Origin of the sequence: Pseudomonas sp. LAIL14HWK12:I10, assembly GCF_900184205.1 — a bacterium.
GTDB classification, from domain to species: domain Bacteria; phylum Pseudomonadota; class Gammaproteobacteria; order Pseudomonadales; family Pseudomonadaceae; genus Aquipseudomonas; species Aquipseudomonas kermanshahensis.
The window spans coordinates 427,336-485,006 of sequence record NZ_FXWU01000002.1 but is presented as its reverse complement, the minus strand read 5'-3'; the positions used below and the strand labels follow the sequence as shown (position 1 = coordinate 485,006).

Here is a 57,671-nt window from a genome sequence, read left to right as displayed (position 1 = left end):
TATCGGGATGATTCGCGGCCTGGGCACCGTCGTGGTGATGGTGGCCTTCGTAGGCCTGGCGCTGTGGGTGTTCAACCCACGGCGCAAGCAGGAGTTCGACGAGGCGACCCGGTTGCCCTTCGCGGATGACCCCGAAGCCACCCGGCACGTCGAGCAAGCGCAAGCAAAAGTTTCTGGGAGCAAAAAACAATGACAACCTTCTGGAGTCTGTACGTCACCGTCCTGACCCTGGGCACCATCTTCTCACTGACCTGGCTGCTGCTGTCCACCCGCAAGGGCCAGCGCGAAGAGGTCACCGACGAGACCGTCGGGCATGCCTTCGATGGCATCGAGGAATATGACAACCCGCTGCCCAAATGGTGGTTCTGGCTGTTCGTCGGCACCATCATCTTCGCCCTCGGCTACCTGGTGCTGTACCCAGGCCTGGGTAACTGGAAAGGTATGCTGCCGGGCTATTCGTACCTGGACACCGACAAGCAGACCGAGTTTGCCAACGGCCAGCCGGGCTGGACCGGCGTGCACGAGTGGGAAAAGGAAATGGCCAAGGCCGATGCCCGCTTCGGGCCGATCTTCGCCAAGTTCGCGGCGATGCCCATCGAGGAAGTCGCCAAAGACCCGCAGGCCCTGAAAATGGGCGCACGGCTGTTCGCTTCCAACTGCTCGGTGTGCCACGGCTCCGACGCCAAGGGCGCCTACGGGTTCCCCAACCTGACCGACAACGACTGGCGTTGGGGCGGTGAGCCGGAAACCATCAAGACCACCATCATGGGCGGTCGCCACGGCGTGATGCCGGCCTGGTCCGAGGTGATCGGCGAGCAAGGCGTTGCCGATGTGGCAGCCTTTGTGGTCAGTAAGCTCGATGGCCGCACCCTGCCGGAAGGCGCCAAGGCCGATGCCGAAAACGGGCAGAAGATCTTCGCCGCCAATTGCGTGGCCTGCCACGGGCCAGAGGGCAAGGGTACGCCGGCTATGGGTGCACCAAACCTGACCCATCCACAGGCGTTCATCTACGGCTCGAGCTTTGCCCAGCTTCAGCAGACCATTCGCTACGGCCGCCAGGGGCAGATGCCGGCGCAGGAACAACTGCAGGGCAACGACAAGGTGCACCTGCTGGCAGCTTATGTGTACAGCCTGTCTCATCAGGAGCAGGAGCCTCAAAAGGCTGAGTAAGCAGGTCCGGCCTCTTCGCGGGTAAACCCGCTCCCACAGGTATCTCGCCGAGCCTGAGGGCAGCGGGGTCCCTGTGGGAGCGGGTTTACCCGCGAAGAATCCAGCACAAGCTGACCTGGATCAATTGACACCCGCCATATCACGATTCATACCACGAACCCAACGCGACTAAAGGTCGCAGTGCAACCCCTGGGTGCCATCACAGGCGTATCATGGGTCGCAGAGCGCTAGCAGATTGCGCGAGACTGCGGCCGGCATGCACTGGCCGCGGCATTTCTCCACTGCCGTGGGACTTGATGATGAGCAAGCAAATTCCGGTACATGACGTCACCCCGCCTGCCAACAAAGGGAAGGATTCCGTCGACCTCTACGCCTCCCGCGAGAAAATCTACACCCGCGCCTTCACAGGCGTGTTCCGCCGCCTGCGCATGGTCGGCGGTGCAGTACTGTTCCTGCTCTACTTCGGCACCGTGTGGCTGAACTGGGGCGGTCACCAGGCCGTTTGGTGGAACCTGCCCGAGCGCAAGTTCTACATCTTCGGCGCCACCATCTGGCCCCAGGACTTCATCCTCCTGTCAGGCATCCTCATCGTCGCCGCGTTCGGCCTGTTCTTCGTCACCGTGTATGCCGGCCGGGTGTGGTGCGGCTATACCTGCCCGCAAAGCGTGTGGACGTGGATTTTCATGTGGTGCGAAAAAGTCACCGAGGGTGATCGCAACCAGCGCATGAAGCTCGACCGCGCCCCCATGAACGGCAACAAGTTCCTGCGCAAATTCGCCAAGCACAGCCTGTGGCTGCTGATCGGTTTCGTCACCGGCATGACCTTTGTCGGTTACTTCTCGCCGATCCGTGAGCTGGCCATCGAATTCTTCACCGGCCAAGCCGATGGCTGGGCCTACTTCTGGGTCGGTTTCTTCACCCTCGCCACCTATGGCAACGCCGGTTGGCTGCGCGAGCAGGTGTGCGTGTACATGTGCCCCTATGCGCGCTTCCAGAGCGTGATGTTCGACAAGGACACGCTGATCGTGTCCTACGACCCGCGCCGTGGCGAAACCCGTGGCCCGCGTAAAAAAGACATCGACTACAAGGCCCAAGGCCTGGGCGACTGCATCGACTGCACCATGTGCGTGCAAGTCTGCCCCACCGGCATCGACATCCGCGACGGCCTGCAGATCGAGTGTATCGGCTGCGCCGCGTGCATCGACGCCTGCGACACCATCATGGACAAGATGAACTACCCCAAAGGGTTGATCAGTTACACCACCGAGCACAACTTGTCCGGGCAGAAAACCCACATGCTGCGCCCTCGGCTGATCGGCTATGCGCTGGTACTGCTGGTCATGATCGGCGCCTTGGCCACCGCCTTCGCCACCCGCTCGCTGGTCGGCTTCGACGTCAGCAAGGACCGCGTGCTGTACCGCGAAAACGCCCAGGGCCGGATCGAGAACGTCTACAGCCTCAAGGTCATGAACAAAGACCAACGCGACCACGTCTACGTGCTCGATGCCGCCGGCCTGCCGGACCTCAAGCTCGAAGGCCAGCGCGAGATCCGCGTGGCCGCCGGTGACATCGTCAGCCTGCCCGTGCAGCTGTCGATAGCGCCCGAGAAACTGCCATCGACCACCAACGAAATCACCTTCATCCTCAAGAGCGCCGATGACAGCGACGCCCAGGTTGAAGCCAAGAGCCGCTTCATCGGCCCACAGATCCGCTGAGAGAGATTATCGACAATGCCTGCCGCCACCGCCGCCAGCCCTTGGTACAAGCACCTCTGGCCCTGGATCATCATCGGCATCCTCACCACCTCGGTGTGCCTGAGCCTGACCATGGTCAGCATTGCCGTGCGCAACCCGGACAACCTGGTCAACGACAACTACTACGAGGCTGGCAAAGGCATCAACCGCTCGCTGGACCGTGAGCTCCTGGCCCAGACCTTGAACCTCAAGGCCAGCGTGCATTTGGATGAGCTGACCGGCGAAGTCGACCTGCGCCTGACGGGCGACAGCGACCCGCAAACGCTGGAACTGAACCTGATCTCGCCCACCCAGCCGGACAAGGACCGCAAGGTGGCGCTAACCCGTGCCGAGGCTGGGCGCTATGTCGGGCAACTGGACGACAAGGTCGAAGGGCGGCGCTTCGTCGAGTTGCTGGGCAGCCAGCAAGGGCAGGTGTGGCGGTTGTTCGAGGAAGAGAAGGTGGAGCATGGTGTGACTCTGCAGCTGGGCGATGAAGCGTTGCTAGGCGCAGAACACAAATAATCGCGACACCACTGCCCCTGTGGGAGCGGGTTTACCCGCGAATGCGTCAGACCTGTAATCACCACTGCCTGATCTATCGCATTCGCGGGTGAACCCGCTCCCACAGGGTTCGATGCAAACCAGCTGATTTGTGTAAGGCAACAGCCCAATGACCCAACCCACCCCCTGCTACCACTGCGCCCTGCCCGTCCCCGCCGGCAACCGCTTCACCGCCGTGGTCCTCGGCGAGCCACGGCAGTTCTGCTGCCCAGGCTGCCAGGCAGTGGCCGAGTCCATCGTCGCCGGGGGCCTGGAGCACTATTACCAACACCGCAGTGACACCAGCGCCAACCCCGAAGCCTTGCCCAGGCAACTGCAGGATGAACTGGCGCTCTACGACCGCAGCGACGTGCAACAAACCTTCGTCCGCCACGCCGGCGAACTGGCCGAAGCCACCTTGCTGGTCGAGGGCATCAGTTGCGCCGCCTGCGGCTGGCTGATCGAAAAGCACCTGCGCAACCTGCCCGGGGTCACCGAAGCACGCCTGAACCTGTCCAATCACCGCCTGCTGCTGGCCTGGGACGACCACCAGCTGCCCCTCTCGCGCCTGCTCGCCGAGCTGCGCCAGATCGGCTACGCCGCCCACCCCTACCAACCCGACCAGGCCGCCGAACAGCTGGCCCGGGAGAACCGCAGCGCCTTACGGCGCCTGGGTGTCGCCGGGCTGCTGTGGTTCCAGGCGATGATGGCAACCATGGCCACCTGGCCCGAATTCAACATCGACCTGTCGCCCGAGCTGCACACCATCCTGCGCTGGGTCGCGCTGTTTCTGACCATCCCGATCGTGTTCTACAGCTGCGCGCCATTCTTCAAAGGCGCAGCGCGCGACCTGCGCACCCGTCACCTGACCATGGACGTCTCGGTATCGCTGGCCATCGCCCTGGCGTTCGGCGCCGGGATCTGGACCGCGATCAGCGGCAGCGGCGAGCTGTATTTCGATACCGTCGGCATGTTTGCCCTGTTCCTGCTGACCGGTCGCTACCTTGAGCGACGTGCCCGCGAGCGCACCGCGGCGGCCACCGCGCAACTGGTCAACCTGCTGCCCGCCTCGTGCCTGCGCCTGGACGTTATCGGCCGTGCCGAGCGCATCCTGCTCAGCGAACTGCAGCGCGGCGACACGGTGCAAGTCCTGCCCGGCGCGGTAATCCCCGCCGATGGGCGCATCGTCGAAGGCCGCTCCAGCGTCGACGAGTCACTGCTGACCGGCGAATACCTGCCGCAGCCGCGTCGCGTCGGCGATCGAGTCACCGGTGGCACCCTGAACGTCGAGAGCACCCTGAACGTGGAAGTCGAAGCCCTCGGCCACGACTCGCGGCTGTCGGCCATCGTCCGCCTGCTGGAACGCGCGCAGACCGAAAAACCGCGCCTGGCCGAGATCGCCGACCGCGCTTCGCAGTGGTTCTTGCTGTTTACCTTGATAGCCGCCGTGGCCATCGGCCTGTGGTGGTGGCACCTGGCCCCGGACCGCGCCTTCTGGATCGTGCTGGCCATGCTGGTGGCGACCTGCCCTTGCGCCTTGTCCCTGGCCACGCCCACGGCCCTTACCGCCGCCACCGGCACCCTGCACAAACTCGGCCTGCTGGTGACCCGCGGCCACGTGCTCGAAGGCCTTAACCAGATCGACACGGTCATCTTCGACAAGACCGGCACGCTCACCGAAGGCCGCCTGACCCTGCGCAGCATTCGCCCGCTGGCCGACCTGGCCGCCGACCGTTGCCTGGCCCTGGCCGCCGCCCTGGAAAACCGCTCCGAACACCCCATCGCACGCGCTTTCGGCCGCACCGCCGCGCCTGCGGACGATGTGCAGACCGTACCGGGCCTTGGCCTGGAAGGGCTGGTTGACGGCCAGCGCCTGCGTATCGGCCAGGCCACGTTCGTGTGCGCCCTGAGTGGCGCAGAAATCCCCGGCGTGCCCGAGCCACGCGGCCAATGGCTGCTGCTGGGTGATCGCCAAGGGCCGCTGGCCTGGTTCGGCCTCGATGACCGCCTGCGCGATGACGCCCCGGCCTTGCTCGCTGCCTGCAAGGCGCGGGGCTGGCGGACGCTGCTGCTGTCGGGTGACAGCTCGCCGATGGTCGCCGAAGTGGCGGCGCAACTGGGTATCGACCAGGCCATCGGCGGCCTGCGCCCGGACGACAAGCTGGACCGGCTCAAGGCGCTGCAAGCCGCTGGCCGCAAGGTGCTGATGCTGGGTGATGGGGTCAACGACGTGCCGGTGCTGGCTGCCGCCGACATCAGCATCGCCATGGGCAGCGCCACTGACCTGGCCAAGACCAGCGCCGATGCGGTGCTGCTGTCCAACCGCCTGCAGGCGCTGGTACAGGCCTTCGACCTGGCCCGCCGCACGCGCCGCAACATCCTCGAGAACCTGCTGTGGGCGACCCTGTATAATGGCCTCATGTTGCCGTTTGCCGCGCTCGGCTGGATCACCCCCGTGTGGGCGGCCATCGGCATGTCGGTGAGCTCGCTGATCGTGGTCCTCAACGCCCTGCGCCTGACCCGGCTGCCAGGCGTGGCGGCCACCAGCAGCCACCCGCAACCCGCCACCGCCTGATCAGGAGCCGCCCATGCCAGCCCTCTATGTCATGATCCCGGCCGCCCTGCTGCTTGTCGGCGTTGCCGTGTACATCTTCTTCTGGGCGGTGGACAGCGGCCAGTACGACGACCTCGAAGGCCCTGCCCACAGCATCCTGTTCGACGACCAGGACCCGCGCCACCAGGCTGCGGTCAAGCCGGACGACAGCCTGGCCGAAGACGACAAGGAACCCCCACCCCGTGCCTGACCTGCTGCCCCTGCTCGGCTCGGCGCTGATCCTTGGCCTGCTCGGTGGCGGCCACTGCCTGGGCATGTGCGGCGGCCTGATGGGCGCGCTGACCCTGGCCATCCCGCCCGAGCAACGCGGCCGACGCTTGCAGCTGCTGCTGGCGTACAACGTCGGGCGCATTCTCAGCTATGCCTGCGCCGGCCTGCTGGTAGGCCTGGCTGGCTGGGCCGTGGCCAGCAGCCCGGCCGCCCTGGCGCTGCGGGTGGTAGCCGCGTTGCTGTTGATTGCCATGGGGCTGTACCTGGCCGGTTGGTGGAGCGGGTTGACCCGTATCGAGGCCCTGGGCCGAAGGCTGTGGCGGCATATCCAGCCAATCGCCTCGCGTTTGCTGCCGGTGTCGAGCCTGCCGCGCGCCCTGTTGCTGGGGGCCTTGTGGGGCTGGTTGCCGTGCGGGCTGGTGTACAGCACGTTATTGTGGGCTGCGAGCCAGGGGAATGCGGGGTACAGCGCGGCGTTGATGCTGGCCTTCGGGCTGGGCACCTGGCCGGTATTGCTGGCCACGGGCTTGGCGGCGGAGCGGGTCAGCAGCCTGCTGCGACGGCGCAGCGTGCGCATGGCGGGTGGGTTGCTGGTCATCCTGTTTGGCCTGTGGACGCTGCCTGGGCCACACCAGCATTGGTTGATGGGGCATTGAAGCGGGCTGCTGTGCAGCCCATCGCCGGCAAGCCAGCTCCCACTGCTACAGCACAAGCCTTGAGGCAGTGAGGCCCCTTTGGAAGCTGGCTCCCACAGCTACAGCACAAGCATTAAGGCAGTGAGGCCCCTGTGGGAGCTGGCTCCCACAGCTACAGCACAAGCATTAAGGCAGTGAGGCACCTGTGGGAGCTGGCTTGCCGGCGATGGGCCGCTCAGCGGCCCTAAAGGCTCTTGATACAAATCAACACAGATTCCTACAGACGGCCATAGACTCCGGACACTGCTCGCTCTATCCGGGGACCGCCCACATGCTCGACGACCTACGTTGGGACACCGACCTGATCCGCCGCTACGACCTGGCCGGACCACGCTACACCTCCTACCCGACCGCCGTGCAACTGCACAGCGAAGTGGGCTCGTTCGACCTGCTCCACGCCCTGCGCGAGAGCCGCCGGGCGGTGCGCCCGTTGTCGCTGTACGTGCACGTGCCGTTCTGCGCCAACATCTGCTACTACTGCGCCTGCAACAAAGTCATCACCAAGGACCGTGGCCGCGCTGCGCCCTACCTGCAACGCCTGGAGCAGGAAATCCAGCTGATCGCCTGCCACCTGGACCCCAAGCAACGGGTCGAGCAACTGCACTTCGGCGGCGGCACGCCCACCTTCCTCAGCCCCGTGGAATTGCGCCAGCTGATGGCCACCCTGCGCCAGCACTTCAACCTGCTGGACGATGATTCCGGCGACTACGGCATCGAAATCGACCCACGCGAAGCCGACTGGTCGACCATGGGCCTGCTCCGCGAGCTGGGCTTCAACCGTGTCAGCTTGGGCGTGCAGGACCTGGACCCGGCCGTGCAGCGGGCGGTCAACCGCCTGCAGAGCCTGGAGCAGACCCGCACCCTGATCGAGGCAGCGCGTACCCTGCAATTCCGCTCGATCAACCTGGACTTGATCTACGGCCTGCCCAAACAGACCCCGGAAGGCTTTGCCCGCACGGTCGAAGAGGTGATCCGCCTGCAACCCGACCGCCTGTCGGTGTTCAACTACGCCCACCTGCCCGAGCGTTTCATGCCTCAGCGACGCATCGACAACAATGACCTGCCGAGCCCGTCAGCCAAGCTCGAAATGCTGCATGCCACCATCGACCAGCTGACCGCCGCCGGTTACCGCTACATCGGCATGGACCACTTCGCCCTGCCCGACGATGAGCTGGCCATGGCCCAGGAAGAAGGCACCCTGCAACGCAACTTCCAGGGCTACACCACCCACGGCCATTGCGACCTGGTCGGCCTGGGGGTGTCTGCCATCAGCCAGATCGGCGACCTCTATTGCCAGAACAGCAGCGACCTCAACACCTACCAGGACAGCCTCTCCAACGCCCAACTGGCCACCCAGCGCGGCCTGCTGTGCAACCACGACGATCGCCTGCGCCGGGCTGTGATCCAGCAGTTGATCTGCCATTTCGAACTGGATTACGAGCCGATCGAACAGGCCTTCACCATCGATTTTCGCGGCTACTTCAACGACCTTTGGCCAGAACTGCTGACCTTGCAGCGTGATGGCCTGATCAGCCTGGACGACAAGGGCATCCGCATCCTGCCCGCCGGCCGCCTGTTGGCGCGCTCGGTGTGCATGGTGTTCGACGCCTACCTGGCGATGCAAAACCGCCAGCGCTTCTCACGGGTCATCTGAAAAGCGAGACGTTCAACCGCATGGACAAGTGGGCTTGTGCGGCACACTATGGGTACACGAAAGGCCTCGGCGCGCACCCGCCGAGGCTTCGCCAGCACGCACCACAATAGCGCACGCTGGCCTACAACCTACGCCGTGAGTTACCCTTACGTCTTATGTGTGCTTTCCCACAAGGATCGATTGAAAATGTCCGAGCCAGTTAAACTGCGCCCACATACCCAGGCCCATTGCAAGGATTGCAGCCTGGCCCCCCTGTGCCTGCCTCTTTCGCTGAACCTGGAAGACATGGAAGCACTGGATGAAATCGTCAAACGTGGACGGCCGCTGAAAAAAGGCGAGTTCCTGTTCCGCCAGGGTGACAATTTCGGCTCGGTCTACGCCGTACGTTCCGGCGCCCTCAAAACCTTCAGCCTCAGCGACAGCGGCGAAGAGCAGATCACCGGCTTCCACCTGCCCAGCGAACTGGTCGGCCTGTCCGGCATGGACACCGAAGCCTACCCGGTGTCGGCCCAGGCCCAAGAGACCACCTCGGTGTGCGAAATCCCCTTCGAACGCCTCGACGAACTCTCGGTGCAATTGCCGCAGTTGCGTCGTCAGCTGATGCGTGTGATGAGCCGCGAGATCCGCGACGATCAGCAGATGATGCTGCTGTTATCGAAGAAAACCGCCGACGAACGCATTGCCACCTTCCTGGTCAACCTGTCCGCACGCTTCCGCGCACGTGGCTACTCGGCCAACCAGTTCCGCCTGAGCATGTCGCGCAACGAAATCGGCAATTACCTGGGCCTGGCGGTGGAAACCGTGTCGCGGGTCTTCACCCGCTTCCAGCAAAACGGCCTGATTCGCGCCGAAGGCAAGGAAGTGCATATCCTCGACCCGATTCAGTTGTGCGCGCTGGCCGGCGGTGCAATAGAGGCCTGAGCTTTTGTTAACGGGTATACTGGCGCCATCGTTTTTCCAGGATACCCGCAACAATGCATAGCGAAGCCTTCGACCTCAAAGCCCTGATCCGCCCGGTAGTGGACTTCCCCAAACCGGGTGTGATCTTTCGCGACATCACCCCGCTGTTCCAATCCCCACGCGGGCTGCGCTATGTCGCCGACCAGTTCATCGAGCGTTATGTCGAGGCTGAGTTCAGCCACATCGGTGCCATGGACGCGCGCGGCTTCCTGATCGGTTCGATCATCGCCCACCAGCTGAACAAGCCGCTGATCCTGTTCCGCAAACAGGGCAAGCTGCCGGCTGACGTGCTGAGCGAGGGTTATCAGACCGAGTACGGCGAGGCCTTCCTCGAAGTGCATGCCGACAGCCTCTGCGAAGGCGACTCGGTGTTGATTTTCGATGACCTGATTGCCACTGGCGGCACCCTGCTGGCGGCAGCCAACCTGGTGCGTCGTACCGGGGCTCAGGTATTTGAAGCGGCAGCGATCATTGACCTGCCGGAGCTGGACGGTTCGCGCCGGCTGCAGGCTGCGGGTGTGCCGACCTTCTGCCTGACCGAGTTTTCCCTCAGCGAATACTGAGTGCATTGCAGCCATCGCTTTTTGTAGGAGCAGCCTTGCGCTGCGAAGAGGCCAATGACAACGAGGCTATTTTCGTTGCCATTACCGGCCTCTTCGCAGCACAAGGCTGCTCCTACAGACCGCGCGTAGGTCTTTAGAGCGAAATCGGCCTGCGCCCCGCAAAGGCATGGGCCAATGTCCCGCCATCCACCAGCTCCAGCTCGCCACCCAGCGGCACACCGTGGGCAATGCGCGACGCCACCAGGCCCTTCTCGTTCAGCAACTGCGCGATGTAATGCGCCGTCGCCTCCCCTTCCACCGTCGGGTTGGTCGCCAGGATTACCTCGGTAAAGGTGCCCTGCTCCTCGATTCGCGCCATCAGCTGCGGCACGCCGATCGCCTCAGGCCCCAGGCCATCGAGCGGCGACAGATGCCCCTTGAGCACGAAATAGCGGCCGCGGTAACCGGTCTGCTCCACCGCATACACATCCACCGGCCCCTCGACCACACACAACTGCGTGTCGTCACGGCGCGGGTCGGCGCACTGCGGGCAGAGTTCCTGCTCGGTCAGGGTGCGGCACTGACGGCAATGGCCTACCCCTTCCATGGCCTGGGTCAACGCCTGAGCCAACCGCAGGCCGCCGCTGCGGTCACGCTCAAGCAGCTGCAGGGCCATGCGCTGGGCGGTTTTCTGGCCGACACCCGGCAGGGTGCGCAAGGCATCGATCAGTTGGCGGATCAGGGGGCTGAAGCTCATGTAGGCAGGCCTGCAAGTCGGGGGAACAGAATGAACAAGGGAGCAACGGCCCCAAGGCCGTTGCTCCCCATTTGACGCAAAAGGTGAATCAGAACGGCATTTTGAAGCCTGGCGGCAACTGCATGCCAGCGGTCATGCCGCCCATTTTTTCCTGGCTGCTCTGCTCGACCTTACGGACCGCATCGTTCAGTGCGGCAGCGATCAGGTCTTCAAGCACTTCCTTGTCGTCTTCATCGGTCGACATCAGGCTTTGATCGATGCTGACGCGCTTAACGTCGTGACGACCGGTCATCACCACGCTCACCAGGCCGCCACCGGATTGGCCGGTCACTTCGGCGTTGGCCAGTTCTTCTTGCATCTTGGCCATTTTTTCCTGCATCTGCTGGGCCTGCTTCATCAGGCCGGCCATGCCACCTTTCATCATGGGGGTATACCTCGATTGGGTCATGTGATGCGGCCCGGCACCGGGCCAGCCGCATGGTTATCCGTTACTGGCCCTGATTGGCCAGGGCCTCTACAGGCTCAATAGTATCCTGTCGCACCTTGGCACCGAACTGCTTGATCATCTGCTGGATCAACGGGTCCTGCTCGATCGACACCACGGCGTCCTGCTGGCGCTCGGCACGCTTGCGCGAGGCGGCCTGGGCCGGCGTTTCCTGCTCAGGGCGTATCAGCTCGATACGCAGGTTCAGAGTGCGCCCCAAGTGCTGATTGAGCGCGTCGTTCAAGCGCCGCTGCTGGGTGGCGTTGAACAGTGCGCCCTGGCCTGGGTCCAGGTGCAGCAGCCAGTCGTCGCCGTCGGCAGCAATCAGCGTACAGTTTGCGGCGATGTTGCCTGTCATACCGGAGACAGGCAACTGTGGGAATAATTCCAGCCATTGCAGGGCCAGGCCGGTAGCCGGCTGGGCAGCCGGCAGCGGTTCGGCAGCAGGTTTGGGCTGCTCTTCCTGGACGTGCTCGGCCAGCTCATCGAGGTAACTGAAGCCGACGGGGTCGCTGTCACCTACGTAGTAATCTTCGTCCGCTGGCGGTTCGTCGTCGCGGTCCATGCCCGCTGCCGCATAGGCCGACGGGTCGAACGGCGGCTCGTCGTAGGCCGGCTGTTCGCGCTGCGGCTCGGCCATGGCTGGCTGGGGCGCAGGTGTTGGCTCAGGTGTTGGCTCAGCCACAGGCACCGGCGAGGCGGCAACCGGCACGGGGGGCGCTACAGGCGCTTCCCAAGGCAGGTCGATGACGTCCTCGACAGGTGCGGGTGCCGGCGCAGCAGGTTCAACTGGCGCTGGCTGGGTAACGGCAGGCGTCGGCTCTACAGCGAGTGCTACAGGGGTCGGCACCTCCACCGCTTGCGCGACAACCGGCGCCACGGGCGCTGCGACTGGCTGATGGGCCACTCCCGCAGTTGCCACCGGTGTTGCAGGATCAGCTGTGGCTTGGCTGATCCCCACCGGCTTTAGCACCGGTTTCGGCGCGTCATCGGTGTCGGCCGGGCGGAACGCCAGCATGCGCAACAGGACCATCTCGAAGCCACCCCGCGGGTCTGGCGCCAAGGGCAGGTCGCGGCGGCCAATCAGGCCCATCTGGTAATAGAACTGCACGTCCTCGGCCGGCAATGCCGAGGCCAGCGCCAACACGCGGTCGCGGTCGCCCTGGCCGTTGTCCACCGCCTCCGGCAGAGCCTGGGCAATGGCGACACGGTGCAGCACGTTGAGCATTTCGGCCAGCACGCCGCTCCAGTCCGGCCCTTGCTCGGCAAGGTTGCGCACCGCCTCCAGCAGCGCGCGGGCATCGCCTTCTAGCAGCGCCTGCAGCACGCCATAAACCTGGCCATGGTCGAGGCTACCGAGCATGGCCCGCACATCGGCCGCCAGCACCTTGCCTTCACCAAACGCGATGGCCTGGTCAGTCAAGCTCATGGCATCGCGCATCGAACCGTCGGCGGCGCGGCCCAGCAGCCATAGGGCATCTGGCTCGAACGGCACGTTTTCGGCGGTCAGCACATGGCTGAGGTGCTCGACTACCCGCTCCGGGCTCATGTTCTTCAGCGAGAACTGCAGGCAGCGCGACAGGATGGTCGCTGGCAGCTTCTGCGGGTCGGTGGTGGCGAGGATGAACTTGACGTAGGGCGGCGGCTCTTCCAGCGTCTTGAGCAAGGCGTTGAACGAGTGGGTCGAGAGCATGTGCACTTCGTCGATCAAATAGACCTTGAAGCGCCCACGGCTCGGGGCATATTGCACGTTATCCAACAGCTCGCGAGTGTCTTCGACCTTGGTGCGGCTGGCGGCGTCGATCTCGATCAGGTCGACGAAGCGGCCCTCGTCGATTTCCCGGCACACTGAACAGGTGCCGCAGGGCGTCGAGGTGATGCCGGTTTCGCAGTTCAGGCATTTGGCGATAATGCGGGCGATGGTAGTCTTGCCCACACCGCGGGTGCCGGTAAACAGGTAGGCATGGTGCAGGCGCTGGTTGTCCAAGGCATTGATCAAGGCCTTGAGCACATGGGCCTGGCCGACCATTTCGCGGAACGAGCGCGGACGCCATTTTCGTGCAAGAACCTGATAACTCATCGAAAAACCATCGTAGCCTGATCGAGCGGAAGATCGCTAATGCTAGCGGAGCGGGGCCGAAATTGCACCCTGCGCGACTGGTCTAAGCTATGAAACTGGCGCGCTATCCAGGGAGGATGTGCCTTGCGAAGACTGTTGCCCCTGCTATTGCTGTGGACCACCCACAGCCTGGCCGACCCACCCGTGCTGCGTTTTTCCGTCGCCGAGAGCTGGAGCATGCCGCTGATGCGTGTCGAAGGCGATCAACCGGTGGAAGGTTTGCTGTTCGACCTGATGCAGGCTATTGCCCGGGAAGTGGGTGTGCGACCGGAGTATCACGTACTGGCACGCCTGCGCCTGCAGGAAGCCATGGAAAGCGGCGATATCGACGTGCGCTGCTATGTCAGCACCCAGTGGTTTCAGGATCGGCCGGGCAATTTTGTCTGGAGCATCCCCGTGATCCACCAGCGCGACGTATTGGTTGGCGGCGCTGATGCAAGCAACCCTACCCGCCCAGAGCAACTGGCGCCGCAAGCCATCGGCACTGTGCTGGGTTATGCCTACGGCACCCTGCAACCCTTGTTCGAGCAGGGCCGATTGCACCGCGAAGACAGCCGCAGCCAGCTGCTGGCCCTGCAGAAGCTGCACGCGGGGCGGTATCTGCATGCGGTGAGCAACGAGTTGTCGTTGCAGTGGTTCAACCAAGGTTTGCCGGCGGGGCAACAGCTGCAAACGCTGGCAGTGCTGGAAGAGCAGGACTTGGGATGCATGGTGCGCACTGACCCGGGGGTACCGACGCAAGGGGTGCTCAGGGCACTGGTGCGCATGAAGCAGTCCGGGGAGATTGAGCGGATCAGCCAGCGGTATGGGGGTGCGGGGTATGCTGGGAATGCCGCAGCGCGGACGCCCTAAATAGAGATGTTTCGCACAATTTCTGCGAGCCCTACAGATGCAGCAGGAAGTCGTCTAAATAGATGTATGAACCGTCCTGGTTTTAGAGCGGGTTGGGGCTGACAGGTGTCCGCCGGAAGCACTATGGCGTCTTCGAGATCGAGCGCCGCCCGCGCGGCGCTTCGCAGCACAAGGCTGCTCCCACATCTGTTTCGGGCCAGTCACGCCTGTGCCAGCGCGCGCGACCGCCTTTTTCGTACGACACGATACTGAGGCGGGCGCCAAGGGGCGCGCGCCAATTCCTCAGGAATAATTGGCCCGAAACAGATGTGGGAGCAGCCTTGTGCTGCGAAGCGCCGCGCGGGCGGCGCTCGATCTCAACGACCACACAAGACTCACGCCATGCGCCTGGCCCCAGGCGATTTGCATGGCGCGCAGCCCATGCTCCAGTAGCTGTCGCGTTTCTTCGTCTTGGATGCGCTCAAGTGCTCGGCGGCTGTCGCTGTAGGCGAACATTAGGTAGTGGGAGACATTCATCAGCGCGAACTCTATTGGCACGACGCCTTCGCTGATGGCGCGGGAAAGGGATTTACCGGGGGGAAGGTCGAAGGTATGGGGTGGGTCGGGGACGATTTTTTTCATGCAAGCTCCATGCGACCTGAGCTGCACCCTTTTGCTTCCACGCATTAGGGTGACAACTGTACGCGGGGTGGAAGACCAGGCACATGGAAAACCCGGCAGGTACGAGTACCTCCCGCGCACAGCTGCCATAACAGGCAACTGCTCCAAGTCGTTCCCGGGCTTCCACACCCGATCGCTGAACCGACAGCGACCGCAAAAGCCTATTGGGTGGGGTTTCCAAGGACAATCAGACGGGAGTCGACGGGATGCGTAGGATATTTCTGCAAGCCTCACAAATGCAGCAGGAAACCGCCTATACGAGAGTAGGATCCTTCCTTGTTGGCAATTGGACTACGAAATCTGGTGTATAGAGCGATTCCGACCTCTCGCCTGGTGGCACATAATTTTCGCCACCCCTCAAAAAGACACCTCCCGATGCTCCAAGATGATCGAGACAATCTCGAACTCGACAGACTACAGATCGAGAATCGCAAGCTAGCTGCAGAAGCACTCAAATTCATGGCTGAAGAGCGCAAGCTTAGACAAGAGGCGTTCTGGCACCCCTTCGCAACCGGCTCGGTCATACTGACTGCCATTGCGGGTATCATGGCCCTGCTGGTTAAACTCTAAGCACGCTCGTTTATGGCAGAGGAAAGATCATGCCCCGTTCCACTCAAGATAGGGTTGAACAATCCCATCGCGAAGTTGAGGCCCTGGCCGAAGAAATGCGCAAGGCAAGAGCCTTTTCTCCTTGGTCAGCACTTTTGCCGTTCAGCCTAGGTGCAGGCTTTGCTTTGGCGTTACTTCTCGCCGGCCTCTTGATCTTGCGACTGCTGTAATCCCGAGCGCTGTCTTCAACCTGACGCAATCAAACCGGCACTCAAGAACATCCCAACCCCAAACACCGTATGGGTCACCAGACTCTTCAGGCAGTTACGCCCAGGCGTCGGCGTCCGCGAGGCAAAGAACCCCGCCCCCATCACCGGCTGCATGAAACACAGCGGCGCCACCACCGTCGCCACCCCCCAAACCAGTGCAGGCCAAAGCGTCGGGGCACTCAGCCAGCCCTCCCCGACCATCCCCACCAGCATCACGGCAAACAGCACACCGATCACGTAGTGGATAACCCACCCCAAGGCCAGTTCGTTCGCAACCGGTTCGGCCTTGGCGATAGCGTCGTGGCGCACCCGTCCCTTCATCACATGGCCCGCCCAGCGCCCCACCATGGCGAAATTCAAGGTAGGGATACCCAAGCGCCGCAGCAACATCCCCCACAGGTCCATGATCACGGTGGCCCCAACCCCGATCAGCAAAGCGGCTTTTAGCATGGCAAGCGTCATCGATTCAGCCCTCTAAGATTGACGTTCAGCAACATGCCGCGCAGCATAGAAGTTGAAGTCAACTTCAAGTCAAGGCCCAGAATGGACATTGCCGATGTCGCCAAGCGCACAGGCGTACCCGCATCAACGCTGCGCTATTACGAAAAGAAAGGCTTGCTCAAGTCCCTCGCCGGCCGCGGCCAGCGGCGGCAGTTTGCTGCCGACGTGGCGGACCGGCTGGCACTGATTGCCCTAGGCCAGGCCGCAGGCTTTTCCCTGGATGAAGTGGGCGCGATGCTGGTGGACCTGCAGGTCGATCGGCAAATGCTGATAGCTAAAGCGGACGAAATCGATGCACGGGTCAAGCGCTTGCAAGCAATGAGCAAGGGGCTGCGGCATGCAGCGCAGTGCCCGGAGGACGATCACCTGGCCTGTCCGAAATTTCAGCGCTTGATGAAGCTTTCAGCCGCCGGGGTGTTGGGGGAAAAGCACCTACACCAGGGCGGGCCTGGAAAAACGCGAAGCCAGCCACCTCGCCGTACTTAGCCCTACAACCAAAAGCGCAACGCCTTCAATGCTCAACATCATTGCGCTGATGCCTAGCTGCGTGATCAATTGACTGGCTACGAAGGGGAACCCGAACACACCGATGAAATACGACAGGCTGAACAGCAGCAGTGCTTGCGCGGTAAGGCCCGCTGGCGCTTCATTGGCAGCCAGCCCGTTGATTACCGAGTAGTTCAAGCCATAACCCACGCCCAACAGCATGGCCATCGCCAGATAGCGTTCGGCGCTGTGCACCCATTGATCAAAGCCCACTACAGCAGTGGCCATGATCAAGGTTAAAACCCACGAAGTCGCCAGCGGCGGTTGCTTCGCAACCCAGCCGGCCAGCAAGAGCCTGCAGGCGATCGCAGCGCCCATGAAGCCAATGAAGAAGATCGAGTAATCAAGCCCGAGGCGGTCGGCATAGCTGGTCTGGAAACTGCCCATCGTGCCGAAAATCGCCCCACCCAGCCCTACCATCAAAATCGACAAGCCCGAACGCGAACGCATCACGTTGAGCGCGGACACCAAACCGATCTGCACCTTCTCAGCCGGTCGTTGCCCCAGCGAAGTCGAACCAAGCCAAGCAAAGTACAACCCCGCCAAACCTGCAGCACACGCCGCCACCCAAAAAGCGAGCTGGGTAGGCAGCGCCACGAAGGCCGCGAACTTACCCAGTAATGGCCCGGTACCTATGCCAGTCAACATGCTGCCGGAGAGCAATGCAAAACAGTGCGTGCGGCGTGATGGCTCGACCATTTGAGCAACCATGATCGGCCCTACCGTGTAGAAGAGCCCCCAACCAACCCCAAGCATCAAGCCACACGCCAACAACGCGCCGCCCAGGCCGGGCACCACGGCAAAACCCACTGACGCCACGACCAGGCAGAACGCCCCGACAGCGATAGCGCGAGCAGCGCCAACGCGCTGCAACAGATGCCCCGAGCCCACCACAGACAGCAGCGTACTGAGCATCGCGACTGCAAATACCCGCCCTGCATCGCTCGCAGTGCCGCCCAACGCCTGCACCAGCATAGAGAGCAGAAACGTCGTGCCATAGCTGATGGACAGTAGGAAGCAGGCGATGCAGAACACGGTAAAGTGCTGAAACCGTGGCGGGGGTACAGACGACTTCATGTAAGCAGTCCTTGCTGAAAGGTACTGCTTTCTATCACGGCACGGCACTGGCAAAGGCATGCATTTGCTGACGTTGAGATCGTCACTTCAGTACCTAAACGACCGCCACCCTTTGACGCCACTGATCGCGGCTCAACTCCCAGATCTCTTTGAGCACGGCGCCACAGACGAAATGCCCCGGCTCAGTCCCGACCAGGCGCATGCCTTCGTGCAGGGAAACACTGCGCGACCTGTCATTGCTCGCCGCCTTGGGCACCTGCATGACGCAACGCCCAAGCGTCTCGAACCAATAGTCGTTGATGACCACACAGGCTTCGCGGATGTAGCCGTTTTTTTGCCAGGCAGGGGTGAGCCAGAAGCCACGGTTGTTACCCGGCTGGTCATAGAGGCTGATGCTGCCGATGATCTGCGTTGGCGCGGTTTTCAGGCGGATCATCCAGTGCCATTCGCAGCCAGCGTTCATGGCAGGCAATGCGATATCTCGGACGTAGACGAGTGCGCCGTCTTCGGGATAGGGCCATGGCACGCGGCTGTCCAGGTAGCGGACAATGTCCCAGTGCGGGAACAGCTGCTGAATAGCGGGTGCGTCGCCAAGCTGCAGCGGCGTGAGTATCAGGCGCGAGGTTTCGAGGGTAGGAAGGCTGTCCATGGCGCAGCGTCCGTTCTGGAGGCGGTATGGCCTTCTGGCATTCTCACAGAGCAGAGGTAGAAACGTCGAGACGTCATGCGCTTTCGCACATTGACTAAGAGGTATTTTTGAACGAGACATCCTTGAGAGCTCAAGGATTTAAAGAATGGAGGCGGCCCCACCAGCCACACCCCGGCACTCGATGTTCCCGCTATGGCTGCTCCCTTCCGGGCCTGACCAGGTTAACGGGTAATCAATGCGGGGGGACCGATGGGGCCACCACTGACGCAACTCGCTAAGCAGCGAGCCGCGCCATTGTACCGGTCTGAGGCGAAGTTACAACCTCTTCGGGGAGAAAAAGTCATCATTTCTCAATGACTTGTTTAAAGGTGGGTCAGATTGCGATGCCCTGCTCCGCCAGGAAGGCGATGAACGCGTCTTCGTCCAGCACCTTCACACCCAGCTCACTGGCCTTGGCCAGCTTGGAGCCCGCGCCAGGGCCGGCGACCACGCAGTGGGTCTTGCCGGAAACGGAACCTGCCACCTTGGCGCCGAGGCTTTCCAGTTTGTCTTTGGCAATGTCGCGGCTCATGCGCTCCAGGGTGCCGGTCAACACCCAGGTCTGCCCGGCCAGAGGCAGGCCTTCGGCGACTTTCTTCTCGCTGTTCCAGTGCATGCCGAACGCCAGCAACTGGGCTTCGATATCCCGCGCCAGCTTCTGGTTCGCTTCGTCCTTGAAGAACTCGCGCACGGCCTCGGCCTGCTTGGCGGCCAGGGCCTGGCGCAGGTCGATACCGTCGGCGGCGATAATCTTTTCCAGGCTGTCGAGCTTGGCCACCAGCTTCTCAGCGCCGGTCGGGCCGACCGAGGCGATGTCGAGCTTGGCAATCATGCCGGCCAGGGTGGTGCTGGCGGCGAACTCGGCGGCCAAGTCGCCTTCGTCCTGCAACTGCATGCCGCAGGCGAGCAGTTGCTCGATGACTTTGCGGTTGTGCTCGTCTTCGAAGAAGTTGTGGATTTCATATGCCACTTCAAGCCCGATGTCCGGCAGGTAGGTCAGCACCTGTGGCAGCGCCTGCTGCACCCGCGCCAAGCTGCCCAGCGAGCGAGCCAGGACCTTGGCGGTTTCCTCACCCACATCCGGAATGCCCAGGGCGTAGATGAAGCGCGCCAGGCTCGGGCGCTTGCTGGCTTCGATGGCATCAAGCAGCTTCTTGCTGGAAACTTCGGCAAACCCTTCCAGCCCGACGATCTGGTCGAACTGAAGCTTGTACAGGTCTGCTGGCGAGCCGATCAGCCCTTCATCCACCAACTGCTCGACGCTCTTTTCGCCCAGGCCGTCGATATCCATCGCGCGGCGCGAAACGTAGTGGATGATCGCCTGTTTGAGTTGGGCGCCACAGGCCAGGCGACCGACGCACCGGTACACCGCGCCTTCACTGGTGGTTTCCTTGCCTTTGCTGCGTTTGACCAGCTGCGTGCGCTCGACCTGCGAGCCACACACCGGGCATGCGCTCGGCACTTCAACCGGGCGGGCATCTTCGGGGCGGCGCTCGAGCACCACTTGCATGACTTGCGGGATCACGTCGCCGGCACGGCGGATGATCACTGTGTCGCCAATGCGCAGGCCCAAGCGGGCGATTTCGTCCATGTTGTGCAGGGTGGCGTTGGACACGGTCACGCCGGCCACTTTGACAGGCTTCAGGCGTGCCACAGGCGTCACCGCCCCGGTGCGCCCCACTTGGAATTCCACATCCAGCACCTCGGTCAGCTCTTCCATGGCCGGGAACTTGTGGGCAATCGCCCAGCGCGGCTCGCGCGCGCGAAAGCCCAGCTCGCGCTGGGACGCCAGGCTGTTGACCTTGAACACCACGCCGTCGATCTCGTACGGCAGGCTGTTACGGCGCTCGCCGATGTCGCGGTAATACGCCAGGCACTCTTCGATGCCGGCGGCATGCCGTAGCTCACGGCTGATCGGCAGGCCCCAGGCCTTGAGCTGTTCGAGGATGCCTATGTGGCTGTCGCCGATGCTTGCGGACACCTGCCCTACGCCATAGCAGCAGAACTCCAGCGGGCGGCTGGCGGTGATTTTCGAATCCAGTTGGCGCAGGCTGCCGGCGGCGGCGTTGCGCGGGTTGGCGAAGGTTTTGCCACCCGCTTCTGCCTGGGCGGCATTGAGCCGATCAAAACCGGCCTTGCTCATGTACACCTCGCCACGCACCTCCAGCACCGCAGGCCAACCTTCGCCCTGCAGCTTGAGCGGGATGTTGCGCACGGTGCGTACGTTGGCACTGATGTCTTCGCCGGTGGTGCCATCGCCACGGGTGGCGCCTTGCACCAATTGGCCGTCGCGGTACAGCAGGCTTACCGCCAGGCCATCGAGTTTGGGTTCGCAGCTGTAATCGACCGCACCCGGCTGATCGAGGCCATCGACCACACGGCGGCCGAATTCACGCAGGTCGGCTTCTTCGAAGGCGTTACCCAGGCTGAGCATGGGCACTTCGTGGCGCACCTGGCTGAATGCAGCCAGGGCCTGGCCGCCGACGCGCTGGGTTGGCGAGTCAGGCGTTACCAAGTGCGGGTGTTCGGCTTCCAGCGCCTTGAGCTCGTTGAACAGGCGGTCGTATTCAGCATCGGGCACGCTGGGCTCATCGAGCACGTAGTAGCGGTAGTTATGCTGGTCGAGCTCGGCGCGCAGGGCGTGGATTCGGGATTCGGCGGTCATTCGTTTGTCTTCTCTTGCAAAGCAAAAGAGCAGCCTGAGGGACGTTGCCTGGGGCCCTGGATCCTTTATCCCTGGTCTGGCCCCTTCGCGGGTAAACCCGCTCCCACAGGTACGCCACTGGGTTCAAAAACAGTGGGGTACCTGTGGGAGCGGGTTTACCCGCGAAGGGGCCAGATCAGACAACCTAGGAGCCCGAACCGGCCAGCACGCCCCGCAGGCTGCTCTTTCGTCTGGATCTATCAGCGTTTCTGGGTCAGCGCGCGGCGCTCGAACTCGACGATGCGCTGGCGGTAGTGCTCGATGGTCTGGGCGGTCAGCACGCTGCGCTGGTCGTCCTTGAGTTCGCCATTGAGCTCATGGGCCAATTTGCGCGCCGCCGCGACCATCACGTCGAAGGCCTGCTTAGGGTGACGCGGGCCTGGCAGCCCCAGGAAGAAGCTCACCGCACGGGTGCTGAAGTGGTCGATGTCGTCCAGGTCAAAAATACCGGGCTTCACGGCGTTGGCCATGGAGAACAGCACTTCGCCGTGGCCGGCCATGCTCTCGTGGCGGTGGAAGATGTCCATCTCGCCAAAACGCAGGCCGCTCTCGAGAATGTTCTGCAGCAGTGCCGGGCCTTTGAAACCACCCTCGTCGCGGGAGATGACGCTGATCACCAGCACCTCTTCAGCGGGAGGCAGTTCCTTGACCGTGTTGTTGCTGGACGACGCACCGCTGTTGCGGTTGTTGTCGGCGGCAAAATCATCATCGGCATCGGCGAACAGATCAGGCTCGCGCGCCTCTGCGACCAGGTTCAGGTCACCTTGCGGCACTTCTGCGGCGCGCTTGCCACGCTTGCTGGCCTTGACTGGCTTGGGCTCGCGTTCGCGATCGCGCGACGACGCACTGAGCGAGGGCAGGTCGCTCTCGTCCAGTTCTGGTTCCTTGTGGTTATCCAATACCCGCGATGGGCCGAGCACTTCGGCGCCGCCCTCTTCGTCGGGGACATTGGAATAACTGCGGTCCAGACGGAATTTCAACTTGCCTTTCCCGCCGCGCATGCGGCGCCAGCCGTCGAAAAGAATACCGGCAATGACAATGATGCCGATGAGGATCAGCCACTCGCGCAGACCGATTTCCATGTAATCCCGTGCCTCTATAAAAATATGCTTGAAAACAAAGGGTTCAAAGCCCTTTAACACGTGGCGCCAACTCTATGTTCTGACAGGCGTTTTACCCACGCAAAAAACGAGTGACATTAAGCTAGCACGACCAAAGACAACTTTACACCGTCTGTCGCACATGGCGGGGCCATTTCGCTACAGAATGTGCCCTATCTTCGCGCATCAGGCGTCGACCATGGCCATCGCCTCCTCCACATCCACTGCAACGAGGCGTGAGCAGCCCGGCTCATGCATCGTCACCCCCATCAATTGATCCGCCATCTCCATGGCAATCTTGTTATGGGTGATGTAGATGAACTGCACGCTTTCACTCATTTCCTTCACCAGCCGGGCATAACGCCCGACGTTGGCATCGTCCAGCGGCGCATCGACTTCGTCGAGCATGCAGAACGGTGCGGGGTTCAACTTGAAAATGGCGAACACCAGCGCCAGGGCGGTCAGTGCCTTCTCGCCACCGGACAGCAGATGGATGGTGCTGTTCTTCTTGCCCGGGGGTCGCGCCATGATCGTTACCCCTGTATCGAGTAGATCTTCGCCCGTCAGTTCCAGATAAGCGCTGCCACCACCGAAAACTTTTGGAAAAAGCGCCTGTAATCCGGCATTTATCTGATCAAAGGTATCTTTGAAGCGGTTGCGCGTTTCCTTGTCGATCTTGCGGATGACGTTTTCCAGCGTCTCCAAGGCCTCGACCAGGTCGGCGTTCTGGGCGTCCAGGTAGCGCTTGCGCTCGGACTGCTGCTCGTACTCTTCGATGGCCGCCAGGTTGATCGCGCCCAGGCGCTGGATACGCGCCTCGGTCTGCTCTAGCGCCTGTTCGGTGCTCTGTTCGGTGGCGTCGGCTTCAAGGGTGGCAAGCACGCCTTGCAGGTCGTAGCCGTCGGCCAGCAGTTGTTCCTGCAGGGTCTTGCGCCGCACATCCAGGCCCTGGCATTCCAGGCGTAGCTGCTCCAGCTGGCCACGCAGCAGTTGGGCTTGCTGCTCGGCTTGGGTGCGGCGTTTTTCCGCGTCGCGCAGGGCGCGGTCGGCTTCGTCCATGTGCAGGCGCGCCTGGCGCATCTCTTCGTCGACGCTCATGCGCCGCTCCAGCAGCTCTTCGAGCTTGAGGCGCAGCTCTTCGAGGGGCGCTGCGCCCTCCTCCAGGTTCAGGCTCAGTTGCTCCTGGCGTTCGGTCAGGCGTGCTGCCTGCTGTTCCAGGCGCTCCAGGGCCTGATGGGTGGAGTCGTGCTGGGCACGCAGCGAGCCTAGGCGCACGGCCAACTGGTGGGCATGGTCCTTGTGCTGGCGGGCCTCCTGACGGATGCGGTCAAGGCCTTCGCGCAGGGTATCGCGGCGAGCCATCAACTGTTCGCGCTGCTCGGTGTCCTGGGCCATCAGGTCCAGGGCTTCTTGCAGCACCAGCCGCGCCTCGCCCAGTTGCTCGTGCTCCAGGGCACGCTGCTCTTGCAGCTCGGTCAGCTCTTCGTGCAGACGGCGGCGACGCAATTCGACTTGCTCGGCACGGGCCCGGCTTGCCGACAGGCTGGCCTTGAGCTCGCCGTGCTGGCGGCTTTCTTCCTGGGTGCGGCGGCGCAGTTGCTCGCGCTGTTCTTCCAGGCCCAATTGCTGCTCGCGCAAATCCTGCAGCTGTTGCTCAAGGTGCTCCAGGGCGGCTTCCTGCTCCAGCTGTTGCTGGCTCAGGCGCTCGATCTCCTGGCCACGGGCCAACACCCCGCCTTCGGCCTCGCCGCCTCGGCTGACCCGCAAAAAATGCCGGCCAACCCAATAACCATCGCGGCTAACCAGGCTTTGCCCTTCAGCCAGGGTCGCACGCAGTGCCAGCGCCTGGGCCAGGTCATCGACCGGCTTGACCTGCCCCAGCCAGGGGGTCAGGTCGGTACGCCCTTCGACTTTATCCAGCAGGCTGCCCGCCAGCCGCGCACCCTCGCCACTTGCCAGCAGCAAGCGCAACTCGCCTTGCTCCAGGTCGGCAAAAGCCAGGTTGTTGAAATCATCAACAAGCACGGCCTGTAGATCGGCGCCAAGCACCGTCTCCACGGCCAGCTCCCAGCCCGGCTCGACCCGCAGCCCTTCCGCCAGGCGCGGGCGCTGTGCCAGGCCCTGCTCGCGCAACCAGTCTGCGGCACCCACGCCCGGCTCCAGCGCGGCCTGCTGCAAGGCCTCCAGCGATGCCAACCGCCCGCCCAGGCGCTGCAGGTCACCCTGCGCCTGTTGTTGCGCCTGGGTGGCCTGCTGCAATTGCTCGCGCGTGCCTTCGAGTTGCTCGACCACTTGCTCTTCGGACAGCTGCAACGTTTCGAGCAGCATCTCGCTGCTGGCCAACTGCTCGGACAACTCGACCAGGGCCGCGTCCTGCGGCTCGGCACCTAACAGGTCGCGTTCTTCACCCAGCTTGCGCTGGCGCTCCGACAAGCGTTCCAGGCTGGCTTCAAGCTGCTGCAGGCGGGACTGTTGCACCTCTGCCTGACGGCGGGGCTCGGCGGACCGGGTGTTGAAGGTGTCCCATTGCTCTTGCCAGCCGTGCATGCCCAGCTCGGCTTCTTCGAGGGTGGCAGCGGCTTCTTCGGCGGCCGCCAGGGTCATTTCCTGTTCCGGCTCGAGCATGGCCAGTTCTTCGCCGAGGGTGGCCAACAAAGTGCGGTCATGGCCCAGGTGGGACTCGGTCTCCAAGCGCGTGCGCTCAGCTTCCTTGAAGTCGTCCTGCAACTGGCGAAGGCGCTGCTGGCCGTGCTGGATGCTCTGTTCGACCCGGGCAATATCGCCCGCTACTGAATAGAAGCGGCCCTGCACCTGGTTGAAGCGCTCGGACAATTCGTGGTGGCCATCGCGCAGGCGCTCGATACTCGCGTCGGCGTTGCGCTGCTCGGCCACCAAGGCCTCGTGGGACACGTCCTGATCACCGATCACCGCCTCGCGCTGGCGTACGCGTTCGTCCAGGTCGCGCCAGCGCAGGGCCGACAAGCGGGCTTTCAGCTGGCGTTCCTGGGCCTTGTACTCACGGTACTTTTCGGCTGCCTGGGCCTGACGGTGCAAGCGTTCGAGCTGGCGTTCGAGCTCGTCACGCAAGTCGGTCAGGCGCGCCAGGTTTTCCTGGGTGCGGCGGATGCGGTTCTCGGTCTCGCGGCGGCGCTCCTTGTACTTGGAGATGCCCGCCGCTTCTTCGATGAAGTTGCGCAGCTCTTCGGGCTTGGCTTCGATCAGTTTGGAGATCATGCCCTGCTCGATGATCGAGTAGCTGCGCGGCCCAAGGCCGGTGCCAAGGAAAATATCGGTGATGTCCCGGCGACGGCATTTTGCGCCGTTGAGGTAATAGCTGTTCTGCGCGTCGCGGGTTACCTTGCGGCGGATGGAGATTTCAGCGTAAGCCGCGTACTCCCCGACCAAGGTGTTGTCGCTGTTGTCGAACACCAGCTCGATACTGGCCTGGCTGACCGGTTTGCGGCTGGTAGAGCCGTTGAAGATGACGTCGGTCATCGACTCGCCACGCAGGTTCTTCGCAGAACTCTCGCCCATCACCCAGCGCACCGCGTCGATGATGTTGGATTTGCCGCAACCGTTGGGGCCTACCACGGCCGCCATGTTGCTGGGGAAGTTGACCGTGGTGGGGTCGACGAACGACTTGAACCCGGCCAGGCGAATGCACTTGAGGCGCATCGTCAGGCCCGGGCCAACGCCGCCAGCACCAGCTCACAGCTGCGCTGGCAATAGGCGGTGAGCACCTCGCGAATGCGCGGCAGGTCGCGGGCGACCACCGCCTCGAGCAGGCGCGCGAACAGCTCCAGGTAGTCGTCCGTGCTGGCCTGGCGTTGGTCCAGGGCCAGGTAGTAGGCGCGGCTCATGGCCGGCTGCAGGTTTTCGACGGTCTCCTGCAGGTACGGGTTGTCGGCGAACGGGTAGGCAGCCCGCATGACGGCGAAGCTTTCGGCGACGAAGGCCTTGATGTCTTGCCGGTCGCGGGCATGCTGCAAGCGCTGCTGGATCTCCAGAAACGGGCGCAAGTCGGCCTCCAGGCGCCATTTTTGTGCAACGGCGTTGCCCAGCAGGATGTAGAACTCACCCATCAAGTTGCACAGGCTGCGCACGCTGCGCTCGTCCAACTTGGTCACATGCGCACCGCGACGCGGCAAGATCGCTACCAAATGCCGACGTTCGAGGATCAACAGCGCTTCACGCACCGAGCCGCGGCTGACATTCAGCGCCTGGGTAACCTTCTGCTCCTGAATGCGCTCGCCCGGCGCCAGCTCGCCGCGAATAATGCGTTCGGCCAGGTAATCGGCAATCTGCTCGGAGAGGCTGTCCGGGGCCTTGAACGTCATGGTTTTCCTTCAAAATCATTGAACTGGGCACAAGGGGCGGATTGTAGCGTACTTGACCCGCACTCGCGCAGAGGGGCCTTGCGCTTTATTTGGCCTGCCAGGCAGCTGCCTGCACGGCGCGATCTATGCTTGTGATATGGGCAATGTGTTCGGCCGGGTGTAGACATACGCATTTTCCTGACCTTTGAGTCAGAAAAATATTGACCAGTTCGTCAGGTCTGCTTATTGTCCGCCCAACAACAATAAAACCATTGCGAGGCCACCCCCGTGATCCAGTTTCTCGTCAACCAGGAGCTGCGTAATGAGCACGCCCTGGACCCGAACATGACGGTGCTGCAATACCTGCGCGAGCACCTGGGCAAACCCGGCACCAAGGAAGGCTGCGCCAGCGGTGACTGCGGTGCGTGTACCGTGGTGGTCGGTGAATTGACCCAGGACGACCAAGGCCAGGATACCCTGCGCTACCGTAGCCTCAACTCGTGCCTGACGTTCGTTTCGTCACTGCACGGCAAGCAGTTGATCAGCGTCGAAGGCCTCAAGCACCAGGGTGAACTGCACAGCGTACAAAAAGCCATGGCCGACTGCCATGGCTCGCAATGCGGCTTCTGCACCCCAGGCTTTGTCATGTCGCTGTTCGCTCTGCAGAAAAACAGCCAAGGCGCCGACGTGCATCAGGCCCAGGAAGCCTTGGCCGGCAACCTGTGCCGCTGCACCGGCTACCGGCCGATCCTCGATGCCGCCGAGCAAAGCTGCCGCCAGCCTTGCCGCGATCAGTTCGACGCCCAGCAAGCCCAAACCATCAGCCGCCTCAAGGCCATTGCGCCAACCCAGACCGGCGAGCTCAACAGCGGCGACAAACGCTGCCTGGTGCCGCTGACCGTGGCCGACCTGGCCGACCTGTACAGCTCGCACCCCGAAGCACGTCTACTGGCCGGTGGTACTGACCTGGCGCTGGAAGTGACCCAGTTCCACAAGACCCTGCCGGTGATGATCTATGTCGGCCATGTGGCCGAGCTCAAGCGCATCGACAAAACCGCCAGCCACCTGGAAATCGGCGCAGCCACCCCGCTCACTGACTGCTACGCGGCGCTCAACGCCGAGTACCCTGATTTCGGCGACCTGCTGCACCGCTTCGCCTCGCTGCAGATCCGCAACCAGGGCACCCTGGGCGGCAATATCGGCAACGCGTCGCCGATTGGAGACTCGCCGCCCCTGCTGATCGCCCTGGATGCCCAGGTGGTGCTGCGTCAAGGCGAACGCCAGCGCACCCTGGCGCTGGAGGACTACTTCATCGACTACCGCATCACCGCGCGCCAGGACAGCGAGTTCATCGAGAAGATCATCGTGCCGCGCGCCAGTGAGGATTGGGCCTTCCGCGCCTATAAAGTGTCCAAGCGCCTGGATGACGACATCTCTGCCGTGTGCGCAGCGTTCAACCTGAGCATCGAGAACGGCGTGGTCAGCGGTGTGCGTATCGCCTTCGGTGGCATGGCCGCGATACCCAAACGCGCCCGCGCCTGCGAAGCAGCCCTGCGCGGCAAGCCATGGAACCAGGCCAGCATCGAGCGCGCCTGCCAGGCCCTGGCCGAAGACTTCTCCCCGCTCAGCGACTTCCGCGCCAGCAAGGAATACCGCCTGCTGACAGCACAGAACCTGCTGCGCAAGTACTTCATCGAACAGCAAACGCCGCACATCGAAACCCGGGTGACCGCTTATGTCTAACCATCACGTAGCCAAGAGCCAGGCCGAGATGGCCGAACTGTTCAGCCAGGACCTGACCACCGGGGTCGGCCGCAGCGTCAAGCACGACAGCGCCGACAAGCACGTGGCCGGCGAAGCGGTGTACATCGATGACCGCCTCGAATTCCCTAACCAGTTGCACGTCTATGCGCGCACTGCCGACCGTGCCCATGCGCGCATCCTGCGCATCGACACTACGCCGTGCTATGCCTTCGAAGGCGTGCGCATCGCCATCACCCACGAAGACATCCCGGGCCTGAAGGACATCGGCCCAGTCGTAGCCGGTGACCCGCTGCTGGCCATCGACAAGGTCGAGTTCTTTGGTCAACCGGTGCTCGCCGTGGCCGCCCGTGACCTGGAAACCGCCCGCCGCGCCGCCATGGCGGCCATCGTCGAGTACGAAGACCTGGAGCCGGTACTGGATGTGGTCGAAGCGTTGCGCAAGAAGCACTTCGTGCTCGACAGCCACACCCACCAACGCGGCGACTCGGCCGCGGCCTTGGCCAGTGCTCCGCATCGCCTGCAAGGCACCTTGCACATTGGCGGCCAGGAGCACTTCTACCTAGAGACGCAGATTTCTTCGGTGATGCCCACCGAGGACGGCGGCATGATCGTCTACTGCTCCACGCAAAACCCCACCGAGGTGCAGAAGCTGGTGGCCGAAGTGCTGGACGTGCCGATGAACAAGGTCGTCCTCGACATGCGCCGCATGGGTGGTGGTTTCGGCGGCAAGGAAACCCAGGCCGCCAGCCCGGCCTGCCTGTGCGCGGTCATTGCGCGCCTGACCGGCCAGCCGACCAAGATGCGCCTGCCGCGCGTCGAAGACATGACCATGACCGGCAAGCGTCACCCGTTTTATGTCGAGTACGACGTCGGCTTCGATGACAACGGCCGCCTGCACGGCATCAACTTCGACCTGGCCGGCAACTGCGGCTACTCGCCCGACCTGTCCGGCTCGATCGTCGACCGCGCCATGTTCCACTCCGACAACGCCTATTACCTGGGCGATGCCACCGTGCATGGCCACCGCTGCAAGACCAACACCGCCTCCAACACCGCCTACCGCGGCTTCGGCGGCCCACAAGGCATGGTCGCCATCGAACAGGTGATGGACCACATCGCCCGCCACCTGGGCCGTGACCCGCTGGCCGTGCGCAAAGCCAACTATTACGGCAAGACCGAGCGCAACGTCACCCACTACTACCAGACCGTCGAGCACAACATGCTCGACGAGATGACCGCCGACCTGGAAGCCAGCAGCGATTACGCCGAACGCCGTGAGTCGATCCGCCGGTTCAATGCCAACAGCCCGATCCTCAAGAAGGGCCTGGCGCTGACTCCGGTCAAATTCGGCATCTCGTTCACCGCCACCTTCCTCAACCAGGCGGGGGCGCTGATCCACATTTACACCGACGGCAGCATCCACCTGAACCACGGCGGCACCGAGATGGGCCAGGGCCTGAATACCAAAGTCGCCCAGGTGGTGGCGCAGATCTTCCAGGTCGATTTCGACCGTATCCAGATCACCGCCACCAACACCGACAAGGTGCCCAACACTTCGCCAACCGCGGCCTCCAGCGGCGCCGACCTGAACGGCAAGGCAGCGCAAAACGCCGCCGAGATTCTCAAGAAGCGCCTGACCGAATTCGCCGCGCGGCACTACCAGGTGACCGAAGAGGACGTCGAGTTCCGCAATGGCCATGTGCGCGTGCGCGACCAGATCGTCAGCTTCGAGCAACTGGTGCAGCAGGCGTACTTCGCCCAGGTGTCGCTGTCGAGCACCGGCTTCTACCGCACGCCGAAAATCTTCTACGACCGCAGCCAGGCCCGCGGCCGGCCGTTCTACTACTTCGCCTTTGGCGCGGCCTGCGTGGAAGTGATCGTCGACACCCTGACCGGCGAGTACAAGATGCTGCGCGCCGACATCCTGCATGACGTGGGCGACTCGCTAAACCCGGCCATCGACATCGGCCAGGTCGAAGGCGGCTTCATCCAGGGCATGGGGTGGCTGACCACCGAGGAACTGGTGTGGAATGCCAAGGGCAAACTGATGACCAACGGCCCGGCCAGCTACAAGATCCCGGCAGTAGCCGACATGCCGCTGGACATGCGCGTGAAGCTGGTGGAAAACCGCAAGAACCCGGAGGACACCGTGTTCCATTCCAAGGCCGTGGGCGAGCCGCCGTTCATGCTCGGCATCGCCGCCTGGTGTGCGATCAAGGACGCCGTGGCGAGCTTGGCCGACTACCGCGTGCAGCCGAACATCGACGCACCGGCGACCCCGGAGCGCGTGTTGTGGGGCTGTGAGCAGATGCGCAAGGAAGTGGCTCAGCAGCAATTTGCCGAACAAGAACTGGAAACCGTGACTCACTGACATCGCGTAACCCTTTGGGAGCGGGCTTGCCCCGCGAATACGAGGGTGTGGCCACTGCCGCATTCGCGGGGCAAGCCCGCTCCCACAAGGACAATGTCAGCCTTCAAGAGAGGTTGAATCATGCACCAATGGATCAACGCCCTCGCCGACCACCAGTCCCGTGGCGAACCCTGCGTACTGGTCACCATCATCGAGGAACGCGGCTCTACCCCGCGCAACGCCGGCTCGAAAATGGTCGTCAGTGCCACCGCGCTGTTCGACACCATCGGCGGCGGCCACCTGGAATACAAGGCCCTGCACATCGCCCGGCAGATGCTCGAAGCACAACGCACCACCCCGCACCTGGAGCGCTTCAGCCTCGGTGCCAGCCTCGGCCAGTGCTGCGGCGGCGTCACCGTGCTGCTGTTCGAACCGATGGCCGCGGTGCAGGCGCAGATCGCGGTGTTCGGTGCGGGCCATGTCGGCCGCGCTCTGGTACCCTTGCTCGCCGCGCTGCCCTGCCGGGTGCGCTGGATCGATTCGCGCGAACAGGAATTCCCCGAGCTCATCCCCCCTGGGGTGACCAAGGTGGTCAACGAGGAGCCGGTCGATGAAGTGGCCGAGCTGCCAGCCGGTTGCTATTGCATCGTCATGACCCATAACCACCAGCTCGACCTGGAACTGACCGCCGCCATTCTCAAGCGCAACGATTTCACCTGGTTCGGCCTGATCGGCTCGAAGACCAAACGGGCCAAGTTCGAGCACCGCCTGCGCGAGCGCGGCTACGACGCTGCCGTCATGGCCCGCATGCGCTGCCCGATGGGCATTGCCGAGGTCAAGGGCAAGCTGCCGATCGAGATCGCCGTGTCCATCGCCGCGGAAATCATTGCCACCTACAACGCCTGCTTCGGCCAGCATGACGCTGCCGCCAACGCCGGCCCCATTGCCCAGTTGCTGCCGCCCTCCCGGCGCAGCCAAGCCATTTGACGAGCGCTTTATGACCGCAACCCGCAAAGCCTACCGTGCCGCCATCCTGCACAGCATCGCCGACCCGGCCGAGGTCGGCCTGGAGGCCTCCCATGAATACTACGAAGACGGCCTGCTGGTGGTCGACGATGGCCGCATCAGCGCCATCGGCCACGCCAGCGAGCTGCTGCCGACCCTGGATGCCGGTATCGACGTGGTGCATTACCAGGATGCCCTGATCACCCCGGGCTTCATCGATACCCATATTCACTTCCCACAGACCGGCATGATCGGCTCCTACGGCGAACAGCTGCTGGACTGGCTCAACACCTACACCTTCCCGTGCGAAAAACAGTTCGCCGACAAGGGCCACGCTGACCAGGTCGCGAAAATCTTCCTCAAGGAACTGCTGCGCAACGGCACCACCACGGCCCTGGTATTCGGCAGCGTGCACCCGGAGTCAGTCAACGCCCTGTTCGAAGAAGCCGAACGCCTCGACCTGCGGATGATCGCCGGCAAGGTGATGATGGACCGCAATGCCCCTGATTACCTGACCGACACGGCCGAGTCTGGTTACACCGAAAGCAAGGCACTGATCGAGCGCTGGCACGGCAAGGGCCGCCTGCACTATGCGGTCACCCCGCGTTTCGCACCGACCAGCACCCCAGCGCAACTGACCCTGGCCGGCCAATTGCTCAAGGAGCACCCGGGCGTGTACCTGCACACGCACCTGTCGGAGAACCTCAAGGAGATCGACTGGGTCAAGTCGCTGTTCCCCGAGCAGAAAGGCTACCTGGACGTCTATGACCACTTCGAGCTGCTGGGCGAGCGCTCGGTGTTCGCCCACGGCGTGCACCTGTGCGACGACGAGTGCCAGCGCCTGGCCGAAACCGGCTCGGCCGTGGCCTTCTGCCCGACCTCCAACCTGTTCCTGGGCAGCGGTTTGTTCAACCTGCCGCAGGCCGAGCGCTTCAAGGTCAACGTTGGCCTGGGCACCGACGTGGGCGCCGGCACCAGCTTCTCGCTGCTCAACACGCTGAACGAGGCGTACAAGGTCATGCAACTGCAGGGCGCACGCCTGCACCCGTACAAGTCGCTGTACCTGGCCACCCTTGGCGGCGCCCGCGCACTGCGCCTGGACGACCGCATTGGCAGCCTGCGCGCCGGCAACGATGCCGACTTCGTGGTGCTCGACTACAAAGCCACGCCGCTGTTGGACTACCGTATTCAGCAGTCCAACAGCATCGAAGAGACCTTGTTCGTGCTCACCACCCTGGGCGATGACCGCACTGTGCGCGAAACCTACGCCGCTGGGCGTTGCGTGCACCAGCGCTAAGGCTCTTTCGCCAGGCCCCGGTACAACGCGCCGCCGATCGCTGCCCCGATCAGCGGCGCCAGCCAGAACAGCCACAGCTGCTGCAGGGCCCAGCCACCGACGAACAGTGCCGGCCCCGTGCTACGCGCGGGGTTGACCGAGGTATTGGTCACCGGGATCGAGATCAGGTGGATCAGAGTCAGGGCCAGGCCGATGGCAATCGGCGCAAAGCCTGCCGGGGCGCGGGCATCGGTGGCCCCCATGATCACCACCAGGAACATCGCCGTCATCACCACCTCACTGACAAACCCCGCCCCCAGCGAATAACCGCCGGGCGAGTGATCGGCGTAGCCGTTCGACGCCAACCCCGATGACAACTCGAAACCGGCTTTGCCGCTGGCGATGAAATAGATCACCGCTGCCGCAAGGATGGCGCCAATCACCTGGGCGATGACGTAGGGCAGCAGTTCTTTGGCGGGGAAGCGCCCGCCCACCACCAGCCCGAACGACACGGCGGGGTTGAGATGACAGCCAGAGATGTGACCGATGGCGAACGCCATGGTCAGGACAGTGAGGCCAAACGCGAAGGCGACACCGAGAACGCCGATGCCAAGCGGGGAACTGGCTGCGATTACCGCACTGCCGCAGCCACCGAGGACCAGCCAGAAGGTGCCGATCAGTTCGGCCCCCATGCGTGTACCGAGGGACATGCTCATGAACCCTTTCCTCAAGAAGTTGAACGCAACGAATGCGCAAGCCCAACTGCTTGATGAAGGTTTGCTCACAAGAATTTAGCAGACGTTTGGTTTATGGCCAGTAACGACCAGGGGCCGCGTTGCGCCCCATTCGCAGCACAAGGCTGCTCCTACAAAGGATTGTGTAACCCCTGTAGGAGCAGCCTTGTGCTGCGAATGGGCCGCAACGCGGCCCCCTAGTTCATACAAGCAAACGATCAACCCTTGGCAGCAACCTTGGGCTTTTTCAACAGATGCGAAAACACCGCATGCAGATCGTCCGAGGCACTTTCTTCGTCCAGGTTCAGCTTGCTGTCGATGTGGTCCATGTGATGCATCATCAGGCTCACCGCCTGCTCGGCGTCACGCGCTTCGATGGCATCGATCAGCTGCATGTGCTCGTCGTACGAGCAATGCGAGCGGTTGCCGCTTTCGTACTGGGCAATGATCAGCGAGGTCTGCGACACCAGGCTGCGCTGGAAACTGACCAGCGGCGCATTACCCGCCGCCTCGGCCAGCTTCAAGTGGAATTCGCCAGACAGGCGGATGCCCGCGCCGCGGTCACCACGGGAGAAGCTGTCACGTTCCTCACGCACCATCTGACGCAGCTCGTTGAGCTGCTCAAGGGTAGCGTGCTGCACCGCCAGTTCGGTGATGGCGCGTTCAACCATGCGCCGCGAGAAGAATACTTGGCGTGCCTCTTCCACCGTCGGGCTGGCCACCACCGCACCGCGGTTGGGCCGCAGCAGCACCACACTTTCGTGGGCCAGGCGCGACAAGGCGCGACGGATGATGGTGCGGCTGACGCCAAAGATCTCGCCCAGCGCTTCCTCGCTCAACTTGGTGCCCGGCGCCAGACGCTGTTCGAGGATCGCCTCGAAAATATGCGCGTAGACGATGTCGTCCTGGGTACCGCTGCGCCCGGCCTTGCCAGCGCGCACAGGTTTTTTCAGAGGTTGCAGCTGTTCGTTCATGGGCTCTCGAGGCACGAAGGAAAGTATGGCGCCATTGTACACAGGCTGAGCCGTTTCTGCAGGTGGCCTTTTACCTATATAGCCGTTGTACGACGCATTGCGCACACAAAAGATAAAACATTATTTGCTTTCTTTGTACACAAAAGCATAATCCACCGTGCAACTTCCTGACCCATAAGTCAACAAAACGGTCAGGCGTCTGCCTTCCCTCGCGGAGCCGCCAAGTGCAAGCGCAGGACAATGGCTCCAAAACAACAAGAAAGACTTGAGGAGTACCCGCTGTGGAAAGCCGCAAATCCGAAGCCCCTACGCTGGATCTCGCCCCTCCGCTCGAAACGAGCTGGTTGGAGCGGATTTTCAAACTCAAGCAACATGGCAGCACTGTCAAAACCGAAATGATCGCCGGGGTGACCACCTTCATCACCATGGCGTACATCATCTTCGTCAACCCCAACATCATGGCTGACGCCGGCATCGACCACGGCGCGGCGTTCGTCGCCACCTGCATTGCCGCCGCGCTGGGCTGCCTGCTGATGGGCCTGTACGCCAACTGGCCGGTAGGCCTGGCGCCCGGCATGGGCCTGAATGCCTTCTTCACCTACACCGTGGTCGGCACCATGGGCTACAACTGGGAAACGGCACTGGGCGCGGTGTTCGTCTCGGGTGTGCTGTTCATGTTCCTGACCTTGTCAAAAGTGCGCGAGTGGCTGCTCAACAGCATCCCGCTGAGCCTGCGCCATGCAATGGGGGCCGGCGTCGGATTGTTTCTCGGGCTGATCGGCCTCAAGACTGCAGGCATTATCGTCGACAGCCCAGCCACGCTGATCAAACTGGGCTCGCTGCATGAACCCGGCCCACTGCTGGCGGCGGTGTGCTTCCTGTCGATTGCCATCCTCAGCTACAAGCGAGTGTTCGGCGCGATCCTGATCAGCATCATCGGCGTCACCCTGGCCGGCTGGGGCCTGGGCCTGGTGAAATTTGGCGGGGTGATGTCGATGCCACCAAGCCTGGCGCCCACCTGGATGGCCATGGATGTGGCTGGCGTGTTCAACGTCAGCATGATCAGCGTGGTGCTGGCGTTCCTGTTCGTGCACATGTTCGACACCGCCGGCACCCTGATGGGCGTGGCGCAACGCGCCAACCTGGTGGCGGCGGATGGCCGCATCGAAAACCTGTCGCGGGCGTTGAAGGCTGACAGTGCTTCCAGCGTGTTCGGTGCCGTGGTCGGCGTACCGCCAGTGACCAGCTATGTAGAAAGTGCTGCGGGGGTTGCGGCGGGTGGCCGTACGGGCCTGACTGCCGTCGTGGTCGGCCTGCTGTTCGTCGCCGCGATGTTCTTCGCGCCGCTGGCGGGGATGATTCCTGCCTATGCCACTGCCGGTGCGCTGATCTATGTAGCGATGCTGATGATGGGCAGCATGGCCCACATCCACTGGGACGAAGCCACCGACAGCATTCCGGCGATCGTCACGGTGATCATGATGCCGCTGACCTTCTCGGTCGCGGACGGTATTGCCCTGGGGTTCATCACCTATGTGGCGCTGAAGGCGGGGACTGGCAAGTACAAGGAAATCTCGGCCAGCCTGTGGGTGCTGTGTGCGATTTTCATTGCCAAGTTTGTGTTCCTCTGACACCCACTTGCACTCACAAGGGGCGCCTCGGCGCCCTTTTTTGGTGCCTCAACTGGCCTCTTCGCGGGCAAGACCCACAGGTTTGCTCCACTGCCCGGCAGAGCGACGCGATCTCTGTGGGAGCGGGCTCGCCCGCGAAGAGACCAGTTGAGGCAACACAAAAACACCAGACGAAAAAAAGCCCGCCAGTGTGAGAGCGGGCCAAAGGACCTACGAAGATTCTTCTAGCGACCAACTAGCTTCCGCGATAGGTCGAATAGCTGTACGGCGAGATCAGCAGCGGCACGTGGTAATGCTCCTGTTTCTCGTCGATACCAAAGCGCAGCACGACAACATCCAAAAACGCCTGGGCCGGCAGTTGCACACCGCGAGCGCGGTAGTAATCGCCAGCGCTGAACTGCAACTGGTAAACGCCCGTGCGGTAATCGTCACCCTGCAGCAACGGCGCATCAACACGGCCATCGCTGTTGGTCAGGGCGGTGTTCACCAGCTCCAGCTGTTGGCCTTCGACACGGTACAACTCGACCTTGATCGAGCTGCCCGGGCAGCCATGCGCGGCATCCAGTACGTGTGTGGTCAAACGTCCCATTGCTTGTCGCCTCTTGTTCAATCTGTGGGCAAAAAATACACGGCCATCATCACGCCAACCGGCCTGCGATGTGCGGGAATGACGTTATTAAGACATTCCATCGCCAAATTGTACACAATTTTTTGAACCCGTCTGTCGCGGCCCTAGCAAACCCGCCAACAGTCGCAAATACAGGCACCGTGCCGAGGGCAACGTCATTAGCTGACCAATCAGGCAGGTTTATTGCAAGGGATTCTCAGGCGACAAAAGGGAAGAAATGCGGAAAAACAGGCTTACAAAAGATTTCAGAAGTTGTATACAATCAGCCCATCCGGTGGTGCGACATACCGACGCGGCCCGCCCACCCCGCACTAACACACAAGAAGGAAGACTGCAGTGAGCGCTGACTATCCTCGCGACCTGATCGGTTACGGCAACAACCCACCTCACCCGCAATGGCCGGGCAACGCCCGCATTGCCCTGTCTTTCGTCCTCAATTACGAAGAAGGTGGCGAGCGCAACATCCTGCACGGTGACAAAGAGTCCGAAGCCTTCCTGTCCGAGATGGTCGCCGCCCAGCCGTTGCAGGGCCAACGCAACATGAGCATGGAGTCGCTGTACGAGTATGGCAGCCGTGCTGGCGTGTGGCGCCTGCTCAAGCTGTTCAAGGACAGCGGCGTTCCGCTGACCGTTTTCGCCGTGGCCATGGCCGCCCAGCGCCACCCGGATGTGATCCGCGCCATGGTCGAAGCCGGCCACGAGATCTGCAGCCACGGCTACCGCTGGATCGACTACCAGAACATGGACGAGGCCCAAGAGCGCGAGCACATGCTCGAAGCCATCCGCATCCTCACCGAACTGACCGGCGAGCGCCCTGTGGGCTGGTACACCGGCCGCACCGGCCCGAATACCCGCCGCCTGGTGATGGAGGAAGGTGGTTTCCTCTATGACAGCGACACCTACGACGACGACCTGCCCTACTGGGAGCCGAACAACCCCACCGGCAAGCCGCACCTGGTGATCCCCTACACCCTGGACACCAACGACATGCGTTTCACCCAGGTACAAGGCTTCAACTGCGGCGAGCAGTTCTTCCAGTACCTCAAGGACGCCTTCGATGTGCTGTACGCCGAAGGCGCCGAAGCGCCGAAGATGCTCTCCATCGGCCTGCACTGCCGGCTGGTCGGCCGCCCGGCGCGCCTGGCCGCGCTCAAGCGCTTCGTCGACTACGCCAAGAGCCATGACCAGGTCTGGTTCGCCCGTCGCGCGGACATCGCCCGCCACTGGCACACCACCCACCCGTACAAGAAAGAGAACGCCTGATGACCGCTTTCAAGACCCTCACGCCATCGACCCTGGGCCGCGACGCCTTCGTCGCCGCCTTCGCCGACATCTACGAGCACTCGCCGTGGGTCGCTGAAAAAGCCTATGGCCTGGGCAACCTGAGCGAGCTGGACGAGATCGAAGTGCTGCACCAGCGCATGAGCGACATCCTGCTCAGCGCCAACCACGCCGACCAGCTGGCGCTGATCAACGCTCACCCGGACCTGGCCGGCAAAGCCGCCATCCAGGGCGAGCTGACCGAATCGAGCACCAACGAGCAGGCCGGTGCCGGTATCCACCAGTGCACCGCCGAAGAGTTCGCCCGTTTCACCGAGCTCAACGACGCCTACAAGGCCAAGTTCCAGTTCCCCTTCATCATGGCCGTGAAGGGCAGCAACCGGCACCAGATCCTCGCCGCTTTCGAGAAACGCATCCACAACGACGCGGATGCCGAATTCAAGGAAGCCCTGGCGCAGATCAACCTGATCGCCCTGTTCCGTCTGCTGCAGCTGTAAGCAACAGCCGAACCTCATTCAGAAAACGAACAATAGAAGAGATAACCGCATGCGCACCCTGATGATCGAGCCCCTGACCAAAGAAGCCTTCGCCCCCTTCGGTGACGTGATCGAAACCGATGGCAGCGACCACTTCATGATCAACAACGGCTCGACCATGCGCTTTCACAAGCTCGCCACGGTCGAAACCGCCGAGCCTGAAGACAAAGCGATCATCAGCATCTTCCGCGCCGACGCGCTGGACATGCCGCTGACCGTACGCATGCTGGAACGCCATCCGCTGGGCAGCCAGGCTTTCATCCCGCTGCTCGGCAACCCCTTTCTGATCGTGGTCGCGCCCGTTGGCGATGCACCTGTATCAGGCTTGGTCCGCGCCTTCCGCAGTAACGGTAGGCAGGGCATCAATTACCATCGCGGCGTTTGGCACCACCCGGTGCTTACGATCGAAAAGCGGGATGATTTCCTGGTGGTTGATCGCAGTGGTTCTGGCAACAACTGCGATGAGCATTACTTCACCGAGGAACAGATGCTGATCCTCAATCCCCACCAATAAGAAAAGGTCGATCATCGTAAGGTGATCGGCAGAGGTACATACTGTGGAAGCACACCTTCACGAATGGCTGAACCTGAGCATTCGCTGGGTTCACATGATCACCGGTGTCGCCTGGATCGGTGCATCGTTCTACTTCGTCTGGCTGGAAAACAACCTGAACCGGAGCAATCCGCGTGACGGGCTGTCGGGTGACCTTTGGGCCATCCACGGCGGTGGTATCTACCACCTTGAAAAGTACAAGCTGGCACCCCCGAAAATGCCCGAGAACCTGCACTGGTTCAAATGGGAAGCCTACTTCACCTGGATGTCCGGTATCGCCTTGCTGTGCGTGGTGTTCTACTGGAACCCGACCCTGTACCTGCTGGCCCCTGGCAGCACCCTGAGCGGTGCCGAGGGCGTGGCCATTGGTATCGGTTCGCTGGTGGCCGGCTGGTTCATCTACGACCTGCTTTGCGACTCGCCGCTGGGCAAGCGCCCGGCATTGCTGGGTGGCGTGCTGTTCGTGCTGATCATCGCTGCGTGCTGGGGCTTCAGCCTGGTATTCAGCGGCCGTGGCGCATACCTGCACACCGGCGCGATCATCGGCACCATCATGGTCGGCAACGTGTTCCGCATCATCATGCCGGCCCAGCGCCAGCTGGTGGCAGCGATCGAGAACAACACCACGCCTGACCCACGCCTGCCGGCCAAAGGCCTGCTGCGTTCGCGTCACAACAACTACTTCACCCTGCCGGTGCTGTTCATCATGATCAGCAACCACTTCCCGAGCACCTACGGTAGCCAGTACAACTGGCTGATCCTGGCCGGCATTGCAGTGGCGGCGGTATTGATCCGTCACTACTTCAACACCCGTCATGACAGCAGCAAGTACGCCTGGACCCTGCCCGTCGGCGCCCTGGCGATGATCTGCCTGGCCTACGTCACCGGCCCCAAGCCGATGGCCGTCAGCCCTGAGCAAGCAGCCGCGAAGATCGAGTACCAACCGCTGCCCGCCACCGCCGTCGGCGGCAAGACGGCTGCCGAGCTGCGCGCCGAGGAGGCCAGCAAGCCCGCCGAAGCCCCTGCGGCACCGGCGCCAGCCACTGCCCAGGCAAGCGGCGACAGCTTCGACAAGATCCACAATGTCATCCAGGAACGCTGCACCGTGTGCCACTCGTCCAAGCCGACCAGCCCACTGTTCAGCGCCGCCCCTGCCGGCGTGATGTTCGACACCCCGCAGCAGATCCAGGCCCAAGCCGCGCGCATCCAGGCGCAAGCGGTCGCCAGCCAGATCATGCCGCTGGGCAACATCACCCAGATGACCACCGAAGAGCGCAAGCTCGTCGGTGACTGGATCGCCAAAGGCGCCCCGGTCAACTGACCCATCGGGCACACACCGCTCCCGGTGGGAGCGGGTTTACCCGCGAAGAGGCCGGCCTGTCCGGCCTCTGTTTCAAGGCAATACGCAACCAGCAAGCATCGAGCGCCCAGGCCTGCAGCCTGGCGCTTGGATCCGAGAATAAAAACAAAACTCGAGGTGCTGCATGTCCGAGTCACGCAAGGCGTACATTCCCGTTGCGCCGCCGCGTCAGCCTCTGCCCCTGTTCCAACTGATCCTGGTAGGCCTGCAACATGTGCTGTTGATGTACGGAGGCGCGATTGCCGTGCCTTTGATCATTGGCCAAGCCGCCGGATTGTCCCGTGAAGAAGTCGCCTTCCTGATCAACGCCGACCTGCTGGTCGCAGGCGTCGCCACCATCATCCAGTCGTTCGGTATCGGCCCGGTGGGCATCCGCATGCCCGTGATGATGGGCGCCAGCTTCGCTGCCGTCGGCAGCATGGTGGCCATGGCCGGCATGCCCGGCGTCGGCCTGCAGGGGATCTTCGGCGCGACCATCGCCGCCGGGTTCTTCGGCATGCTGATCGCGCCGTTCATGTCCAAGGTCGTACGCTTCTTCCCGCCCCTGGTTACCGGTACCGTCATCACCTCGATCGGCCTGTCGCTGTTCCCGGTCGCGGTCAACTGGGCCGGTGGCGGCCATGAGGCAGAAGCCTTCGGCTCGCCCATCTACCTGATGGTCGCAGGCCTGGTACTGGCCGTGATCCTGCTCATCAACCGCTTCATGCGTGGCTTTTGGGTCAACGTTTCGGTGTTGGTGGGCATGGGCCTGGGTTACATCCTCGCAGGCTCCATCGGCATGGTCGACCTGACCGGCCTGAAAGACGCACCGTGGCTGCAAGTGGTCACCCCACTGCACTTCGGCATGCCGACCTTCAGCCTGGCACCGATCCTGTCGATGTGCCTGGTGGTGGTGATCATCTTCGTCGAGTCCACGGGCATGTTCCTCGCCCTGGGCAAGGTGACCGATCGTGAAGTCACGCCTGGCATGCTGCGTCGCGGCCTGCTGTGCGATGCCGGCGCGTCGTTTGTCGCGGGCTTCTTCAACACCTTCACCCACTCCTCGTTCGCCCAGAACATCGGCCTGGTGCAGATGACCGGGGTACGCTGCCGCTACGTCACCGTGGTGGCCGGTGCGCTGTTGATCCTGCTCAGCCTGCTGCCCAAAGCGGCCTTCTTGATTGCTTCAATCCCGCCTGCGGTACTGGGCGGCGCGTCCATCGCCATGTTCGGCATGGTCACCGCCACCGGGATCAAGATCCTTCAGGAAGCAGACATTGGCGACCGTCGCAACCAGCTGCTGGTTGCGGTGAGTGTCGGTTTCGGGCTGATCCCCGTGGTACGCCCGGAGTTCTTCGCACAGATGCCGCAGTGGATGGAACCGATCACCCACAGTGGCATCGCCATGGCCACGGTCAGCGCCCTGGTGTTGAACGTGCTGTTCAACATCCTCGGGGGTGCCGACCGCGCGGCGCATAACGACGCCTGTCACCAACACTGAGCCAGAGGGGGCGGCGCAATGGCCGCCCCTGACTCACACCCGCAGTAACCGCTACACCGTCGGCCCGCCGGAATGGGCCGCTCGGGGCGCCCCTGCGCGCTAAAAAAACCGCCAACAAAAACAATAAGTCCGGGAATCACGACATGAAGCGCATCACCACGTCCCTGTTATTGGGCAGCAGCCTGCTGGCCACCCTCCCCTCGCATGCAGGCGAATGGCTGCAATGGCACGGCGAAAGCCTGAGCTACCTGTACGGCAAGGACTTCAAGGTCAACCCTGATATTCAGCAGACCATCACGTTCGAGCACGCCAACAAATGGAAGTACGGCGACACCTTCATGTTCGTCGATAAGATTTTCTACAACGGCAAGGCCGACCGCAGCAAAGGCGTGACCACCTACTACGGTGAGTTCAGCCCACGCCTGTCGCTTGGCAAGATGACCGGCCATAAATTCGAATTCGGCCCGATCAAAGACGTGCTCATCGCCATGACCTACGAGCGTGGCGAAGGCGACAACGAGGCTTACCTGATCGGCCCCGGCTTCGACCTGGCCGTCCCCGGCTTCAACTACTTCACCTTGAACTTCTACGTGCGCAACACCGAGGGCAGCCGACCCGGCGACAACGTCTGGCAGATCACCCCGGCCTGGTCGTACACCATTCCCGTGGGCAGGTCCGACATCCTCATCGACGGCTACATGGACTGGGTCGTGGACAACGACCAGACCCGCCGTGGCACCTACCACGCCAACTTGCAGTTCAACCCGCAGGTCAAGTACGACCTGGGCAAGGCCCTGAACCTGGGTGCCAAGCAGCTGTACGTGGGCTTTGAATACAGCTACTGGAAGGACAAATATGGCATCGACAGCCGTGGCAATGTGGACAGCAACCAGAGCGTTGCAAGCGCCTTGATCAAAGTCCATTTCTAATAACCTGACCAAACGCACAAGTTTGATTCACACCGCTCCAGGACGGAGCACTTGAGGACCGGCGCGCAAGCCAGTAATCTGCGCGCCCCCTCGATCAGGGCAGAACGGATTCTGCCTGCGTTTACTGACCGCTCAGTCAATGAATACGGGCGGTTGGCCAACGTGTTGCCAGCCTGAAAGACCCTTTTCATCCGTTCAGAACGAAGTCGAGCAGGAAGGTTGTGCCAGCCCGGAAAAGTTGGCTCAGCTCTTGCCAAACAGCTGTGGCCTATCGAAAAAAGCTGACTCAAAAGACAAAAACAGCGCCAACACCGAGCGCTGACAACAGATCAATCAAGGGAGCGACACTCGCAATGCGTACCATCAACAGCCTGATCCTCGCCGGCGGCCTGCTGGCCTGCGGCACCACCTTCGGCGGCGACCTGCTGCAGTGGCAGAACAACAGCCTCACCTACCTGTGGGGCAAGAACTTCAAGGTCAACCCCGAGATCCAGCAAACCGTGACCTTCGAGCACGCCGATGGCTGGAAGTACGGCGACAACTTCATTTTCGTCGACAAGATCTTCTACCAAGGCAAGAAAGACGCGGGTAACGGCCCCAACACCTACTACGGTGAAATCAGCCCACGCCTGTCGTTTGGCAAGATCTTCGACCAGAAGCTGGCGTTTGGCCCGGTAAAGGACGTGCTGCTGGCGATGACCTACGAGTTCGGCGAGGGTGATACCGAGTCCTACCTGATCGGCCCGGGCTTCGACCTGGACATCCCAGGCTTCGACTACTTCCAGCTGAACTTCTACCAGCGCACCACCGACGGCAGCCGCGCAGGCGACAACGTCTGGCAGATTACCCCGGTCTGGTCCTACACCATTCCAGTCGGCTCGTCCGACATCCTCATCGACGGCTTCATGGACTGGGTGGTGGACAACGACGAGAACCGTCGCGGCAACTACCAAGCCAACCTGCACTTCAACCCACAGGTCAAATATGACCTGGGCAAGGCGTTGCACCTGGGTGAGAAGCAACTGTATGTCGGTTTTGAATACGATTACTGGAAGAACAAATACGGCATCAAGGACTCCGACGCCTTTACCACTGACCAAAACACAGCGAGCTTCTTGGTAAAAGTACACTTCTAAGCCGCTGAAACGTGACAGCGTTGCTAACCGGTGACGCTGTCACGCACTAAGTTGTAAGAGACTTCTTACAAGCTTTTAGGAGAAAACCTACCTAATAAATAACTTGCCTTGTAGGTCAAAATAACCCCAGCGGGCAGAATAATACCCACTATCACCAATGCCATCTCCACCTGATGGTGCTCAAGCATCTGCATGATATCCACCACCAGCATCACCACACTGATGGTCAGCGCCACGCCGAACATCGCGCAGCCCTTGTAGAGCGCCTGCACGTCTATCCCGCGCAGCAGGAAGCCAAAGCCCAAGCTTACCCAGGCAATCGCCGTGATCAGATACAACGCCAAGTGATAGGCGTCGTAGGTCAATACATTGCCGAACATGTGCACACCTCCCCATCAAGTCTGTAAGCGACAGTGGCTAACTATAATTCTGACTTTCTCTGTGCGCACCGCAAAATTTTGACATTTTTTTTGCAAACGCTGATCTAATCTTCCGCCCTCTGCACAACTAAAAAAGACAACAGGGCTATTTGATGCGCACTACCCTCGCCGCCCCTTGGCGCTACTTGGTACTACTTTGCTCACTCTGGTTCGGCATTTTCCTACTGACGCGGTTGGTATTGCTGGTAACCCACCTGGATGAAGTCAGTGGTAATTACTTCTCATTGTTTTTTGACGGGGCAATCTACGACCTGAGTTTTCTTGTCTATGCTGCCCTGCCGATCGGCGTATGCCTGGCGCTTTGCCCGACCTCGCTGTGGCGTACGCGCGCCCATCGTGGGCTGCTGAACGGGCTGCTGGTGGTCAGCCTGTTCGTGATGCTGTTCGTCGCAGTGTCGGAATGGCTGTTCTGGGACGAATTCGGTGTGCGCTTCAACTTCATCGCCGTCGACTACCTGGTCTACTCCAAGGAAGTATTGGACAACATTCGCGAATCCTACCCATTGCCCACGCTGCTCAGCGCCATCGCGTTGGTCGCAGTGGTGCTGGCAGTGCTGCTGCGCAAACCGCTGGCCCAGGCCCTGGCCGCCCCCGCCGCGAGCATGCGTCAACGCGTGCTGGGCATTGCCCTGCTGGCCGCGCTGGCTGGCCTGAATGGCGTGGTAATCGATCAGCAGTTTCCGCGCGGCGAAGGCGGCAACGCCTACCAGCGCGAGCTGGCCAGCAACGGCCCGTATCAGTTCTTCGCCGCCTTCCGTAACAATGAACTGGACTACACGCAGTTCTATGCCAGCCTCGACGCAGCTGACGTCGGCGCGCACATGCATCAGGAACTGGCCGAACCCGACGTCCGCTTCCAGGGCCAGGAGCCACAGGACATTCGCCGCCACATCAGCGCCCATGGCCCACAGCGCACCCCGAACATCATCCTGGTGACCCTCGAAAGCTTCAGCGCCAAATACATGGGCAGCAACGGCGACGCGCGCAACCTCACGCCCAACCTCGACGCCTTGCGCCGCGAGAGCCTGTACTTCAACAATTTCTACGCCACCGGCACCCGCACCGACCGCGGCCTGGAGGCCATCACCCTGTCGATTCCGCCAACCCCGGGGCGCTCGATCGTCAAGCGCATCGGCCGCGAAAGCGGCTATGCCAGCCTCGGCCAGCAGCTGACGGCCAGGGGCTACGACGCGGTGTTCGTCTACGGTGGGCGCGGCTATTTCGACAACATGAACGCGTTCTTCAGTGGCAATGGCTATCGCATCGTCGACCAGAGCAGCATCGATGAAAGCGAAATCAGCTTCAAGAACGCCTGGGGCATGGCTGATGAAGACCTGTATCGGCAAACCCTGAAGCTGGCCGACGCTGACCATGCCAAGCAGCAGCCGTTCTTCCTGCAACTGATGACCACGTCCAACCATCGCCCCTACACATACCCGGAAGGCCGCATCGACATTCCATCCGGTGATGGCCGTGAAGGTGCGGTGAAGTACACCGACCATGCCATCGCGCAGTTCCTGCAGGCGGCCAAGCACAAGCCGTGGTTCGACAACACGCTGTTCATCTTCGTCGCCGACCACACCGCTGGCAGCGCTGGCGTGGAAGACCTGCCGGTGAGCAATTACCAGATCCCGTTGTGGATCTATGCACCCAAGCTCATCGCGCCCCGAGAGGACGCCAAGCTGGCCAGTCAGATCGACCTGGCGCCGACCGTGCTCGGCCTGCTCAACGTTGACTACACCTCGACCTTCTTCGGCCGCGACCTGCTCAAGGAAGATGCACTGCCACCTCGCGTACTGATCGGCAACTACCAGCACCTGGGCCTGTTCGACGGCAAAAACCTGGCCATCCTCAGCCCACGCGGTGGCATGCGCGTGCATGAAGACGCCTTGGGCAACAGCCATGAAACCACCGTGGGCAACGACAACCCGTTGGTACGCCGTGCCATTGCCTACTACCAGAGCGCCGCCTACGGCTTCAGCAAGGGCCTGCTGGCCTGGAAGCCGGAGGAAAGCGGCGTGGTCGTCAGCCCCTGACGGCGCGCCACACCTTCGTTACGCCGCTGACCACCGCCAGCACCACGGCCCCGGCCACGACACCGGCCACGCCGTTGAGCAAGGCCACGGTCAGCCCACCACCGCGCCCCACGCTGAAGGCCTCGATGGCATGATGCAGGGGCGCGATGCCATGCACCAAAATCCCGCCGCCGACCAAAAACATTGCCGCCGTCCCGATCACCGACAGGCTCTTCATCATGTAGGGCGCGGCGCGCAGGATGCCGTTGCCGACCTCCTGGGATAGCCTGGATGCTTTGTGGGTCATCCACAGGCCCAGGTCATCGAGCTTGACGATGCCGCCCACCAGCCCGTAAACGCCAACCGTCATGACGACGGCGATGCCCGACAGCACGATGATCTGCTGGGGCAGCGGCGAATCCGCCACGATCCCCAAGGTGATGGCAATGATCTCGGCCGACAGGATGAAGTCGGTGCGCACCGCACCCTTGATCTTGGCCTTCTCGTAGGCGACAAGGTCGACACTGGCGTCGGCCACGGCCTCCTTGCGGGCCTCATGCTGCGCGCTGTCCTCTTCCTTGCTGTGCAAGAACTTGTGCGCCAGCTTCTCGAACCCCTCGTAGCACAGGTACGCGCCGCCGACCATCAGCAACGGCGTCACCGCCCACGGGATGAAGGCGCTGATCAGCAACGCTGCCGGCACAAGGATCGCCTTGTTGACGAACGAGCCTTTGGCCACCGCCCAGACCACCGGGATTTCGCGTTCCGCGCGCACGCCGGTTACCTGCTGGGCATTGAGCGCCAAATCGTCCCCCAGCACGCCGGCCGTCTTTTTCGCCGCGACCTTGGTCATCAACGACACGTCGTCGAGTACCGTGGCGATATCGTCGATCAGTACCAGTAGACTGCTTCCTGCCATGTGCCTGTTTCCCGTGAAATGAATGTGCCGGAGTCTAGCCGAAAGTCGCTGCCTTGAGCGCCCTTCAGCCGCGGTGCTAACATGCCCGATCCCTCTTAGAGGTGGCCAGACACGAGGAAGATCCCTGACAATGAGCACCATTCGCGAGCGCAACAAGGAACTGATCCTGCGCGCGGCCAGCGAGGAATTCGCCGACAAGGGCTTCGCCGCCACCAAGACCAGCGATATCGCGGCCAAGGCCGGCCTGCCCAAGCCGAACGTGTATTACTACTTCAAATCCAAGGACAACCTCTACCGCGAGGTCCTGGAGAGCATCATCGCGCCGATCATGCAGGCCTCGACGCCGTTCAATGCTGACGGTGACCCTAAAGAAGTGCTGAGTGCCTACATTCGCTCGAAAATCCGCATTTCCCGCGATTTGCCGCATGCCTCCAAAGTGTTTGCCAGCGAGATCATGCACGGTGCGCCGCATTTGTCGCCCAACCAGGTCGAGCAGCTCAACGAGCAGGCACGGCACAATATCGAGTGCATCCAGGGTTGGATCGAGCGCGGGCAGATCGCCAAGGTGGATGCGCATCACCTGATGTTCAGCATCTGGGCGGCGACCCAGACCTATGCCGATTTCGATTGGCAGATTTCGGCGGTGACGGGCAAGGCCAAGCTGGCCGAGAGTGATTATGACGCGGCGGCCGAGACCATCATTCGGCTGGTGCTCAAGGGCTGTGAGCCTGAGGCGGCCTGATAGGGCCAGTGGGGCTGCTCTGCAGCCCTATCGCCGGCAAGCCGGCTCCCACAGTGACCGCACAGCTTTTGAACACTGTGAATTTCCTGTGGGAGCCGGCTTGCCGGCGATGAGGCCAGTACAACCAATAGAGATTTAAGCAGCCACCCCCGCATCCGCCTTCAACCCAACTGCCTCGATCGCACTGATCGCGCATTGCTCGTCGATATCCGACGTATCCCCGCTGATCCCCACCGCACCCAGCACCTTGCCGTCCTGATCACGAATCAGCACACCCCCCGGTGCCGGCACCACCGGCCGCTCTCCCAGCCCATTCAATGCGGCAAAAAACGCCGGCCGTTGCTGCGCATCCAGCGCCAACAAGCGTGAGCCCTTGCCCAGCGCAATCGCCCCCCAGGCCTTACCGGTGGCCACTTCCGGCCGAATCAGGCTAGCGCCATCCTCGCGCTGCAGGGCCAGCAAGTGCCCGCCCGCATCCAACACCGCCACAGTCAACGGCGCAGCGTTGATCTGGCGGCCTGCCGCCAGCGCAGCATTGACCAGGCTTACCGCGACTTTCAGGTTCAGAACGTTCATGAAAAGGTCCTCTTCTTGTTGTGAGAAGCCCTAAGGGCAGTTGAAAACCAATAGCGCAAATAGAACACAACAGAGGATATTTTTGTATACAATATTTTAAAACGATCGTACTCGATCCGACAGAACGCCGTTTTCACGGGCGCTCCGACGAAAGCCATTCTCCCCGATGAAAATCCATTGACCTAAGCAGGCAGGCGTGAATACACTCTGCCGCACAGCAAGTTGTATACAATTACAAAATCGATGAGGCACAACCCATGAGCAAAATGAGAGCAATCGATGCAGCCGTTCTGGTCATGCGCCGTGAAGGTGTAGATACCGCGTTCGGCATCCCAGGGGCTGCCATCAACCCGCTGTACTCGGCCCTGAAAAAAGTCGGTGGCATCGATCACGTCCTCGCTCGCCACGTTGAAGGTGCCTCGCACATGGCCGAGGGCTACACCCGTGCCAACCCAGGCAACATCGGCGTGTGCATCGGCACTTCCGGCCCTGCCGGCACCGACATGGTCACCGGCCTGTACAGTGCGTCGGCCGACTCCATCCCAATTCTCTGCATCACTGGCCAGGCCCCGCGTGCACGCCTGCACAAAGAAGACTTCCAGGCCGTCGACATCACCAGCATCGTCAAGCCGGTGACCAAGTGGGCGACCACCGTGCTGGAGCCAGGCCAAGTGCCTTACGCGTTCCAGAAGGCCTTCTATGAAATGCGCACCGGCCGCCCAGGCCCTGTGCTGATCGACCTGCCGTTCGACGTGCAGATGGCTGAAATCGAATTCGACATCGACGCCTACGAGCCGCTGGCCGTCAACAAGCCATCCGCCACCCGTGTTCAGGCCGAAAAAGCCCTGGCAATGCTCAATGACGCCGAGCGCCCACTGCTGGTGGCAGGCGGCGGCATCATCAACGCCGACGCCAGCGACAAGCTGGTCGAGTTCGCTGAGCTGACCGGTGTACCGGTCATCCCGACCCTGATGGGCTGGGGCACCATCCCGGACGATCACGCCCTGATGGTCGGCATGGTCGGCCTGCAGACGTCGCACCGCTACGGCAACGCCACCCTGCTCAAATCCGACCTGGTGTTCGGCATCGGTAACCGTTGGGCCAACCGCCACACCGGCTCCGTCGACGTCTACACCGAAGGCCGCAAGTTCGTGCATGTGGACATCGAACCGACCCAGATCGGCCGCGTATTCACCCCAGACCTGGGTATCGTGTCGGACGCAGGCAAGGCGCTGGATGTGTTCCTCGAAGTGGCCCGCGAGTGGAAAGCCGCTGGCAAGCTCAAGTGCCGCAAGGCCTGGCTGGAAGACTGCCAGGAGCGCAAGGCCACCCTGCAGCGCAAGACCCACTTCGACAACGTGCCGGTCAAGCCGCAGCGCGTGTACGAAGAGATGAACCAGGTGTTCGGCAAGGACACCACCTACGTCAGCACCATCGGCCTGTCGCAGATCGCCGGCGCGCAGTTCCTGCACGTGTACAAGCCACGTCACTGGATCAACTGCGGCCAGGCTGGCCCGCTGGGCTGGACCATCCCTGCCGCACTGGGTGTGGTCAAGGCCGACCCATCGCGCAAAGTGGTCGCCCTGTCGGGTGACTATGACTTCCAGTTCATGATCGAAGAGCTGGCAGTCGGCGCGCAGTTCAACCTGCCGTACGTCCACGTGCTGGTGAACAACGCCTACCTCGGCCTGATCCGCCAGGCGCAGCGTGGCTTCGACATGGATTACTGTGTACAACTGGCGTTCGAGAACATCAACTCCAGCGACGCCGCCAGCTACGGTGTCGATCACGTCGCCGTGGTCGAAGGCCTGGGCTGCAAGGCCATCCGCGTATTCGAGCCAGGCGAGATCGCCCCTGCCCTGCTCAAGGCGCAGAAAATGGCCGAAGAGTTCCGCGTGCCGGTGGTGGTTGAAGTGATTCTCGAGCGTGTGACCAACATTTCCATGGGCACCGAGATCAACGCGGTCAACGAGTTCGAAGACCTGGCCCTGGTCGGTAACGACGCGCCAACCGCCATCTCGATGCTGGACTGATCGCCTGACGCCCCCAGGCATGCCCTGGGAGCCTTCATCGCAAGGAGACAACTCATGCCTCGCTTCGCTGCCAACCTGTCCATGCTGTTCACCGAACAGGACTTCCTGGCCCGCTTCAAGGCCGCCGCCGATGCTGGTTTTAGCGGCGTCGAATACCTCTTCCCGTACGATTTCAGCGCCGCCGAAATCAAGCAGCAGCTCGATGCGCACGGCCTGACCCAGGTGCTGTTCAACCTGCCGGCCGGCGACTGGGCCAAAGGCGAGCGTGGCATCACCTGCCACCCCGACCGCGTTGAAGAGTTCCGCGCCGGTGTCGACAAGGCCATCGAATACGCCAAGGTCCTGGGCAACACCCAGGTCAACGCCCTGGCCGGCATCCGCCCGCAAGGCCTGCAGTGCGCCGACGTGCGCAAGACCTTCGTCGACAACCTGAAGTTTGCCGCCGAAAAACTGAAAGCCGCCGGGATCCGCCTGGTCATGGAAATGATCAACACCCGCGACATCCCAGGCTTCTACCTGAATACCACGAAGCAAGCCCTGGAAATACAGGCCGAAGTCGGCAGCGACAACCTGTTCCTGCAGTACGACATCTACCACATGCAGATCATGGAAGGTGACCTGGCTCGCACCATGGAAGCCAACCTGAAACTGATCAACCACATCCAGCTGGCCGACAACCCAGGTCGCAACGAGCCAGGCACCGGCGAGATCAACTACCGCTTCCTGTTCGAGCACCTGGACCGCATCGGCTACCAGGGTTGGGTGGGCGCAGAGTACAAGCCGCTGACCACCACTGAAGCGGGCCTGGGCTGGCTGAAGACCCACAACGCAATTTAAGGGCGCATACGCACTGTGTAGGAGCAGCCTTGTGCTGCGAAGAGGCCATCGCTGCGCTAGAAGATCTGCCTGTCATACCGGCCTCATCGCAGCACAAGGCTGCTCCTACAAGGGCCTGCGTTGCCTGCTCCATCGAGATTCAACAAATACAACGAGGTAATCTCTCATGGCTAAAATCGGCTTTATCGGCACCGGCATCATGGGCAAGCCCATGGCTCAGAACCTGCAAAAAGCAGGTCACAGCCTGTTCGTTTCCACCCACCACGACGCCGCCCCGGCCGACCTGATCGCCGCTGGCGCGGTGGCCCTGGCCAACCCGAAAGAAGTGGCCCAGGAAGCTGAATTCATCATCGTCATGGTCCCCGACACCCCGCAGGTAGAAGCCGTCCTGTTCGGTGAGAACGGCGTGGCCGAAGGTGTCGGCCCGAACAAGGTCGTGATCGACATGAGCTCGATCTCGCCGACCGCTACCAAAGCCTTCGCCGAGAAGATCAAGGCCACCGGCGCCGCCTACCTGGACGCCCCGGTGTCCGGCGGTGAAGTCGGCGCCAAGGCCGCGACCCTGAGCATCATGGTCGGTGGCTGCCCGAAAGCCTTCGAGCGCGCCCTGCCGCTGTTCGAAGCCATGGGCAAGAACATCACCCGCGTGGGTGGCAACGGCGACGGCCAGACCGCCAAGGTGGCCAACCAGATCATCGTTGCGCTGAACATCCAGGCGGTTGCCGAAGCCCTGCTGTTCGCCGCCAAGAACGGCGCCGACCCAGCCAAGGTGCGTGAAGCACTGATGGGCGGCTTCGCTTCGTCGAAAATTCTCGAAGTGCACGCCGAGCGCATGATCAAAGGCACCTTCGACCCAGGCTTCCGCATCAACCTGCACCAGAAGGACCTGAACCTGGCCCTGCAAGGCGCCAAGGAACTGGGCATCAACCTGCCCAACACCTCCAACGCCCAGCAAGTGTTCAACACCTGCCAGGCCCTGGGTGGCGGCAACTGGGACCACTCGGCGCTGATCAAAGGCCTGGAGCACATGGCCAACTTCTCGATCCGCGACGAAGGCAAGTAAGCTGAATTTGGGGGCTGCTTTGCAGCCCTTTCGCGACGCAGCCGCACCTACAGGGATCGCGGTCTCCTGTAGGAGCGGCCTTGTGTCGCGAAAGGGGCGCAAAGCGCCCCCAGGGTCTCTGACCCAACACCGAGCAACACCCGCCCCTGGTTCGGCCTGCACGGAGGCAGTTCCAGGGGCGTTTTCGATTCTGCAGAACAACAATAATTTGGGAGCCTGCCATGTCGGTCGATCCGCAAAAAATTCTTCGCGAGCTGTTCGACACAGCCATCGCCGCCGCCCACCCGCGCCAAGTCCTCGAACCCTACCTGCCCGCCGACCGTAGCGGCCGGGTCATCGTCATCGGCGCCGGCAAGGCCGCAGCCGCCATGGCCGAAGTGGTCGAGAAAAGCTGGCAGGGCGAAGTGTCCGGCCTCGTCGTCACCCGTTACGGCCACGGCGCCAACTGCCAGAAAATCGAGGTGGTCGAAGCCGCTCACCCGGTCCCCGATGCCGCCGGCCTGGCCGTGGCCAAGCGCGTGCTGGAGCTGGTCAGCAACCTGAACGAAGACGACCGTGTCATCTTCCTGCTCTCTGGCGGTGGTTCGGCACTGCTGGCACTGCCCGCCGAAGGCCTGACCCTGGCCGACAAGCAACACATCAACAAGGCGCTGCTCAAGTCCGGCGCCACCATCGGCGAGATGAACTGCGTGCGCAAGCACCTCTCGGCGATCAAGGGCGGCCGCCTGGCCAAGGCCTGCTGGCCGGCCACGGTCTACACCTATGCCATTTCCGATGTACCGGGCGACCTGGCCACGGTCATCGCCTCCGGCCCCACCGTCGCCGACCCAAGCACCCGCGCCGATGCCTTGGCCATCCTCAAGCGGTACAACATCGAAGCGCCCAAGGCCGTCATCGACTGGCTCAACAACCCTGCCTCGGAAACCGTCAAGGCCGATGACCCGGCTCTGGCCCGCAGCCATTTCCAACTGATCGCCAAGCCCCAGCAGTCGCTGGAAGCCGCCGCCGTCAAAGCGCGCCAGGCTGGCTTCAGCCCGCTGATTCTGGGCGACCTCGAAGGCGAGTCGCGTGAAGTGGCGAAGGTGCATGCTGGCATTGCCCGGCAGATCGTTCTGCACGGCCAGCCGCTCAAGGCACCTTGCGTGATCTTGTCGGGTGGCGAAACCACCGTCACCGTACGCGGCAACGGCCGCGGCGGGCGCAATGCCGAGTTCCTGCTCAGCCTCACCGAAAACCTCAAGGGCCTGCCGGGCGTGTACGCGCTGGCCGGTGACACCGACGGCATCGATGGCTCCGAAGAAAACGCCGGCGCCTTCATGACCCCTTGCAGTTATGCCCGCGCCGAAGCCTTGGGCCTGTCGGCCAGTGACGAGCTGGACAACAACAACGGCTACGGCTACTTCGCTGCGCTCGATGCGTTGATCGTCACCGAGCCGACACGCACCAACGTCAACGACTTCCGCGCCATTCTGATCCTCGAGACTCCGCAATCATGACGCCTGATAAAAAAGTCAAAATCCTCGCCACCCTCGGCCCTGCGATCAACGGCATCGACGACATCCGTCAACTGGTCGAAGCCGGGGTGAACATCTTCCGCCTCAACTTCAGCCACGGCGAGCACGCCGACCATGCCCTGCGCTACCAGTGGATCCGCGAAGTCGAGCAGCAACTGAACTACCCGCTGGGCATCCTCATGGACTTGCAGGGGCCGAAACTGCGCGTTGGCCGCCTGGCCGAAGGCAAGGTGCAACTGCAGCGCGGCCAGTCACTGCGCCTGGACCTGGACACAACGCCGGGCAACAGCGAGCGGGTCAACCTGCCCCACCCGGAAATCATCGCCGCGCTGGAGCCGGGCATGGACCTGCTGGTGGACGACGGCCGCCTGCGCCTGCGGGTGACCTCCAAGCACGCCGACGCTATCGACACGACCGTGCTGAACGGTGGTGAGTTGTCCGACCGCAAGGGCGTCAACGTGCCGCAAGCGGTGCTCGACCTCTCCCCGCTCACCGAAAAAGACCGTCGCGACCTGGCCTTCGGCCTGGAGCTGGGCGTGGACTGGGTGGCCCTGTCGTTCGTGCAGCGCCCTGAAGACATCGTCGAGGCGCGCCAGCTGATTGGCGACCGTGCCTACCTGATGGCCAAGATCGAGAAGCCCTCGGCAGTCGAACAGCTGCAGGCTATCGCCGAACTGGCAGACTCGATCATGGTGGCCCGCGGTGACCTGGGCGTGGAAGTACCCGCCGAAAGCGTGCCGCAGATCCAGAAGCGCATCATCGGCACCTGCCGCCAGCTGGGTAAACCGGTGGTGGTGGCCACGCAGATGCTCGAATCCATGCGCTTCTCGCCTGCGCCCACCCGCGCCGAAGTCACCGACGTGGCCAACGCCGTGGCCGAGGGTGCTGATGCGGTGATGCTGTCGGCCGAGACCGCGTCAGGCGACTACCCGCTGGAAGCCGTGCAGATGATGAGCAAGATCATCCGCCAAGTGGAAAACGGCCCGGACTACCAGGCCCAACTTGACGTTGGCCGGCCGAAAGCCGAAGCCACCGTGTCGGACGCCATCAGCTGCGCGATCCGCCGTATCAGCGGCATTCTGCCGGTGGCGGTGCTGGTCAACTACAGCGAGTCGGGCGCCTCGACGCTACGTGCCGCGCGCGAGCGGCCACGGGCGCCGATCCTCAACCTGACGCCGAACCTGAACACGGCGCGCCGCCTGAGCGTGGCCTGGGGTGTGCATTCGGTGGTCAACGACCGCCTGCGTCAGGTTGACGAAATCTGCTCGACCGCGTTGGAAATTGCCCAGGCGCAAGGCATGGCCAGCCGCGGGGATACACTGTTGATCACCGCCGGTGTGCCTTTCGGCAAGCCGGGTTCGACTAATACGCTGCGGATCGAGACCTTGGTCTGAAATCCGGGGGGGCGCTCTGCGCCCCTTTCGCCGGCAAGCCGGCTCCCACAGGCCGTACGCGGTCCCTGTAGGAGCTGGCTTGCCTGCGATGGAGGGCAAAGCCCTCCCCTTGCTCAGCGTCAAAAACCCTGCGGAAAACCGAGGCCCAAAGAGGCCCACCGCTTTTCAATCAACCTTACCGACTGCCCATGTACACCAAAAATTTTGTCAACCCGTGCCCCGACTGGGCCACGGCGCTGCTCAACGGCTTCAGCCAGGTGCTGCTGCTGCGCAACCCCCTGTGCGGCCTGTGCTGCCTGCTGGCCATCCTGCTGACCGCCCCCAACCTGGTCGGCGGCGCCCTGCTCGGCGCCCTTGCAGGCTTGCTCACCGCCCAGCGCCGCGGCTACGACCGCGCCGACCGCCAGGCCGGGTTGTACTGTTACAACGGCGTGCTGATCGGCATCCTGATCAGTGCGGTACTGCCGTGGTCAGCGATCATGCCGCCGCTGATCCTCGCAGCCGGTGGGCTATCGAGCATCATCACCCACCAATGGCGCAAGCGCGGTGGCAAGTTGCTGATCGCTTATACGGCGCCGTTCGTGCTGTTGGGCTGGGGCGCTTTGCTGATCGCTGAACCCTCGACGGCTGTCTTTGCCGAGCCAGACCCGCTGTACGCCCTGGCGCGCGGTGTCGGCCAGATCTTCCTGCTTGATAACCCATTCGCCGGGCTGCTGATCATCGTCGGCATGTTCATCGCCAGCCCCTACGCGGCTATGTGGGCCGTGATCGGCTCTGCCATCGGGGGCGGCGTCGCGCTGCTCATCGACCAGGCGCAGGTGGCCTGGATGGGACTATACGGCTTCAACGCAGCGCTTGCGGCACTGGCCTTCAGCCGCCAGAGTGAAAAACCCTGGGTGACGTTGTTGGCAATTGCCCTGGCCCTGTTGCTGCAAGCGCTGTTGAACTTGATGCCGATTTCAGGACTGACAGCCCCCTTTGTACTGGCCTGCTGGCTAATGCATTCAGGTAACCAGTTCTGGCAACTTTTACTGCGGCGATACTCCTGGCGTCTACCCAATTGATGACTGAAGCACATCGGACGTGCCGGTCTCTCACAGACAAGCAGTCATATTTAAGAAACGTCGCCGAAAACAAACACCCGATTCACAACTTCCTCCCGCTCCTGCTGCTCCCTGACTAAAACCATCCTACGCTCAATATTGCCAATTTCACTGCTCTGGGCACGCTGGTGATTGGGTACCATCTGGTCCACGCTCATCGGCTCAGTAGCTGGTCTGTGCTCCCAATACCGTACCTCCTTCCAAAAGGATTCACGCTCATAAAAAGAAGGCCCGCCTATGATCAAGTCCGGCACCCCGTACGAGCGTCTCTGCGCGCCCTGCAAGAGCTCACTAGACCCGGAACCGACCACTTCAACAAATTCCATCGAAGTAATTCGCGCTTGCACATACCTTCCCGGACCTGTTTTCAACTCCGGGGGCACTGGAAAGAGACTGAAAAACCCGTATCCCCCAGTCGGGTCTAAGCGATTGACTGGATCGCATTGGCAATAGGCATAAGAGTTGACTCCGCCCTTACCAAACGGGCTCAAAGCATCCGGGCTTAAAAAGCGCATCAACGCGGGGCGATAGAACCGATGTCCATTGCCCAATCCATAGCCATGCAGAACCCCGCTTCTCCGCTCGCCGTTGAAACCCAGCGAAGTACCCGACCCTTCCACCGAATGGCCATAAGCGCTATACGATAGCGTCTGTA

General features: G+C 62.3%; 51 protein-coding genes, 1 other RNA gene and 1 pseudogene (1 of these 53 running past the window's edge). 34 read left to right on the top strand and 19 right to left on the bottom strand.

Annotation, left to right across the window (positions count from 1 at the left end; translation table 11 throughout):
• From QOS90_RS06190 to QOS90_RS06145, 10 genes are all read left to right on the top strand, one after another.
• Positions 1-193, top strand: partial view of a CcoQ/FixQ family Cbb3-type cytochrome c oxidase assembly chaperone gene (locus QOS90_RS06190; protein ID WP_027592925.1) — the 3' portion only. Its footprint begins 5 nt before the window's first position; the window shows 193 of its 198 coding nt (coding positions 6-198); its start codon lies beyond the left edge, outside the window; it ends in the stop codon at positions 191-193.
• On the top strand, positions 190-1,170 hold the full coding sequence (gene ccoP / locus QOS90_RS06185; protein WP_027592926.1) for a cytochrome-c oxidase, cbb3-type subunit III: 981 nt from the start codon (positions 190-192) through the stop codon (positions 1,168-1,170). Before QOS90_RS06190 ends, ccoP begins: the two co-directional genes overlap by 4 nt.
• 299 nt (positions 1,171-1,469) lie before the next feature.
• Positions 1,470-2,885, top strand: a complete 1,416-nt coding sequence (ccoG, locus tag QOS90_RS06180) for a cytochrome c oxidase accessory protein CcoG (RefSeq protein ID WP_085272545.1) — start codon at positions 1,470-1,472, stop codon at positions 2,883-2,885.
• Between the two features lie 15 nt (positions 2,886-2,900).
• Positions 2,901-3,428: a FixH family protein gene (locus QOS90_RS06175; protein WP_085272544.1), complete on the top strand. Its 528-nt coding sequence runs from the start codon at positions 2,901-2,903 to the stop codon at positions 3,426-3,428.
• Positions 3,429-3,576: 148 nt separating this feature from the next.
• The gene (locus QOS90_RS06170) at positions 3,577-6,021 is read left to right on the top strand and encodes a heavy metal translocating P-type ATPase (protein WP_085272543.1); all 2,445 of its coding nucleotides are present in this window, start codon (positions 3,577-3,579) and stop codon (positions 6,019-6,021) included.
• Positions 6,022-6,034: 13 nt separating this feature from the next.
• Positions 6,035-6,250: a cbb3-type cytochrome oxidase assembly protein CcoS gene (ccoS, locus tag QOS90_RS06165; RefSeq protein WP_027592930.1), complete on the top strand. Its 216-nt coding sequence runs from the start codon at positions 6,035-6,037 to the stop codon at positions 6,248-6,250.
• Complete coding sequence (locus QOS90_RS06160; RefSeq protein ID WP_085272542.1) at positions 6,243-6,926, top strand: sulfite exporter TauE/SafE family protein; 684 nt, start codon at positions 6,243-6,245, stop codon at positions 6,924-6,926. The genes ccoS and QOS90_RS06160 overlap by 8 nt, the downstream gene beginning before the upstream one ends.
• 310 nt (positions 6,927-7,236) lie before the next feature.
• Entirely contained in the window at positions 7,237-8,619 is a 1,383-nt protein-coding gene (hemN, locus tag QOS90_RS06155; protein WP_027592932.1) for an oxygen-independent coproporphyrinogen III oxidase, read from the top strand.
• Between the two features lie 186 nt (positions 8,620-8,805).
• A complete protein-coding gene (gene fnrA, locus QOS90_RS06150; protein WP_027592933.1) occupies positions 8,806-9,540 on the top strand; it encodes a Crp/Fnr family transcriptional regulator FnrA in 735 nt (244 codons plus the stop codon).
• 53 nt (positions 9,541-9,593) lie between these two features.
• A complete protein-coding gene (locus QOS90_RS06145; RefSeq protein WP_003254303.1) occupies positions 9,594-10,142 on the top strand; it encodes an adenine phosphoribosyltransferase in 549 nt (182 codons plus the stop codon).
• 133 nt (positions 10,143-10,275) lie between these two features.
• Here QOS90_RS06145 and recR read toward each other — a convergent pair whose 3' ends face one another.
• The 3 genes from recR to dnaX form a co-directional block, all read right to left on the bottom strand.
• Positions 10,276-10,878 carry a recombination mediator RecR gene (gene recR / locus QOS90_RS06140; protein WP_027592934.1) on the bottom strand — a complete coding sequence of 201 codons (603 nt, stop codon included), beginning with the start codon at positions 10,876-10,878 and terminating at the stop codon, positions 10,276-10,278.
• A gap of 88 nt (positions 10,879-10,966) precedes the next feature.
• Positions 10,967-11,302 (bottom strand): YbaB/EbfC family nucleoid-associated protein, encoded by a 336-nt coding sequence (locus tag QOS90_RS06135; protein ID WP_008093501.1) that lies wholly within the window; start codon positions 11,300-11,302, stop codon positions 10,967-10,969.
• Positions 11,303-11,366: 64 nt separating this feature from the next.
• The gene (dnaX, locus tag QOS90_RS06130; protein WP_085272541.1) at positions 11,367-13,442 is read right to left on the bottom strand and encodes a DNA polymerase III subunit gamma/tau; all 2,076 of its coding nucleotides are present in this window, start codon (positions 13,440-13,442) and stop codon (positions 11,367-11,369) included.
• Positions 13,443-13,565: 123 nt separating this feature from the next.
• Between dnaX and QOS90_RS06125 the strand changes: the two genes are divergently transcribed.
• On the top strand, positions 13,566-14,333 hold the full coding sequence (locus QOS90_RS06125; protein WP_085272540.1) for a substrate-binding periplasmic protein: 768 nt from the start codon (positions 13,566-13,568) through the stop codon (positions 14,331-14,333).
• Between the two features lie 282 nt (positions 14,334-14,615).
• On the opposite strand, the gene QOS90_RS06120 is transcribed toward QOS90_RS06125, so the two are convergent.
• Positions 14,616-14,954, bottom strand: a complete 339-nt coding sequence (locus QOS90_RS06120) for a hypothetical protein (RefSeq protein WP_493854124.1) — start codon at positions 14,952-14,954, stop codon at positions 14,616-14,618.
• Between the two features lie 414 nt (positions 14,955-15,368).
• Here QOS90_RS06120 and QOS90_RS06115 point away from each other — a divergent pair, with 414 nt between their 5' ends.
• Both QOS90_RS06115 and QOS90_RS06110 read left to right on the top strand, forming a co-directional pair.
• The gene (locus tag QOS90_RS06115) at positions 15,369-15,563 is read left to right on the top strand and encodes a hypothetical protein (RefSeq protein WP_085272539.1); all 195 of its coding nucleotides are present in this window, start codon (positions 15,369-15,371) and stop codon (positions 15,561-15,563) included.
• 29 nt (positions 15,564-15,592) lie between these two features.
• Entirely contained in the window at positions 15,593-15,772 is a 180-nt protein-coding gene (locus tag QOS90_RS06110) for a hypothetical protein (RefSeq protein ID WP_085272538.1), read from the top strand.
• A 15-nt stretch (positions 15,773-15,787) separates the two neighbouring features.
• Here the strand turns inward: QOS90_RS06110 and QOS90_RS06105 are convergent, their stop codons facing one another.
• Positions 15,788-16,261 (bottom strand): DUF2938 domain-containing protein, encoded by a 474-nt coding sequence (locus QOS90_RS06105; protein WP_371918113.1) that lies wholly within the window; start codon positions 16,259-16,261, stop codon positions 15,788-15,790.
• 93 nt (positions 16,262-16,354) lie between these two features.
• On the opposite strand from QOS90_RS06105, the gene QOS90_RS06100 reads away from it, so the two are divergent.
• Positions 16,355-16,798, top strand: coding sequence for a helix-turn-helix domain-containing protein (locus QOS90_RS06100; RefSeq protein ID WP_027592941.1), 444 nt, complete (start codon positions 16,355-16,357; stop codon positions 16,796-16,798).
• Here the strand turns inward: QOS90_RS06100 and QOS90_RS06095 are convergent.
• The 7 genes from QOS90_RS06095 to QOS90_RS06065 form a co-directional block, all read right to left on the bottom strand.
• Positions 16,745-17,935, bottom strand: coding sequence for an MFS transporter (locus QOS90_RS06095; RefSeq protein WP_085272536.1), 1,191 nt, complete (start codon positions 17,933-17,935; stop codon positions 16,745-16,747). The two genes, QOS90_RS06100 and QOS90_RS06095, sit on opposite strands and share 54 nt — an antisense overlap.
• 94 nt (positions 17,936-18,029) lie before the next feature.
• The gene (locus tag QOS90_RS06090; RefSeq protein WP_027592943.1) at positions 18,030-18,584 is read right to left on the bottom strand and encodes a GNAT family N-acetyltransferase; all 555 of its coding nucleotides are present in this window, start codon (positions 18,582-18,584) and stop codon (positions 18,030-18,032) included.
• Between the two features lie 155 nt (positions 18,585-18,739).
• Positions 18,740-18,836: signal recognition particle sRNA small type (ffs, locus tag QOS90_RS06085), an RNA gene on the bottom strand.
• A 121-nt stretch (positions 18,837-18,957) separates the two neighbouring features.
• Complete coding sequence (gene ligA / locus QOS90_RS06080; RefSeq protein ID WP_085272535.1) at positions 18,958-21,288, bottom strand: NAD-dependent DNA ligase LigA; 2,331 nt, start codon at positions 21,286-21,288, stop codon at positions 18,958-18,960.
• A 239-nt stretch (positions 21,289-21,527) separates the two neighbouring features.
• Positions 21,528-22,409 carry a cell division protein ZipA gene (gene zipA, locus QOS90_RS06075; RefSeq protein WP_085272534.1) on the bottom strand — a complete coding sequence of 294 codons (882 nt, stop codon included), beginning with the start codon at positions 22,407-22,409 and terminating at the stop codon, positions 21,528-21,530.
• Between the two features lie 204 nt (positions 22,410-22,613).
• Positions 22,614-26,102 carry a chromosome segregation protein SMC gene (gene smc / locus QOS90_RS06070; RefSeq protein ID WP_085272533.1) on the bottom strand — a complete coding sequence of 1,163 codons (3,489 nt, stop codon included), beginning with the start codon at positions 26,100-26,102 and terminating at the stop codon, positions 22,614-22,616.
• Positions 26,103-26,104: 2 nt separating this feature from the next.
• Positions 26,105-26,764, bottom strand: coding sequence for a GntR family transcriptional regulator (locus QOS90_RS06065; RefSeq protein WP_085272532.1), 660 nt, complete (start codon positions 26,762-26,764; stop codon positions 26,105-26,107).
• Positions 26,765-27,031: 267 nt separating this feature from the next.
• Between QOS90_RS06065 and xdhA the strand changes: the two genes are divergently transcribed.
• From xdhA to guaD, 4 genes are all read left to right on the top strand, one after another.
• Entirely contained in the window at positions 27,032-28,486 is a 1,455-nt protein-coding gene (gene xdhA / locus QOS90_RS06060; RefSeq protein WP_085272531.1) for a xanthine dehydrogenase small subunit, read from the top strand.
• The gene (gene xdhB, locus QOS90_RS06055) at positions 28,479-30,878 is read left to right on the top strand and encodes a xanthine dehydrogenase molybdopterin binding subunit (RefSeq protein WP_027592949.1); all 2,400 of its coding nucleotides are present in this window, start codon (positions 28,479-28,481) and stop codon (positions 30,876-30,878) included. The genes xdhA and xdhB overlap by 8 nt, the downstream gene beginning before the upstream one ends.
• Positions 30,879-30,998: 120 nt before the next feature.
• Positions 30,999-31,844 carry a xanthine dehydrogenase accessory protein XdhC gene (xdhC, locus tag QOS90_RS06050; protein ID WP_085272530.1) on the top strand — a complete coding sequence of 282 codons (846 nt, stop codon included), beginning with the start codon at positions 30,999-31,001 and terminating at the stop codon, positions 31,842-31,844.
• 10 nt (positions 31,845-31,854) lie between these two features.
• Entirely contained in the window at positions 31,855-33,159 is a 1,305-nt protein-coding gene (guaD, locus tag QOS90_RS06045; RefSeq protein ID WP_027592951.1) for a guanine deaminase, read from the top strand.
• On the opposite strand, the gene aqpZ is transcribed toward guaD, so the two are convergent.
• Together aqpZ and QOS90_RS06035 are read right to left on the bottom strand one after the other, a co-directional pair.
• A complete protein-coding gene (gene aqpZ / locus QOS90_RS06040) occupies positions 33,156-33,854 on the bottom strand; it encodes an aquaporin Z (protein WP_027592952.1) in 699 nt (232 codons plus the stop codon). The genes guaD and aqpZ overlap by 4 nt on opposite strands.
• Before the next feature lie 236 nt (positions 33,855-34,090).
• Positions 34,091-34,846, bottom strand: a complete 756-nt coding sequence (locus tag QOS90_RS06035; protein WP_027592953.1) for a GntR family transcriptional regulator — start codon at positions 34,844-34,846, stop codon at positions 34,091-34,093.
• Between the two features lie 281 nt (positions 34,847-35,127).
• Between QOS90_RS06035 and QOS90_RS06030 the strand changes: the two genes are divergently transcribed.
• Positions 35,128-36,477, top strand: coding sequence for an NCS2 family permease (locus QOS90_RS06030; protein WP_085272529.1), 1,350 nt, complete (start codon positions 35,128-35,130; stop codon positions 36,475-36,477).
• Positions 36,478-36,712: 235 nt separating this feature from the next.
• On the opposite strand, the gene uraH is transcribed toward QOS90_RS06030, so the two are convergent.
• A complete protein-coding gene (gene uraH / locus QOS90_RS06025; RefSeq protein ID WP_027592955.1) occupies positions 36,713-37,066 on the bottom strand; it encodes a hydroxyisourate hydrolase in 354 nt (117 codons plus the stop codon).
• A 375-nt stretch (positions 37,067-37,441) separates the two neighbouring features.
• Between uraH and puuE the strand changes: the two genes are divergently transcribed.
• The 7 genes from puuE to QOS90_RS05990 all read left to right on the top strand — a co-directional run bounded on the left by puuE (position 37,442) and on the right by QOS90_RS05990 (position 44,380).
• Positions 37,442-38,368 (top strand): allantoinase PuuE, encoded by a 927-nt coding sequence (gene puuE, locus QOS90_RS06020; RefSeq protein ID WP_027592956.1) that lies wholly within the window; start codon positions 37,442-37,444, stop codon positions 38,366-38,368.
• The gene (gene uraD, locus QOS90_RS06015) at positions 38,368-38,883 is read left to right on the top strand and encodes a 2-oxo-4-hydroxy-4-carboxy-5-ureidoimidazoline decarboxylase (protein ID WP_027592957.1); all 516 of its coding nucleotides are present in this window, start codon (positions 38,368-38,370) and stop codon (positions 38,881-38,883) included. Before puuE ends, uraD begins: the two co-directional genes overlap by 1 nt.
• A gap of 49 nt (positions 38,884-38,932) precedes the next feature.
• Positions 38,933-39,436, top strand: a complete 504-nt coding sequence (locus tag QOS90_RS06010; protein ID WP_027592958.1) for an ureidoglycolate lyase — start codon at positions 38,933-38,935, stop codon at positions 39,434-39,436.
• Positions 39,437-39,479: 43 nt separating this feature from the next.
• Positions 39,480-40,796, top strand: coding sequence for a urate hydroxylase PuuD (locus QOS90_RS06005; RefSeq protein WP_027592959.1), 1,317 nt, complete (start codon positions 39,480-39,482; stop codon positions 40,794-40,796).
• 163 nt (positions 40,797-40,959) lie between these two features.
• Positions 40,960-42,315, top strand: coding sequence for a nucleobase:cation symporter-2 family protein (locus tag QOS90_RS06000; protein WP_027592960.1), 1,356 nt, complete (start codon positions 40,960-40,962; stop codon positions 42,313-42,315).
• A gap of 143 nt (positions 42,316-42,458) precedes the next feature.
• Positions 42,459-43,244 (top strand): outer membrane protein OmpK, encoded by a 786-nt coding sequence (locus QOS90_RS05995; protein ID WP_085272528.1) that lies wholly within the window; start codon positions 42,459-42,461, stop codon positions 43,242-43,244.
• A 353-nt stretch (positions 43,245-43,597) separates the two neighbouring features.
• Complete coding sequence (locus tag QOS90_RS05990; RefSeq protein ID WP_085272527.1) at positions 43,598-44,380, top strand: outer membrane protein OmpK; 783 nt, start codon at positions 43,598-43,600, stop codon at positions 44,378-44,380.
• A 65-nt stretch (positions 44,381-44,445) separates the two neighbouring features.
• Here QOS90_RS05990 and QOS90_RS05985 read toward each other — a convergent pair whose 3' ends face one another.
• Positions 44,446-44,760, bottom strand: coding sequence for a hypothetical protein (locus QOS90_RS05985; RefSeq protein ID WP_085272526.1), 315 nt, complete (start codon positions 44,758-44,760; stop codon positions 44,446-44,448).
• Positions 44,761-44,912: 152 nt separating this feature from the next.
• Between QOS90_RS05985 and QOS90_RS05980 the strand changes: the two genes are divergently transcribed.
• A complete protein-coding gene (locus tag QOS90_RS05980) occupies positions 44,913-46,856 on the top strand; it encodes an LTA synthase family protein (RefSeq protein WP_085272525.1) in 1,944 nt (647 codons plus the stop codon).
• Here QOS90_RS05980 and QOS90_RS05975 read toward each other — a convergent pair.
• Positions 46,846-47,754, bottom strand: coding sequence for a DUF808 domain-containing protein (locus QOS90_RS05975; protein WP_085272524.1), 909 nt, complete (start codon positions 47,752-47,754; stop codon positions 46,846-46,848). The two genes, QOS90_RS05980 and QOS90_RS05975, sit on opposite strands and share 11 nt — an antisense overlap.
• Positions 47,755-47,884: 130 nt before the next feature.
• On the opposite strand from QOS90_RS05975, the gene QOS90_RS05970 reads away from it, so the two are divergent.
• Entirely contained in the window at positions 47,885-48,496 is a 612-nt protein-coding gene (locus tag QOS90_RS05970) for a TetR/AcrR family transcriptional regulator (protein WP_027592966.1), read from the top strand.
• Positions 48,497-48,631: 135 nt separating this feature from the next.
• On the opposite strand, the gene QOS90_RS05965 is transcribed toward QOS90_RS05970, so the two are convergent.
• The gene (locus QOS90_RS05965; RefSeq protein WP_027592967.1) at positions 48,632-49,072 is read right to left on the bottom strand and encodes a GlcG/HbpS family heme-binding protein; all 441 of its coding nucleotides are present in this window, start codon (positions 49,070-49,072) and stop codon (positions 48,632-48,634) included.
• Between the two features lie 257 nt (positions 49,073-49,329).
• On the opposite strand from QOS90_RS05965, the gene gcl reads away from it, so the two are divergent.
• The 6 genes from gcl to QOS90_RS05935 all read left to right on the top strand — a co-directional run bounded on the left by gcl (position 49,330) and on the right by QOS90_RS05935 (position 56,977).
• Positions 49,330-51,105 (top strand): glyoxylate carboligase, encoded by a 1,776-nt coding sequence (gene gcl / locus QOS90_RS05960; RefSeq protein ID WP_027592968.1) that lies wholly within the window; start codon positions 49,330-49,332, stop codon positions 51,103-51,105.
• A 54-nt stretch (positions 51,106-51,159) separates the two neighbouring features.
• Positions 51,160-51,942: a hydroxypyruvate isomerase gene (gene hyi / locus QOS90_RS05955; RefSeq protein ID WP_027592969.1), complete on the top strand. Its 783-nt coding sequence runs from the start codon at positions 51,160-51,162 to the stop codon at positions 51,940-51,942.
• 166 nt (positions 51,943-52,108) lie between these two features.
• A complete protein-coding gene (locus QOS90_RS05950; protein ID WP_027592970.1) occupies positions 52,109-53,005 on the top strand; it encodes a 2-hydroxy-3-oxopropionate reductase in 897 nt (298 codons plus the stop codon).
• Between the two features lie 221 nt (positions 53,006-53,226).
• Entirely contained in the window at positions 53,227-54,501 is a 1,275-nt protein-coding gene (locus tag QOS90_RS05945; protein ID WP_027592971.1) for a glycerate kinase type-2 family protein, read from the top strand.
• Positions 54,498-55,913 carry a pyruvate kinase gene (pyk, locus tag QOS90_RS05940; protein ID WP_085272523.1) on the top strand — a complete coding sequence of 472 codons (1,416 nt, stop codon included), beginning with the start codon at positions 54,498-54,500 and terminating at the stop codon, positions 55,911-55,913. The genes QOS90_RS05945 and pyk overlap by 4 nt, the downstream gene beginning before the upstream one ends.
• Positions 55,914-56,101: 188 nt before the next feature.
• A complete protein-coding gene (locus QOS90_RS05935; RefSeq protein ID WP_027592973.1) occupies positions 56,102-56,977 on the top strand; it encodes an urea transporter in 876 nt (291 codons plus the stop codon).
• Between the two features lie 428 nt (positions 56,978-57,405).
• Here QOS90_RS05935 and QOS90_RS05930 read toward each other — a convergent pair.
• Positions 57,406-57,669 (bottom strand): annotated as a pseudogene (locus QOS90_RS05930) (RHS repeat-associated core domain-containing protein); the annotation flags it as partial.
• Positions 57,670-57,671: the final 2 nt, after the last annotated feature.

Bases quoted from the DNA above. Each gene is read 5' to 3' on its own strand.
- ccoS (WP_027592930.1), top strand. From the start codon at position 6,035: ATGCCAGCCCTCTATGTCATGATCCCGGCCGCCCTGCTGCTTGTCGGC.
- zipA (WP_085272534.1), bottom strand. From the start codon at position 22,409: ATGGAAATCGGTCTGCGCGAGTGGCTGATCCTCATCGGCATCATTGTC.
- guaD (WP_027592951.1), top strand. From the start codon at position 31,855: ATGACCGCAACCCGCAAAGCCTACCGTGCCGCCATCCTGCACAGCATC.
- QOS90_RS06065 (WP_085272532.1), bottom strand. From the start codon at position 26,764: ATGACGTTCAAGGCCCCGGACAGCCTCTCCGAGCAGATTGCCGATTAC.
- QOS90_RS06175 (WP_085272544.1), top strand. From the start codon at position 2,901: ATGCCTGCCGCCACCGCCGCCAGCCCTTGGTACAAGCACCTCTGGCCC.
- gcl (WP_027592968.1), top strand. From the start codon at position 49,330: ATGAGCAAAATGAGAGCAATCGATGCAGCCGTTCTGGTCATGCGCCGT.
- QOS90_RS06135 (WP_008093501.1), bottom strand. From the start codon at position 11,302: ATGATGAAAGGTGGCATGGCCGGCCTGATGAAGCAGGCCCAGCAGATG.
- ligA (WP_085272535.1), bottom strand. From the start codon at position 21,288: ATGACCGCCGAATCCCGAATCCACGCCCTGCGCGCCGAGCTCGACCAG.
- fnrA (WP_027592933.1), top strand. From the start codon at position 8,806: ATGTCCGAGCCAGTTAAACTGCGCCCACATACCCAGGCCCATTGCAAG.
- QOS90_RS05935 (WP_027592973.1), top strand. From the start codon at position 56,102: ATGTACACCAAAAATTTTGTCAACCCGTGCCCCGACTGGGCCACGGCG.
- xdhC (WP_085272530.1), top strand. From the start codon at position 30,999: ATGCACCAATGGATCAACGCCCTCGCCGACCACCAGTCCCGTGGCGAA.
- QOS90_RS05965 (WP_027592967.1), bottom strand. From the start codon at position 49,072: ATGAACGTTCTGAACCTGAAAGTCGCGGTAAGCCTGGTCAATGCTGCG.
- QOS90_RS06145 (WP_003254303.1), top strand. From the start codon at position 9,594: ATGCATAGCGAAGCCTTCGACCTCAAAGCCCTGATCCGCCCGGTAGTG.
- QOS90_RS06115 (WP_085272539.1), top strand. From the start codon at position 15,369: ATGCTCCAAGATGATCGAGACAATCTCGAACTCGACAGACTACAGATC.
- pyk (WP_085272523.1), top strand. From the start codon at position 54,498: ATGACGCCTGATAAAAAAGTCAAAATCCTCGCCACCCTCGGCCCTGCG.
- aqpZ (WP_027592952.1), bottom strand. From the start codon at position 33,854: ATGAGCATGTCCCTCGGTACACGCATGGGGGCCGAACTGATCGGCACC.
- QOS90_RS06105 (WP_371918113.1), bottom strand. From the start codon at position 16,261: ATGCTAAAAGCCGCTTTGCTGATCGGGGTTGGGGCCACCGTGATCATG.
- uraH (WP_027592955.1), bottom strand. From the start codon at position 37,066: ATGGGACGTTTGACCACACACGTACTGGATGCCGCGCATGGCTGCCCG.
- ccoG (WP_085272545.1), top strand. From the start codon at position 1,470: ATGAGCAAGCAAATTCCGGTACATGACGTCACCCCGCCTGCCAACAAA.
- uraD (WP_027592957.1), top strand. From the start codon at position 38,368: ATGACCGCTTTCAAGACCCTCACGCCATCGACCCTGGGCCGCGACGCC.
- QOS90_RS05945 (WP_027592971.1), top strand. From the start codon at position 53,227: ATGTCGGTCGATCCGCAAAAAATTCTTCGCGAGCTGTTCGACACAGCC.
- QOS90_RS05990 (WP_085272527.1), top strand. From the start codon at position 43,598: ATGCGTACCATCAACAGCCTGATCCTCGCCGGCGGCCTGCTGGCCTGC.
- QOS90_RS06120 (WP_493854124.1), bottom strand. From the start codon at position 14,954: ATGAAAAAAATCGTCCCCGACCCACCCCATACCTTCGACCTTCCCCCC.
- QOS90_RS06095 (WP_085272536.1), bottom strand. From the start codon at position 17,935: ATGAAGTCGTCTGTACCCCCGCCACGGTTTCAGCACTTTACCGTGTTC.
- QOS90_RS05970 (WP_027592966.1), top strand. From the start codon at position 47,885: ATGAGCACCATTCGCGAGCGCAACAAGGAACTGATCCTGCGCGCGGCC.
- QOS90_RS05975 (WP_085272524.1), bottom strand. From the start codon at position 47,754: ATGGCAGGAAGCAGTCTACTGGTACTGATCGACGATATCGCCACGGTA.
- QOS90_RS06110 (WP_085272538.1), top strand. From the start codon at position 15,593: ATGCCCCGTTCCACTCAAGATAGGGTTGAACAATCCCATCGCGAAGTT.
- QOS90_RS05985 (WP_085272526.1), bottom strand. From the start codon at position 44,760: ATGTTCGGCAATGTATTGACCTACGACGCCTATCACTTGGCGTTGTAT.
- hyi (WP_027592969.1), top strand. From the start codon at position 51,160: ATGCCTCGCTTCGCTGCCAACCTGTCCATGCTGTTCACCGAACAGGAC.
- ccoP (WP_027592926.1), top strand. From the start codon at position 190: ATGACAACCTTCTGGAGTCTGTACGTCACCGTCCTGACCCTGGGCACC.
- QOS90_RS06010 (WP_027592958.1), top strand. From the start codon at position 38,933: ATGCGCACCCTGATGATCGAGCCCCTGACCAAAGAAGCCTTCGCCCCC.
- QOS90_RS06035 (WP_027592953.1), bottom strand. From the start codon at position 34,846: ATGAACGAACAGCTGCAACCTCTGAAAAAACCTGTGCGCGCTGGCAAG.
- xdhB (WP_027592949.1), top strand. From the start codon at position 28,479: ATGTCTAACCATCACGTAGCCAAGAGCCAGGCCGAGATGGCCGAACTG.
- QOS90_RS05950 (WP_027592970.1), top strand. From the start codon at position 52,109: ATGGCTAAAATCGGCTTTATCGGCACCGGCATCATGGGCAAGCCCATG.
- QOS90_RS06100 (WP_027592941.1), top strand. From the start codon at position 16,355: ATGGACATTGCCGATGTCGCCAAGCGCACAGGCGTACCCGCATCAACG.
- QOS90_RS06000 (WP_027592960.1), top strand. From the start codon at position 40,960: ATGTCCGAGTCACGCAAGGCGTACATTCCCGTTGCGCCGCCGCGTCAG.
- QOS90_RS06170 (WP_085272543.1), top strand. From the start codon at position 3,577: ATGACCCAACCCACCCCCTGCTACCACTGCGCCCTGCCCGTCCCCGCC.
- smc (WP_085272533.1), bottom strand. From the start codon at position 26,102: ATGCGCCTCAAGTGCATTCGCCTGGCCGGGTTCAAGTCGTTCGTCGAC.
- QOS90_RS05995 (WP_085272528.1), top strand. From the start codon at position 42,459: ATGAAGCGCATCACCACGTCCCTGTTATTGGGCAGCAGCCTGCTGGCC.
- dnaX (WP_085272541.1), bottom strand. From the start codon at position 13,442: ATGAGTTATCAGGTTCTTGCACGAAAATGGCGTCCGCGCTCGTTCCGC.
- recR (WP_027592934.1), bottom strand. From the start codon at position 10,878: ATGAGCTTCAGCCCCCTGATCCGCCAACTGATCGATGCCTTGCGCACC.
- QOS90_RS06090 (WP_027592943.1), bottom strand. From the start codon at position 18,584: ATGGACAGCCTTCCTACCCTCGAAACCTCGCGCCTGATACTCACGCCG.
- QOS90_RS05980 (WP_085272525.1), top strand. From the start codon at position 44,913: ATGCGCACTACCCTCGCCGCCCCTTGGCGCTACTTGGTACTACTTTGC.
- hemN (WP_027592932.1), top strand. From the start codon at position 7,237: ATGCTCGACGACCTACGTTGGGACACCGACCTGATCCGCCGCTACGAC.